This is a genomic window from Clostridioides sp. GD02377 (assembly GCF_045899875.1).
GTDB classification, from domain to species: Bacteria; Bacillota; Clostridia; order Peptostreptococcales; family Peptostreptococcaceae; genus Clostridioides; species Clostridioides difficile_A.
Genome location: NZ_JBJODA010000007.1, coordinates 1 through 57,671, shown reverse-complemented (window position 1 = coordinate 57,671; position 57,671 = coordinate 1). Strand labels below are relative to the sequence as shown.

Here is a 57,671-nt window from a genome sequence, read left to right as displayed (position 1 = left end):
GAGAACAGGTACATCAGATAAAGGTTCTATCACTGCATTTTATACAGTATTAGTTGATGGAGATGATTTTAATGAGCCAATAGCAGATACAACAAGGGGTATACTTGATGGTCATATAGTTTTATCTAGAGATTTGGCAAATAAGAACCACTATCCTTCTATAGATGTTTTGAACAGTTTAAGTAGACTTATGAATGAGATTGCTTCAAAAGAAGATATAAAAGTAGCATCATTTGCAAGAGATATGCTATCTGAATATAGAGAAGCAGAAGACTTGATAAATATAGGTGCATATGCTTCAGGTACCAATAAAAAAATAGATGAGGCAATTTACTATCATGAGCATATTATTAATTTTTTAAAACAAGGAATAAATGAAAAGAGTTCTTTTGATGAAACTGTGAGTAGCCTGAAAAGAATCTTTGAATAAACAATTTAAAAAAATATTTGAATAGGTTGTGATGAAATTGGATAAAAACTTTAAGTTTAGATTACAGAAAGTCTTAGACTTAAAAATGAAAGATGAAGAAAAGATAAAAATGGAATTTGCTAAAATTCAACAAAAAAAAATAGATATAGAGAATAACTTGGAAAACTTAGAAAGTAATTATAATAAGTATTCCATAAGTAAAGATAACGATAGTATTCAAAATCAAAAGATAACTATTAATTATTTGTTAGCTCTAAATAACTCTATAATGGATTTATCAGAAGAATTAGATAAGTCAACAAACGAACTTGAAAAAGCTAGAAAACAGCTTATAGACAAGCAAATAGAAAGAAAATCATTAGAAAAACTTAAAGAAAAAAAGTATGGTCAGTATTATAGAGAGGAAAATCTGAAGGAACAAAAAACTAATGATGAATTTGCAAGTATGAGTTACTTGAGAAATAGACAGGTTCTATAAGAATAGTAGGAAGTGAGGATATTATTGTATGAAGATACAAGCAGATTCTTATAATATTATTAAAGATATTGGGAATAAAAAAAGCTCATCTAAGGATAAAGATATAAAAAATAATAAGTTTGAAGACAATTTATATAAGGCAACAGACAATAAAACAGTTAAAGATAGAAAAGAAACAAGTAATCAGAATGTTAGCTCAAATAAATCAGAGAAGAGTGATAATGAGTGTCATTTTGAAGATAAAAGTAGTCATTTAGAAGAAGAAAATACATATGAAAAAGATTACAGTAAGATTAATGAGATTTTACAACAATTGATAAGTCTATTAAAAAATAATGATAAGAAAGATAAAGATATAAACTCTATATTAAATGATATAGAAAAGTTAAATGTATCAGATGAATTGAAGCAAGAACTTAAACTTAATAAAAATATGTTGAATAAGATTGTAAATCAGAATGTAGAGTTAAATAAGGATAATACAAATAAATCTGATGATGTGCAAAATTTAGATATTATGAAGTTAAGAGAGCTTTTAGACAATAATACTAATGGAGACTTTGAAGTGATTAGTAAAACTACAGAGGAAGATACTAAAAGCGTAGATTTATATAATTTTAATAGTAATAGAATGGACAAGCTTAATTCAAATAAGCAAAGAGATGAGAGTTCTGATATTTTAGAAAAACTAGCAGGGGCTAATGGAAATAAGAGCGGAAACTTTAGCCAAGTAATAAATAAAAGTATGGATATAAACAAAACTAAAAATGACAATGTTAATTTAAAACATATAGAATCAAATGTCATGGATGATTCGATTAAGGCTATTAAACATATGAAAACAAATGATATACAAGAGCTAACAATTAAATTAAGACCAAAAGAGTTGGGAGACATGAATATACAATTACTAAAAGATAGTGAGAGTATGAAAGCTGTTGTGACTGTTTTTAATAAAGATGTATTTGACTCTATAAATAAAAATATCACAGATTTAAAGCAACATCTTGAACTTACAAATGTAAACATAAAAGATGTATCCGTGCAAATGCATAGTGATAATAGAAATACATCAGATACTTTTGATAAAGCATTTGAACAGCAGAATAGACAAAATAACCAAGAAAATATGAATAAACAAGGCACAAATAATAAACATAACAATGTAGTCATAGAAGATGATATTAAAGAAAATATTATTGATGATGATAGAGTAGATTTATTAGCTTAATAAGGGGGAAGTATTGTATGTACGGAGTAGCAGCAGCTTTAGCAAGTGCTCAAGGAAACTATAGGTCAAATAACTTAAACCAGCTTGAAAAAAATATTAATGATATTGCAAATAAACAAGTTAGAAGTAAAGGAAATCAGACAGTAACAGATAATGGAACTCCAATTATAGGACAGGGAGACTATGCTGATAAAGATTTATTTATGAAAATACTTGTAGCACAAATGGGTAATCAAGACCCAATGAATCCACAAGACCCAACAGAGTATGTATCACAATTAGCTCAGTTTGCAACTTTAGAAAAGATGTCTGCTATGAATGATAAGTTAGATGTACTTTTAGCTTTAAGTAACTCTACTCTAATAAATTCTGCATTAAGCATGGCAACATCATTAATTGGCAAACAAGTAGAGGTATCTGGAGAAGAAAAAGAAGATGAAAATATTGTAGGTGTAGTAAAGTCTACATATATAAAAGATGGAGAGGTACACTTAGAACTGAAAGTAGAAGGCAGTGATAAAACTGTAGATGTTAAATATGAAAAATTACTTAAAATAGGAGAAGTAGATACAAATTCAGATGAAGAAGAAAATTCTCCAGAATCAGGTGAAGAAGAAAGTTCTCCAGAAGAAATATAATATTAAATTAGAAAAGAGGTATATTCATGATAAAAGCAATGTATTCAGGTGTAAGTGGAATGAAAGCAAATCAAACAAAGCTAGATGTAATAGGTAACAATGTAGCAAATGCAGGGACTACTTCTTTTAAGAAAAGTTCTGCTAGAATAACAGATTCATTTTATCAAACTGTATTATATGCAAGTGCTCCAACAGCTGCATTAGGAGGAACAAACTTAGGTCAAGTAGGTGTAGGTAGTAAGATATCAAGTATAAATAAAGATATGACGCAAGGAAATGTACAGCCAACTAATAGACCATCGGATTTAATGATAGATGGAGATGGATATCTTCCAGTAGTAAGGCAAGGTACAGTTATGTATACAAGAGATGGCTCTTTTAATTTAGATACAGGATTTAAAGCAACAGCAGGATCTTTAAAAGATGTCAAAGGTGGAAGACTTGTAAATGGTGATGGGTATATGTTACAAGGTATGATTTATGAGGGAGAATATAAAGCGGATACAGGAGAATTTGTTAAAAAAGGTGATGCCAAAGGGAAAGAACCTATTGTAATACCTCTTCAAAGTCTAAGTCCTAAAGATGGTACAGTTCAAAATGTATTAGAATATAACATATCAAAGGATGGAACAGTAGAATTTTTATTGAGTGATGGTCAAAGGACTCAGTTTGTATATGCAGGCATTCCTGATAATTCTGAAGTAGGAAAAGTACCAGTTGGTGTAACAATAGGCATTAATGATGGTAAACTTCAAAAAGTACAAACATATGCATTTCAAAATCCAGCAGGACTAGATGCAGAGGGAGGAAACTTATTCAAACCATCAGCAAACTCAGGAGACCCACAAATAGCAGGAGCTACAGGAACAATAATACAAGGGGCAATAGAAGCTTCCAATGTAGACATAGCAGAAGAATTCACAGAAATGATAATAGCAAGTAGGTCTTTCCAAGCAAACAGCAAAATAATATCAACATCAGATGAAATCCTACAAGAGATAATAAGTCTTAAGAGATAGTAGGTACATATTATGATAAGAGTAACAGATTTAAATGGAAGAAGTTACATATTAAACTCAGACCTTATAGTAAGAATCGACTCTGTACCAGAGAGCAGGATTTTACTTACAACAGGGGAAAAAAACCTTGTAAAAGAGTCTGTAGATGAGATAGTAGATAAAGTAATAAAATATAAAAGGAAAATAAATGTAGGTTATATTAGGAGCGAAAAATAATGAAAAAAACAGATTCACTGACATTTATTGGACTAATATTATCTACAGTATTAGTTTTATTTGGAGCTGTAAAAGGAAGTAGTTCAGGATTAAAAAGTTTCTTTGATTTTGCATCAATACTAATCACAGTATTTGGGTCGTTTGGAGCGTTAATGATTACATTTACTTTTGAGGATATGAAACTTATAAAAAATGCACTTCAATACTCATTTAAGACAACGAGTGTATCAAAATTAGATTTATTAAATCAATTTAAAGCACTTTCTAAAAAGGCCAGAAAAGAAGGGCTTCTATCAATAGAAAGTGATGTAATGAAAATACAAGACCCATTCATGAGAAAAGGATTAGAGTTATGTATTGATGGTCTGGAAGTAAATGAGATAAGGTCTATATTAGAATTAGAGATAGATTCTATTGAAGATACAAATAATAGGTATTCTAAGATATTTAAAACTTGGGGTACTTTTGCACCCGCTTTTGGGATGTTGGGGACATTAATAGGTCTTATACAAATGCTATCTGACCTTACATCTCCAGACTTAATAGCATCTGGTATGGGAAAGGCATTAATCACAACATTCTATGGTTCTTTACTTGCTAATATCGCTTTAAATCCAATTGCATATAATATAGATGAAAAAACAGAAAAAGAAGTTTATATGAAAGAAATGATGCTAGAAGGAATAATAAGTATACAATCTGGTGAAAGCAGTATAGTGGTTGAAGAACGTTTAGCAACATACCTTTCAAGAAGTGAGAAATTACAGTTTACAAAAACCAATAAAAATACAGAAAGAGCAATGAGTAATGGGGCGTAAAAAAAATAAGAAGAAGGATGATATAAATCCAGATGCATGGCTAGCTACTTATGCTGATACAATAACACTGATTCTTACGTTTTTTGTATTATTGTATGCGACATCAGTTGTGGATATGGAAAAATTCAAAAACATATCAAATGCATTAAAAGGTCAGTTTTCTGGAATAAGTATGTTTAGTACAGGTTCAAGCACAAGTGATAAATCACCAATAGATAGTACTTTAGTGGATAAAAGTGATAAGTCAAATTTAGAGCAAGATTTAAAAGATAAGGTTAATAATTCTAACTTACAAAATAGCGTAACAGTTAAAGATGATAGTAGAGGAATTTTACTAGAGTTAGATGATTCAATACTATTTGACTCTGGGATTTCGGATTTAAAAGTTAATAGTAAAGCTACTCTCAATAAAGTATATGACATGATAAAAATGATGAAAAATAAGATAGTTATAGAAGGTCATACTGATAATGTACCTGTAAAATCAAGTACACATGAATCCAATTGGGATTTATCTTCTAGTAGAGCAGTAAGTGTTGTAAGATACTTTGTAGAAGAAAAGGGAATGGACCCTAAATTGTTTTCAGCAACAGGATGTGGAGAATATCAGCCTTTGGTTTCAAATGAAACAGCAAAAGGAAGAGCTGAGAATAGAAGAGTTAACATACTTATAACTATCGACTAGGAGGAAGAGATTTGTTCAAAAATAAAAAAATTTTTCTAATTATTTTGATACTAATTATTTTCTCAGCAGGAGCAGGATTTTTTATATTAGGTAAAGGCGGAAATAAACAAATTAATAAGATTATAGGTTCGTTTATTCCAACAGGAACAGATAAAGATGAAATAAAGACAGAAAATCTTGATTTAGAAGAAATGGTATTGAAACTAGCTGATGAAGGTGTAAGGTATTTAAAAGTATCAATAACTGTATCTTATGATTCTTCATATAAAGATATAGAAAAAAGTACACCTTTAATTAGAGATAATATCATAAATTGTCTTATGGCAAAAAGAGCAGATGATTTTGCCGCTGAGAATTTAAATAACATGAAAGAAGAAATAAAAAATACACTAAATACAAACCTAGGTGGGAATGTAATTCAAAATATATATTTTACAAATATAGTAGTGCAATAAAGGATGGTAAGACATGATACTTTATTTATTAAAGATATTAATATGTATTCCAATAATTTTAATATTGATAGTCTTATCTTTAAAAATTAGCCAAGGAAGTTTATTAAAAAAATACAATGATAAATATGTAAAAATATTAGACATTGTAAGTATAAGTAAAAACAATAGCATAATAATTTTGAAGATAGGTGAAGAAGGATGCATTGTTGCATCTTCTTCGTCTAGTATGAATAAGATAAAAGATTTGACCAAGGAAGAAATATCAAAAATAGAAGATGATATTAAAGAAAGAAATTTTAAAATCCAAGATTTTAAAATGGAAAGAATCAAAACAAAATATGATTTCAGTAAATATATTGGAAAATTTACAAAAAAGGAAGATAAGTAAATGGAACTATTATCAAAATTACCTTTGGCTGATGTACCATATACAAGTTCAATGCAATTGTTTTTATTTTTAACTGCATTAATGTTTTTACCATTTGTAATGTTTATGATGACAAGCTTTGTCAGAATAGTCATAAGTCTATCATTTCTAAAATCAGCATTAGGAGCACAACAGGCAATACCAAGTCAAATCTTGGTAGGGCTTGCAATAGTATTGACAATATTTATAATGAGACCAGTATTAAATGAAATAAACGAAAAGGCATTACAACCATATATTAAAGAAGAAATTACTATGGAAAAAGCTATGAAGGAAGCAGAAGGACCTATTAAAGAGTTTTTATTGAAGCAAACTAGACAAACAGATTTAGATTTATTTGTAGAACAAGCTGGTTTAAAAGAAAAAAAATTAACTCGTGAAAACATACCATTATCTGTTGTAGTTCCAGCATTTGCTATAAGTGAATTAAAAACTGCTTTTCAAATAGGTTTTTTAATATACATACCATTTTTGATAATAGACCTTGTTGTTGCAAGTGTTCTAATGTCTATGGGGATGTTTATGTTGCCTCCAGTTATGATATCATTACCATTTAAGTTACTATTATTTGTAATGGTGGACGGATGGAACTTGATAGTAAAAACATTGATATTGGGATTTGGATAGGAGAAAAATAGTATGAGTGAATTTATGATAATGAGTGTTCTTAAAAATGGAATGTTTACAGGAGCTATGATTGCAGCTCCAGTACTAATTGTTTCTCTTATAGTTGGACTTTTAATAAGTGTGTTTCAAGCTACAACTCAAATCCAGGAGCAAACATTGACTTTTGTACCAAAACTGATAGCAATTCTTTTAGTAGTAGCTATTGGTGGAAGCTGGATGTTACATACTGTTATTAGTTTTACTTCTGAGATATTTAATATGATATCTCTTATAACTAAGTAGGTAGGGTACATATGATTTTTGTATTTATTAGAATAGTAGCTTTTTTTGGGACGCTGAGGATACTATTTCCAGCTGGTACACCTGCTTTATTTAAGTCACTCTTTGCAATCATTATATCAATACTGATTTCAAGTACTATGCAGATTGAATATGCAGCTAATATAGATAATATTATAATGTTTACGTTATATGGAATAAATGAAACCATAACAGGCATTATACTTGGATATATAACGAATCTGTGTTTTTATAGTATCAGGATGGCTGGTTCTATGATGGACCAACAGATGGGATTGTCAATGATTAATATGTTTGACCCAAACTCAATGACTCAGACAACTTTAATTGATAATCTTATGAACTGGACAGCGATAATGATATTTTTTAGCATGGATGGACATCATGTTTTAATTCGAGGTATAAGGTATAGTTTTGAGTTAATTCCAATAGGAAAATCATTTGTAGATAATAATATAGACTATATAATAAACATATTTGTACAGTGCTTTATAACTGGATTCAAAATAGCAATACCTATCGTGCTTTGTCTGCTTATGGCAGATTTTATCTTAGGACTTATATCAAGAAGTGTTCCCCAACTGAATGTAATGATAGTTGGTATGCCATTAAAAATATTGGTTGGTATAGCCTTATTTATCATATCAATACCTTTAATCGTTAGCCAGATAAGTCATCTACTGAGTCAAATACCAAAGATGTATGAGGGAACCTTTGCTCTGGCTCCTATGTTTTTTATGGGCTCAACGGATAAGACCGAAGAAGCTACTCCAAAGAAAAAGGGTGAACAAAGAAAAAAGGGTAATATAGCAAAAAGTAGAGAATTACCAGTTGCAATGACTCTACTTGCATTCACTTTATTAGTTCCTACATTATTTTCATATGTAGTGGATACGCTTAAATCTTCACTTAATTATTTTTTAAACGTGAATTTTTATATGAATATAAATTATTCAAACCTAGAAAAATTAGTTATTGTAGGATTAATGGATTTTTTTAAGATATTTTTGCCAATAGCCATTCCTTTCTTAGTTTTAGGTATAGTAGCTAACCTATTTCAAGTAGGAATCCTGTTTACTGGGGAAACTTTGAAACCAAATTTATCAAAATTAAATCCTATTAGTGGATTTAAAAATATGTTTTCTATGAGGAGCTTATCAACTTTAATAAAGGATACAATAATAATATCTGTATTAGCTTATATAGGGTATACATTTTTTCAAGATAATTACTTAGATATATTAAAGCTAGGTAACATATACCTACCTAGTTTAATGTATACAGTTAAAGATTTAGTATATTCCATATTGAGTAAAATTTGTATAGCTATGATAGCTATAGCAGTTGCAGACTACTTTTATCAAAGATACAGTCATAAAAAGCAACTGAGAATGACAAAACAAGAAGTTAAAGATGAATATAAAAATTCAGAGGGAGACCCAGAAATAAAAGCTAAGATAAAGCAAAAGCAAAGGCAAATTTCATCCCAAAGGACTATGCAAGCAGTCCCAAGTGCCACTGTGATAGTAACTAATCCGACCCACTTATCTATAGCAGTAAGGTATGAAAAAGGGAAGGACCAAGCTCCAGTAGTAGTGGCAAAAGGTGCAGACTATTTGGCCTTTAAAATAAGAGAAATAGCAAAGGGAAATGACATCCCTATAATAGAGAATAAACCTATAGCTAGGTTGTTATATAAGCAAGTAGAAATAGACCAAGAAATTCCAGAGGACATGTATCAAGCTTTTGCAGAAATATTAGTAGCAGTATATAAAATCAAAAACAGATACAAAATCCCAAAAAGGTAGGATAAGTAATGAATAAGTTTAATCTAAAGGAAAATATGGATGTAATAGTGGCTTTTGGTGTTGTAGGAATTGTTCTTATGATGATAGTGCCATTACCTACATTTATATTAGATATTTTACTGGCAATTAACATAAGTTTATCTGTGCTAATTTTATTAATGACATTATTTACAACAAATGTACTTGATTTATCTATATTTCCAACAGTGTTACTTGTAACAACACTATTTAGATTAGGATTAAATCTTTCATCAACTAGATTGATTCTAACTCAAGGATATGCAGGTGAAGTTATAGAGGCATTTGGAAGTTTTGTTGTAGGTGGAAATTACGTAGTAGGAATAATTATATTCCTAATCATATTAATTGTTCAATTTGTTGTTATAACTAATGGTTCTGGAAGAGTATCTGAAGTAACAGCTAGATTTACGTTAGATGCCATGCCAGGTAAGCAGATGAGTATAGATGCAGATTTAAATGCAGGTGTTATAGATGATAAAACTGCTAGAAAAAGAAGAAAAGAACTTCAACAAGAAGCTGACTTTTATGGTTCTATGGATGGTGCCAATAAGTTTGTAAAAGGAGATGCTATAGCAGGTCTTATAGTAACAGCAATAAATATTATAGGCGGAATTGTAATAGGAGCTGTAATGCTGAATATGACTCTTATGGGTGCAGCACAAACATATGTAAGGCTTACCATAGGGGATGGTCTTGTAAGTCAGATACCAGCTCTATTAATATCTACATCAGCAGGTATAATTGTAACAAGAGCTTCTACTGATGAAAATTTTGGTGGACTAGTAAGTAGACAATTAACAGCAATACCAAAGGCAATAATGATGACTGGGTGTGTTTTAATTGTACTTGGTATGATGCCTGGACTACCTAAGCCAGCATTCTTTTCACTGGGAATAGGTGCAATAGCAGCAGGTTATTTTTTAGGAAGAGAAAAGAAAGATACTTTAGAAGATTTAGAGTTTGAAAAACCTGATATGGTAAATCCAGACAAAAACGAAGTAGAAGATGTTACAAACTTAATAAATGTAGAAGCTATAGAAGTAGAAATTGGGTATGGTCTAATATCCTTGGCTGATGAATCAGCAGGAGGAGATTTACTTCAGAGAATAGCATCAATAAGAAGACAGTGTGCTATAGATATGGGTATAGTTGTACAACCCATAAGAATAAGAGATAATTTACAATTAAATCCAAACCAGTACAATATAAAGATAAAAGGTAATGTAGTTGGCGGATATGAGATAATGCCTAATATGGTTTTATGTATGGACCCTATGAATCAAGGCTTTAATATATTTGGAATAAAGACAATTGAGCCTACTTTTGGAATAGAAGCGCTTTGGATAGAAAGTGACAAAGTAGAAGATGCAGAATTAAAAGGTTATACAGTGGTAGATTCATCTACAATACTTATAACTCACTTACTAGATATAATAAAATCCAATGCACATGAATTATTGGGAAGACAAGAAGTTAAGACTATTATAGATGCAGCAAGAGAAAATTATAGTGCTGTGGTTGACGAGTTAATACCAGATTTAATGACGCTTGGTGAAGTTCAAAAAGTACTTAAAAATCTGCTAAGAGAAAAAGTAAATATAAAGGACCGTGTTACAATACTTGAAACACTTGCAGACCAGTCTAGAAATACTAAAGATATAGAGCTTCTTACTGAATACGTGAGAATAGCTTTAGCTAGAAGTATTTGTACAAATTTGGTCGATGAAGAGAAGTCAATTGTAGTGTCTACATTGTCTCCAGAAACAGAGGAATTAGTATCTAATAATTTACAAAGGTCTGTAAATGGAACTTATCCAGCTGTTGACCCAGAAAACACAAATAAAATATTTGAAAGTATACAAGGTATAATGAGTAATGTATATTTCAATCATAATATACCAGTAATAGTAGTGTCACCAAAGATAAGAGCACCATTTAGAAAGTTAGTTGAGCTTGTATATCCTAATTTGACTGTATTATCATTAAACGAAATACCTAACGATGTTAAAATCAAAGCAGAAGGTGTGGTGAGCATATATGATGACGAAAAAGTATACAGCTGATACAATTCAGGATGCTATGAATCTAGCCAAAATGGAATTAGGTGACAATATTACATTAATAGATAAAAGAGAAGTAAGAAAATCTGGCATACGAGGTATTTTTTCAAAGAAAGATATTGAATTAACTGTTGGATGGGAAAAGAGAGATAATATAGAACAAAAAGATTTAAAACGAGAGATAGAACAATTAAAGTCAATTATAAGCAACATGGGATTTGATAATAAAAATGATAATGATATAGATAAAATATGTAAGAACTTACTAAATTTAGAGTTAAACGAAGAAATCGTAGAATTTATAAGAACTGATTTACAAGAAATGAAGTTTAATGGAGTTGATACAAGTAAAAATTTAGTAGAGAGTTTAAAGAAAAAGATTAAAATAGAAAATCAAACGATAAATGGAAAAATTGCTCTAGTTGGGCCTCCAGGAGTAGGTAAAACAACTACAATAGCAAAGTTAGCTGCTAAATTAGTCTTTGAAGAAAATAAAAAAGTAGGTGTAATAACTATAGATACCTATAGAATTGGTGCTGTAGAGCAGTTAAAAATATATACTGACATAATGAATATACCTTTTAAAGGGGTAATAAGCTCTGATGAGATGGAATTGGCACTTGATGAAATGAAAGATTGTGATGTTGTATTAATAGATACTACAGGTAGAGGATATAAAAATTCTATGCAAATACTAGAAATCAAGAATCTTATAGATAAAGCTGAAACCGATAATATACATTTAGTTTTGAATTGTACGACAAGAGAAACTGATACAAAAGCGATTATAGATTCGTATAGAAATGTGAACTTTAAAAGCTTAATAATTACAAAATTAGATGAAACAATTACATATGGCTCATTATTTAACATAATGAATTATGCACAAAAACCAATATCATATATTACAACAGGACAAAATGTTCCTGATGATATTATAAAACCTAATGAAGATAAGATTATAAGATTGTTATTAGGAGTTGAAAGTATATGATGGACCAAGCTCAAATTTTAAGAAAAATTGCAATAGAAAAAAAAGGAATGGATGAATTTATTACAGAGAATAGAAATACACCTAAGATAATTACAATAGCTTCTGGTAAAGGTGGAGTTGGAAAGAGTAATTTAGCTACAAATTTGTCTATATGCTTGACTAAACTTAATAAAAAAGTTCTTATATTAGATGCAGATATAGGAATGTCTAATATAGATATAATAATGGGTGTAAATGTAAAAGGAACCATAATTGATGTAATTAATGGTGAAAAAAATATAGAAGACATAATTTCACAAACTAAATATGGTGTAAACATAATCTCTGGAGGCTCTGCTCTTAATCATATAGAAGATTTCACAGAAGCTCAAAGAAATAAGTTTATACATAGTATAGAGCAGATTCATGATGTTGATTTTATAATAATTGACACAGGAGCTGGTATGAGTAAAAGTCTATTGTCATTCATATATTGTAGTACTGAATTTTTCTTAATAACAACACCAGAACCTACATCATTGACTGATGCATACAGTTTATTAAAAGCCATAAGCAACTTTGGTATAAAGAGAAGTGCAAATATAATAATCAATAGAGTGGTTAATTTAGAAGAGGCAAAATCTACATATAACAGAATAAATATGGTTGTAGATAAATTTTTAAATCTTAATTTAGAATTGTATGGATATATAATGGAGGATAAAAAAGTGAGTGTATGTGTAAAAAAACAGATACCATTTATTTTAGAATATCCTACAAGTATTGCATCAAAATGCATTATATCTATAGCCAAGAGAATGGTAAGTCAATCAAAATATGAGACAAAAGAAGAGATTATTGATAACAAAGGTTTACTAAGAAAAATGTTTAATATATTTAAAAGCTAAGGAGGCGTAATTTAATGAATAGAGAAGAATTAATAAAAGAGAATATGCCTCTTGTAAAGAGTATAGCAAGAAAGTTTTTTATACCAGGGAAAGGCTTTGAATATCAAGATTTAGTAAATAGTGGAGTCATAGGATTGATTGATGCAATAAATAAATTTGATGTTGAAAAAGGAGCAAAGTTCTCTAGTTACTCCTATATAAAGATAAAATCTGCTATATTAGATGAAATAAGAAATCAAAGTCCAATTTCTAAACATAACTTAACAAAAGTAAATAAGTATAATAGAGTAATAGAAAAATTACAAGCAGAATTATTAAGAGAACCGACTTCACATGAAATTGCAAAAGAATTAAATATTTCAGAAAAGGAACTCAATGATATTGAGAGTAATATAGACATGTTAAATATTGTGTCATTAAACCATGTAATTTTTGAAGATACAAATGAAACTATACAAGATGTAATAAGTTATAGGGAGGAACATACTCCAGCAAATATAATAGAAGAAGAAGAAAAGTTAGATATTCTATCTAAAGCAATTAATAATTTAAGAGAAAAGGAAAAATTAATACTTTCACTGTACTATTATGAAGATTTAAATTTAAAGGAGATAGGAAAAGTGCTAGGTGTTTCAGAATCCAGAGTTTCACAACTCCATAGAAAGTCAATAAGAAACCTGAGAAATAAAATAAAAGAACTTAAATATTCTATATAGATGGTGATTGATGTGATGATACAAATTATATTAATAGTAGTGTCTATTTTGATAATAGTAACTATAATTGCAAATTTACATAAGGAATCAAAAAATAAAGATAACAGGTACTTTGATAAAATATTTGAGCAGGAATATGAGGCAAATGATAGATTGATAGTACCAGAAAAAAGAAGATTTTTTTTAGATAAAGTGATTGCTGAAATAAGAAGTAATAATCATATGAAAGTTTATGAAAATTATAATCTAATAAAGAATGAGGCAGGAAAAAAAGCAGATATTTTTATAGAATCAAAACAGGAAATAAAAAAAGAAAATGAGCTATCTCTTAAAGTGAAACATCTTATAAATTCGGGTTACGATGATGTGGAAATATGCAAAATGCTAGATATCGGAAAGGGTGAGCTATCATTAATAAGGAGTTGCTACAAGATATAAGAACATTGTTATTTGATAAAAAAGTACTTTTAGGAATAGGGATTGGTATATTAATATCAACTTTATGTATAATGCTTTTTAGCAACAATGATATGAGTAAAGCTGAGATAGAAAAAAAGGCAAGAGAGCTAGGTATGAAATATGCAAGTGAGATGAAGGTTTTAGAATAGATAATATTGTTGGATAATTTACAAAAAAGGAGGTCATAACGTGATAAGAGGATTATATACAGCAGTTTCTGCAATGATAACTAATCAACAAAAGCAAAATGTTGTTGTCAATAACTTAGCAAATATGGATACTAATGGATATAAGAATAAACTACTTCTAACTAAAAGTTTTGATGAATTACAGTTAGATAGTTACAATAATTATGTAAATGGAACTAAACAAAAGCAAGAAATAGGCAAGTTAAGCCCAGGTGTATCTATGGATGAAACTATCACAAATTTTAACCAAGGTCCTATAAAAACAACTGATAATAAAATGGATGTAGCCATCCAAGGCAAGGGATTTTTTCTAGTTAGTGATGCAGCTGGAAATCAATTTTATACCAGAAATGGTAACTTTAGAACAGATAATCAGGGTGACCTCATAACTAGTGAAGGATATTATGTACTTGGAACAAATACTGCAACTGGTGCTGTAGGACATATAAATGTTGGTAATAAAAAATTTGAAGTAGCAAAAGATAATACAATATCACTGGACGGAAATGCTATGTACAAATTTAATATGGTAGATTTTAATGACTATAATAAATTAAAAAAAGAAGGAGATAACTTGTATTCAGGAGGAGGAGCTATAAAGGCAAATAATGCACTTACAATACAGAGTGCAGTAGAGTCTTCTAATGTAGATATTGTGTCTGAAATTAATAACATGATGACAATATCAAGAGAATATGAGGCAAATCAAAAAATAATTCAAGCTATGGACTCTAAATTGGCAAAGATAGCAAGTGAGATTGGCTCAGTAAGATAGATAATAGGAGGTGAATTTTTATGTACACAATGTTTTATACTAGTAAAACTGCTTTATCAGCAAATCAAAGCAAATTAGATGTAATATCAAATAATATAGCAAATAATGATTCTAATGGATATAAAAAAATAAATATGGAATATTCTGACTTAGTAGATGAAGTACTAAACAGACCATCATATCCTACAAATGGTAAAGATATATCGACTGGAACGGGAGCTAAGGCATCAGCCCCTATGAGAAACTATGAACAAGGTGCATTGGCACCTACAGGTAGTAAGAGTGATTTAGCAATAGATGGAGAAGGATTTTTTAGAGTAATAAGAAAAGATGGAACATATGCATACACAAGAGATGGTGGATTTAATGTGGATGCTTTAGGTAAGATTGTAGATGCTAATGGAAATGTATTAGATGTTCAATTTGATGCAGGATATAACTATAATAATACGAATATAAATAACACAAACTTAACAGTTGCAAGAAATGGAGATTTAGCTGTAGATAATAAAAAAATAGGCAAAATCAATTTATATCAACCTATAGGAACTCAAAATTTTATCTCTGAAGGTGATAGTTTATTTGTTTCGACTGATGCAGCACAGATTAAACAAGTTGATAAAGTTGATATAGTTCAGGGCTATAGAGAAAGGTCAAATGTTTCTTTACAAGATGAATTTGTTGACTTAATAGCCACTCAAAGAGCATTTCAGATGAATTCAAAAGGAATAAAGATAGCAGATGAAATGTGGCAAATAGCTAATAATTTAAGAGCTAAATAATTATGTAAGGTGAGGAATATTCATGTATGATATGAAAGATTATGATTTCGGCAAACCTCAGAGTTATTCAAGAGAAAATTTAACTTGTTTAAATTTTTTATTAGCTGAATTCTGTAAAAAATATAAAAATTATATAATTTATGAACTTAAGTGTAATTCTAGTATGGTAGTTGAGAGTATAGACCAAGTAAATTATCAAACTTTTTTAGATAGAATAACATCTTCATGTATAATAGTACAAAATTCGATGGAACCTATCATGAAAAATTTTTCTTTTAGAATAGATAGAAGTGTAGCTGATATGTGGATTGACGTGACAGCTGGCGGTAATGGAGTTGTAAAAGATGACAATAGAGAACTTACAGAACTTGATAAGAAAGTGCTTTTACATCTTATGGAGGATTTAGTAAGAAATATGCATTTATTTGAAGGGTTTGAAAAAATACAAGTATTAGATACACATACACATATTAATTTACCACAATTGTGTTCTCCAACTGCACCTGTATGCGTTGTAGATTTAAAGGTGATAAATGATAATAAATATGTTGGTAGTGTTTCTCTTTGTTTTCCATATAATGCCTTAGAGGCTATGTTGGAGAGTATTTCTGTTGTAGAATTTTTAGACATGGATGCAGGCGATAACTCAGAAGAATTCACTAACAAAATATACAATAGTGTATCTAATATAGAGTTAGCAGTTATTGCAGAGATAGGAAAAGTATCGATTAATATTGAAGACTTACTCAAACTAGAGGTTGGAGATGTAATAGTAACAAATAAAAAAATAAATGATTATATAGATGTATTTGTAGAAAATTCAAAATCATACACAGCAACACCAGGTTTTATATCAAGTAAAAAAGGTGTAAAAATAAATGATGCTATCAGAAAAGAGGTGTAGTTATGGATAATAGTAATCTTATTTCAGATGAAGAAGCAAAGATGTTATTAAATGATAAAGTTGAAAGTGAAATTGATGGAGATGATGAATTAGCTCTAGATGTCTCTGAAGCTAACAAAAATAATATACAAAGAATACTTGACCTTAAGTTAGAGTTATCTGTAGTTATAGGAAGAACAAAGATGAGTCTAAGAGACATTTTGAATCTAAATAAAGGTTCTCTTATTGAACTGGATACTTTAGCAGACCAAGATGTAGAAATATTAATAGACAATAAAGTATTAGCTTATGGAAAAGTAGTAGTAGTGGATTTGAACTTTGGTGTAAAAGTAACGAGTATAGTAAGTGAAGAGGATATGGTAAAATCTCTTGTTTAAAAACAACATTAATTAATACTTAAGGCATGAGGTGGTATTTATTTTAAACTTAAATGATATAAAAAAAGATATATTAAAACTCAATAAAAAGGACTCATGTGCTCTCTATAATAAATCTATTGATAATATAAACAATAATTACATATCGAGTGGATTAAAATTTTTAAAAGAAGCAAGAGATTTAAGGCCAGATGATGTGGATGTATTAAATCTCATAGGTCTTGTAAATTTACTAAAATGTAATTTTGATGAGTCTGTAGAAAGTTTCTATAAGAGTTTAATTTGTGAAAAAACTGCTCTGTGTGAAAAGTATATAAATATGCTTACATCTGAGGAGTTTTTAATTTTCTTTGAAAGATATAATCAGTTTATAAGAATGATAAACAAAGGTATGTATAAAGAAGCCATACAAGGATTCAAACTCATAACTGAGCAATATAGTGACTTAATAGAACCGTATGAATTGCTTGCTTTACTTTATGAAAAGGAAGAAGAATATATAAAATTTGATGAATGTCTAGAAGTATTGAAGAGTATTGATAAAGAAAATTATTTATTAAATCAAGAAAATGATACATTAGATATATACCGTAATATTAACAGACAGGTTAAAATCAATGCGAATTTAGATGATTATAAGAATGAGCCTGTATATAAAAATATTAATAGTTCTAGGATTGATGGAACTAAAAATATGAATGAAGAAGGAAGCAAGGATAAAAAACAGAAAACTTCAGATTCTAATAAGAAAAAAAGTATTAGAAAAAACAAGTACATATACATAGCAATAATATTAGGGGTATTATTAATAGGACAAAATATATATAGTTCTTATAAGATGAATAATTTAACTAATAAAATATCTAAAAATAGTGGAACTAAAGATAGAGGGTCAATAGATTCTAGCTTGAATAAGAAAGAAATTAACAGAGAAGAAAATGAGGTTGCTGATAAGACTTCAAATACCAACAAGAGCGCTAAAAATATTAATAAAAATGATGTAAAATCCCAAGAAAATACTGTGGAAAATGAAAGTAATAGTGATTCTAATTTATTTACAGAGGATGAGCTGATGTCAAAGGCAAATACATTAAAGTCAGAAAAGCAAACCAAATCTTCTATACAATTATATAAAAAGGTTGCAGATATAGGGGAGAATAAGGGAAATACATCAGAAGCAACTTATCAAGTTGCTATTCTTAGTGAAAAATTAAAAGACTATGATACTGCTGAAGAATATTATAAAATGTATGTAGAAAATTATTCAGAAAAAGATTCCTACTTTGATGAATCATATTATAACTTAGGTATGATGTATTATAATAAAGGAGATTTAAAAAATTCTAAATTAACATTAAAAAAATTAGTTAATAAGGTACCCAATAGCATGTATAATAATTCAAAAGTGAAAGAAATTTTGAAAGAAGAATAATTAAATTAGATAAGAAAAAGAAATTATTTTATTTTAAAATAATTTCCTTATAATATATTGACATACTATTTTAAAAAATTTAAAATATTAACTATAAAATGAGGAGGGATAAAAATGGAGTTTGAAAAAGGGAGTATTTCAATTCATACAGAAAATATTTTTCCTATAATTAAAAAATGGTTATATTCTGATAAAGACATATTTATAAGAGAACTTATAAGTAATGGATGTGATGCAGTAAGCAAACACAAAAGACTTGTATCATTAGGAGAAATATCAGAAGTTGAGCCATCAGATTATAAAATTACAGTATCTGTAAATAAAGGGGAAGGCACACTTAAATTTATTGACAATGGAATTGGTATGACTGAAGAAGAGATAAAAAAATACATAAATCAAGTTGCTTTTTCAGGTGCTGAGGATTTCTTTAACAAATATAAGGATAAGATGGAAGAATCAAATGACATAATAGGTCACTTTGGATTAGGATTTTATTCTGCATTCATGGTGTCTAAAAAAGTTCAAATAGACACACTTTCATATACAGAAGGAGCAACTCCAGTAAGATGGATATCTGAGGGTGGTACAGAATATGAGATATCTGAATCAGATGCTAGACATGAGAGAGGGACTACTATAACATTATTTATTGATGATGATAGTAAGGAATTCTTAGATGAATTTACTGTAAGGGGTATAATAGATAAGTATTGTTCTTTCTTACCAGTAGAAATATATTTAGAAGATGTTGAAAGATTAGAAAGAGAAGCTAAGGAAGCAGAAGAAAAAGTTAAAAAGCAAAAGGAAGAAGGAAAAGAAGAAGAAGTTATAGATGCAAAGGTAATTGAGCCTTTAAATGATACTAATCCTCTATGGCTAAAATCTCCAAAAGATTGTACTGATGATGAATACAAAGAGTTTTACAGAAAAGTATTCCATGTATTTGATGAGCCTTTATTCTGGATACATCTAAATGTAGATTATCCTTTTAACTTAAAGGGTATACTTTACTTCCCTAAACTAAAAAATGAGTTTGAATTGACAGAGGGAAAAGTGAAATTATACAACAATCAAGTATTTGTAGCTGATAATATAAAAGAAGTTATACCAGAATTTTTACTTCTATTAAAAGGTGTAATAGATTGCCCAGATTTACCATTAAATGTATCAAGAAGTTTCTTACAAAATGATAGAGATGTAAGTAAAATCTCTAAACATATAATTAAAAAAGTAGCTGACAAGTTAAAATCTCTTTGTAAAAATGAAAGAGAAGAATACAATAAGTTTTGGGATGATATACAAATATTTATTAAATATGGTTGCTTAAAAGATGAAAGTTTCTATGAAAAAGTAAAAGAATGTATATTATTTAAAACTATTAATGATGAATATATAACATTACAAGATTATCTAGAGAAATGTAAAGACAAGCACGAAAATAAAGTATTCTATGTAAGTGATAAGGAACAACAATCACAATACATTAAATTATTTAAAGAATATGATTTAAATGCTGTTGTATTAAACTCATCAATAGATACTCACTTTATTTCATTTATGGAATATAAAGAAAATGGTGTTAAGTTTAATAGAATAGATGCAGACCTTTCTGATGTATTAAAAGACAAAAATGAAAATAAAGATAGTGAAGAAAATAAAGAAGAAATAGCTAAGATAGAAGGTCTATTTAAAGAAGCTGTTGGAGAAAGAGTTGAAAATTATTCTGTAGAAGGCTTAAAAAACGAGGATACTCCAGCTATGGTATTAGTATCTGAACAATCTATCAGAATGGCAGAAATGCAGTCAAGATTTGCTGGAATGGATTTAGGAATGAACTTCGAGGAAGAGAAAACTCTTGTGATAAATGAAAATAGCCCAATTATTAAAAAATTAGTTTCTCTTAAAGATAATGAAGAAAAGAAAGATAAAGTTGCACTTATTTGTAATCAGATAGCAGATTTAGCTTTACTTTCTAATAAAGAATTAAAACCAGACGAATTAGACTCATTTGTTCAAAGAAGTAATAAACTTATGAACATGTTAATAGAATTGTAAGATTAAATATATTAAAGTAAATTTATAAAAAATATCTAATATTATGAGAAGAGTTATTTTAAGATAATTGAAATTATCTTTGTGTAACTCTTCTTTATTTTTTATCTTTGATTAAAGTTTCAAATATTTAAATAGATTACAATTAAAAATTGAATTTGGTTAAATAGAGATAACTTGATATAGTATAAAATAATACATATAATTAAGTAAAAGATTGTTTTGTAATTTATGTTTTAATACATAATTACGTTGTGTTGAAAAATAAAATTATTACTAAAGTAGAAATAGGAGGTTTTGGCATGAATTTTAATTATAATTTACCAGTAAACATATTATTTGGGAGAGGTAGAATCAATGATGTAGGAAAAGAAGTATCTAAATATGGTAAAAAGGTGTTAATTGTAACTGGCAAAAATAGTACAAAGAAAACTGGATTACTTGATAAAACAATAGACTTACTAAAAGATTCTAAAATAGAATATGAAGTTTTTGATAAAGTAGAACAAAATCCTCTTATAACTACTATATATTCAGGTGTAGAAATTATAAAAGCAACTGGATGTGACTGTGTCTTAGGTCTTGGTGGAGGAAGTATAATGGATGCTGCTAAGAGTATAGCTTTCTCTTATAAAAATCCAGGAGATTTAAATGAATATATATTTGGAATCAGACAAGGAGAAGAAGCTTTACCTATAATTTTAGTTCCAACTACATCAGGTACAGGTAGTGAGGGGAATTGTTTTGCAGTGCTTACGAATTCAGAAACCAAAGATAAAAAATCCATAAAAAAGAATAGTATGTATGCAAAGGCATCAATAATTGACCCAGAACTTATGGTTACAATGCCAAAACATATAATTGCATCAGTTGGATTTGATGCACTTGCTCATAATATGGAAGCATATCTTTCTAACGGAAGAAATTACCTTGCAGATGTACAAGCTATTTATGGAATTGAGCTTATATCAAAAAATTTAGTAAGAGTATATAATAATGTAGATGACCTAGAAGCATGGGAGAAAATAACACTTGCAAGCACTATTGGAGGAATGACAATTGGTACAGCAGGGACAGCCTTACCACATGGTATGGAACATCCTGTAAGTGGTCTTAGAGATGTAATGCATGGAAAAGGACTTGCAGCTTTGACTCCAGGCATTGTAGAAAGTTCATGGGATAGTGACATCGAAAGATTTGGAAATATATCAAAAATATTAGGAGGAACTTGTGCAGAAGATTGTTCAGATGCAATTAGAAATTTCCTTAAAAAAATAGATTTAGATATAAAACTAACTGATTTAGGTGTTGAAAAATCAGATATAGATTGGTTAACTGATAATTGCATGAAGATATCGGCTGCAAATATTAAGAGACATCCAAAAACTTTTAATAAAGAACAAATAAAAGAAATATACTACAAGTCTCTTTAACTTAACATTATACATTTAATTTTAGATAAATACATTTATTATCAGTAAGAAACTCATAAATAGTAGTGTACATATAGGAAATTAATCTTAAATTTTTATTTTACTTTCTAATAAATAAAGGTGCTTAAAAAAGGGAAGATTAACTAAGTAATATTTTATAAAAATCTTCATTTAAAAACTTTGAGTAGAGGTGAAATAAATGTTTAATCCCAAAAGAATAATATTTGAAAAAGGAACTTTAGATACTGATGTTGGAAAAAACATATATGATAAATTTAAAGATAAAAAAGATGTAGAGATAATTAATATATCATCAAATAGAGTCAAGGAACATATTCCAGGTGAAAATCTATACGAGCAATATAGGAGTGGAAAACAGACCATGGTAGTTGGGATTAGAAAAAGCATGAAGTTTCAAACATGTAAACCTTCTGCTAATTATCAACTACCACTTGTCAGTGGATGTATGGGAAGATGTGAATATTGTTATTTAAACACACAACTAGGTGATAAACCCTTTATAAGGGTATTTGTAAATATAGATGAGATACTTGAACAAACAAAGAAGTATATTGAAGATAGAAAGCCACAAGTTACTATATTTGAAGGTGCAGCTACATCAGACCCAGTTCCAGTAGAGCCGTATACCAATTCATTGAAAAAAACAATAGAGTTTTTTGGAAGAGAAGAAAAAGGAAGATTTAGATTTGTTACTAAATACAGTGATGTAGATAGTTTATTGGATGCTAAACATAATAATCATACAGAAATACGATTCAGTATAAATACTCCTAGGATTATAGAAGGACATGAACATTATACAGCATCTGTTAATAAAAGAATAGAATCAGCTGTAAAACTTGCTAAAGCTGGCTATCAGATTGGTTTTATAATAGCTCCTGTGTTTCTATATGAAGGTTGGAAAGAAGAATATAGAAGCCTTATCAGAAACATAAAAGAAGCACTACCAAAGGATTTTGATAGAAAAATTATATTTGAAGTTATATCTCATAGATATACTACTAAAGCTAAAAATAGAATATTAGAAATTTATCCAGACACATTGTTGCCAATGGAAAATGAAGATAGAAAGTTTAAATATGGTCAATTTGGATATGGAAAGTATGTATATGATAAAGAACAAATAGACGATATGAAAGAGTTTTTTCATAAGGAAATAAATGAAGTATTTGAAAATAGTTTAATAAAATATATAATATAGCAAATCTTTAAATTAGATTTGCTATATTTTATGTTCATATGTATTTTACATTTACTTAAAAAGTGATAAAATTCAGTATCATCATACAAAAAATTAAAAAAGGCACTGTATATCAAGAACATTTTTTTTAGTTTTGATAATATATAAGGTATAAGATTAATAACAATATTAGGAGGTACTTATAACTTGCATGCATGGGAATCTATTCAAATCACATTAGACTTAATAGAAGAAAGGTTATCAGAAGGAATCTCAATTAATGAACTGGCAAATGAAGCAAACCTATCACCATTTTACTATCAAAGACTGTTTAAAAGATTAGTCAATAAAACAGTGATGGAGTATATAAAACTTCGACGTCTTGCAAAAGCTTCTGAACATTTAGCAGAATATAAGAATCGTATACTTGATGTAGCTTTAAATTTTGGATTTGAAAGTCATGAGACATTTACACGTGCTTTTAAAAAAGCATATGGATTAACGCCAGAGGAATATAGAGCAAATCCAGTAAAACTTAATCAATTTGTTAAGCCAGAATTAATCTTAAATTATATTATGGTTGATGAAGGTGTACCACTTATTGCAGATGATATAGTAATTGAAGTAACTCGCAGAAGATTGAGGAATCCAAGGTCTTTTATTGGAATAGAAGGAGAAATACCTATTTGCCAGTTGATGGGTGGTGAGACAACTGGTATTGCGTTAGCAAAGGAATTATGGATGAAACTTGGAAGTCAAAAACACAATATACCAAATAAAATTCCAGGTGGAAATGAATTTGCTGCTCTTTATATGGGAAGTGCAAAAAAAGGGAATTGTATGTATATGGCAGGTATAGAAGTGGAGCCAGGTACATTGGTAGAAGGATATAGTACCTTTGAGTTACCTGCTAAAGAATATTTAGTATGTGGATTTGAAGCAGAAAATTTTAATGAGTTGGTCGATTCAGCTGTTTTTAAAGCAGATAAGTTTATGGAACGATGGATGAAGAATCATAATTTAATGGCCACTGATTTTGCGATTGAGATGTATTATCCTTCTACACCGGAAGTGGCATATATGGAGCATTGGACTGTTCCAGTACCTATTGAATAATAGAAGGGGGCATGAATATGGATTGGCAAGATATGTTTTTTCAAGATAACAAACCAACACCTGAGAAAATCAAAGAGTTTATCAATAATCCATTATGGGATAATCTAAATAATGCTTTGATTTCAACTTATAATGTAGAGCCTAAGCTTGAATACAGTAAATGTTCAATGCAAAGAGGTTGGAATGTAAAATACAAAAAAAGGGGTAAATCATTGTGTACTTTATATCCACAAGAAGGTTCCTTTAAAGCTTTGGTTATTGTAAATGAGAGTAATAGAGTGGAAGTTGACTTATTTATTAATACTTGTTGTGATTATATCAAACAAATATACAGTGAGATAGATTTTTTTAATAGTAGTAAGTGGTTAATGATTCAAATAGATAATATATCTGTATTGAATGATGCACTTGAACTGATTAAATTTAGAGCTTAATACATAAAACAGGATGACTTATATGAGCATCCTGTTTTTATATTAATTTTAGTAACTTATATGAATTAAATTAGTTTTTGTATCTCAATTTTTCATAATATTATATAACTTGAATTTACTAAGTATTATTTAAACTGATTTGATATAGAACTTAAATATATATTTTTTCCTTTATCAGTAAGTAACATAAAAATAATGCTCCATAAACAGTTTAGAGTACTTTCTATACTATCATGTTCATCAAGTTCTTTAGTACCAACGGGTTTATATATAAGTATTGTCAAAATACATTCAATAATGTTTTCTATTTGGTTAGGCATAGTACATTCCTGAACTAAATTAGAGTTTTGTAGATTGATGAAGCTTTCTTTTAACAACTGCTTAAGTTCTTTTATAAAATCAAGCTGAAATCTATATATTTTAGGGCTTATTTGAGATAATTGGTCATAATGTTTAAAATAGTATGCATTCTCATTTTGAATGTTTAGTGAATTTAAAAATAAATTATTTAAATCCTGTAAGGATTTAGGCATGTCTATTTTTTTATAGTTTTTATGTTTGTATTCAACTACCTCTTCAATCAAATCTTCCTTTTTTTTAAAATAATAAGTTAAGTTACCTACACTCATTCCCAAAGCATCAGCAACGTTTCTCATAGATACATTGTTATAGCCATATTCATTAAATAAGTCACGAGCTTTAATTAAGATATCCACTTTTGTTTGTTTTGCCATATTGAATCCTCCAATAAAAATTTATAATAACATTTATTTGACATTTTAGTACATTCGTACTACAATGTCAAGTAAAGTACGAGTGTACTAAAATAATATTTGTGTTATATTAGGAGGTCTTACAATGAGATACAAAAATGATAATTTAGAACTTTATAAAATTGGACTAGGTTGCGGAGGTATGGTAAACCTTGACAATAAAGCTGAGAATATAGCCACAATACATGAAGCTTTAGATAGTGGTATCAATGTGTTAAACACAGCTGACTTTTATGGAGCAGGTCAAAGTGAGATGATAATAGGTGAGGCTCTTAAAGGTAGAAAAAGAGAAGATGCCTTTGTATCTGTAAAAACAGGGGCTCTTGTTGCACCTAATGGTCAAATGTATGGTCTTGATGTCAATCCTTTTAATATAAAAAGTCACGTTGCACAGACTCTTAAGAGATTAAATTTAGATTATATAGACCTTTATCAACCTGCAAGAATAGATTTGGATATACCAGTAGAAGAGACTATTGGAGCTATTTCTGACTTAGTAAAAGAAGGATACATAAAACATATAGGTATTACTCAAGTTGGTGAAGATATTTTAAGAAGAGCTAATAAGGTTCACCATATAAGCTTTATAGAAGCTGAATATTCTTTATTTAATAGAGATATAGAAGAAAATATATTACCAACTGCTAGAGAATTAGGAGTAGGGGTTGTCGCTTTTGGGGCTCTTGCTCATGGTCTTTTAAGTGGAGTATGCTCAAAATCTAATGCTCAAAGATATAAGTGGATACCTTTATTCTCTGATGAGAATATAGAGAAAAACCTTGAACTTGTAGAGAACTTAAGAGAAATAGCAAATGAAAAAGAAGCTACTATTCCACAAATAGCTCTTGCATGGGTTTTATCAAAAGGCGATGATATTATAACCTTGGTTGGAGCATCAAGAAGAGTTACATTATTAGATTCTCTAAAAGCTAAAGATATTAAATTGAGCGATGAAGATATAAGAAGGATTGAAAATGCTATAGACAAGAATAAAATTTTAGGTGCAAGTTTTCCAAATATGAGATTTAAGAATGGCAAGGTAGTTAAGTAGGGCAGTATTCATATTTAAGTTTTAAGCCACTCTGTATAATGTGAACTGTCTCCTAAGAGGGGTATAGTTCATAAAAGAGTGGCTTTTTGTAATCAATTAAATAAACTAATATACTTCAATTTATTTTATTTTTCGACATTCCTTACAATTAAGTCCACATATGCTTTTTTCTTGCATATTTATAGCTCCCCAATTAGCAAATTGTTGTAAAATAGGCACAATACTTTTGCCCTTACTTGTCAATGTATATTCAACTTTTGGAGGAATTTCATTATATTGTTTACGATTAATAATACCATCAGACTCTAAGTCTTTTAATGATTGGGCTAGCATAGTGTTTGTAATTCCATCTAGTTTTCTTTTTATGCTACTATATCTAATCGGATTATCAACTGCCAACATACATATAATAGGTAATTTCCATTTACCACCAACAATATCTAGTGCATAACGTATTGGACAGGTTAATTCTTCAATCTTTGTAGTCGTATTTTTTTCATTATCTAAACTCATTATAATTACTCCTTATCTATAGTAGTATCTTTTTTATACTTTATCAGAAAAAACTGCATACTTGTTTTTTTTGTATTTTATATTAAAATTATATCAAAGGATAATCCTTAATACAAGTATTTAAAAGGGGTGTAAAAATTATGAAAGTATTAGAATTTTTGAACAAAGCAGGAGTTTATTATTTAGCAACAGTTGATGAGAACAATCAAGCGCATGTGCGTCCTCTAGGGTTTGTTATGGAATATGATGGGAGACTTACATTTTGCACATCTAATCAAAAAGATATGTTTAAACAACTTATTTTTAATCCAAAGCTTGAGATTTGTTGTATAGACCAAAAACTTAATACTCTACGTATTTTGGGTGAAGCAGTATTCGTTACATCAAAAGAAACACAAGCTAAAGCACTTGAAATAATGCCAAGTCTAAGTCAGATGTACTCTGTAGGAGACGGTAAGTTTGAAATATTCTCTATTGATAAGGCAAAAGTTAGTTGCTGTTCAATGAGTGGTAAAAAGATTGATGTAGAGCTTTAATTATAATGGAATTGATATCCATAGTGAAAATAAAGAAAACGTTATTACTAAAATAATGACAAATTTAACTTAGATGCAATAAAAAAATTTAAGTAATGAATTTGTAAAAATATTTAGTTATTAGATTTGTATTTCAACAATGACATATTGTGTTGAATAATTACATAATAAAAATAAGAACAATTAAAATTTATTTTCTGATGGAGTAAACTTCCTTTAAAAAATAGTTTAACTATTAGTGACTTTTCTTAAATATGAATAAAATATGATAATTATAAAAAATTGCTACTTATTATTTGTATATTTTTCTATATAAATAATAAGTAGCATGACGTTATAAATTAATAGTGATAGAATATAAACTAATAGATAAGATATAATTTTAAAAGGAGTGATATGAAGTGAGTAAATATAGTTCTTTATGGGAATATGTCAAGAAATCTGGTAATCAATCATTTAAATTAAATTTTGAAGAAATAAAAGATATTGCAGGGATAGAGATAGACCATTCGTTTTTGAAATATAAAAAAGAATTAAATGAATATGGATATCAAGTAGGGAAAATCTCTTTAAAGGAAAAGACTGTTATTTTTAATAAAATTGATTAAAAAATAGCTATGCACACTTGTGACTTTAGTCATGAGAGGTTCAGTAAGCTATTAATAATTACATATAATAAAATAATTTGTATTGACTAACATTAAAACTAAAAATAAAGTAAATCTTATATAAGACTTACTTTATTTTTAGTTGATTCTTTTTTTAGTTTTATACTATAAGGTATATATAAAACTGCACCTATTAAAAATGTTATAATTTCTGTTACTGTCATAGACCATATCAATCCATCAAGTCCATAAAAATAATTAAGAAATATTACTATAGGTATATACAATCCACCTTGGCTTATAGACATTATACCTGTTTCAATGCCTTTTCCTGATGCTTGATATATTGTCATAAATAAGGATGTAACTCCATTGAATAAGGCAGATACTAGCATAGCTATCAATACATAAGTTCCTATTTCAATAACTGATGTATCAACTGAGAATGTTTGTATTACTTGAGTTCTAAATATATAAACAACTCCTGAAAATACAACTGCGATTACAAATATGAATAAAGCAGAATACTTTATACTTTCTTTTAAACGAGGTATATTCTTATTAGAGAAATTATATGCTATAAGTGGCATTACACCTAAAACAATACCCATAACAAAGAATTCTGGAATTTGAGCAATTCTAAGTGCTATACCAAAACTAGCAACTATATTATTTCCATATTGCATAGAGTAATTATTGGATAATAGTGTAGTCACAATTAAGAAAGAGCATTGGATTAATTGGGATACACCAACTTTATATATTTCAACTTGGCTATTTATGCTGATTTTTATGTAATGTAAAAATCCTCTAAGGTTCTCGCTTTTAACATTTAAATACCAAACATAATAAGCACTAGATGCAATATTAGAAAGTATCATTGATAATGCAGCACCATACACATGCATATTAAGAACTAGTATAAATAAAACATCTAATATGATACTAACTATTACACTTACAAACATACCATACATAGATTCTTTTGATGCACCTTCAGACCTTACAATTTGCTCAAGAGAGAAGTTCAATACAATAGAGAATCCACCAACAAATAGTGTAATCGCATATTGTTTTGTATATTCAAATGTAGCCATATCAGAACCTAATAATTTAACAATAGGATTCATTAGTAAGTAGCCAATTAGACCTATTAATAGGCTCGTTATAATACTTGCATAAAAAGTATATCCAGCAATTTTTTTGGCTTCATCACTATTATTTTGTGCAATTAGCCTAGTTATGAATGTACTGCCACCAACACCAAACATATTTCCAAAAGCCATTAGAATTGTAAATATAGGGAGTCCCAATGTTATTGCACTAAGCATAGCTGTGTCATGAACTAATCCTATAAAGTAGGCATTAATTACATTATAAATAGTTCCAGCTGACATTCCTATCATCATAGGAATAGATAAATAAAGAATAGTTTTTTTTATTGGTTCTTCTTTTAAATATTTAATATTTGATTTTTCATTTTCCATGTTATCCTCCTAAATAATATAAATTATAATGATAAGGCACCTTATGAAATATATTATACAGGTACCATAACAATTTTGCAACACATTTCTTAAGGTACCTGTATAATTGCGCTATATTTGGGTAATATATAGACTTAAAATTGAGTTTTTTTTAAAACAGAAGAGGCTCTAATAAATATGGAATATAAGGTATTAAGGAGATGGATGAGACTTTAAAATAAATAAAAGAGTAAAGTGATAAGATAATAAATATCTAATCATTTACTCTTTTATTTATTTATATAAATCTTTTTATTTTAAATTTTGGAAGTTGATAATACATATAATGACTACAGTTTCTTTTATATTTTATGGCTACAATAGATTTTATTCAAAGTAAAATAAATCTTCAAATTTTTTATCTAGAGCTATACATAAGATAAGTGCTAATTTTGCTGTTGGATTAAATTGACCTGTTTCTATTGAACTAATAGTATTTCTTGACACACCAACCATTTCAGCTAGTTGACTTTGAGATAATTTTTTCTCTGTTCTTACTATTTTTAAGTGATTTTTTAATATTAATTCTTCATTCATATGCTTACCTCAATGATGATAAAACAAAATTAGTCAATGAGAATATAGTTGTAATTAAGAAACCAATAGCCAAAATCAAATTCTTTTTTTCATATGTGAATTGGTATTTTGCTATATTTTCAGCAAGACCAAATGTCCAAAATAAAGCAGATACTGCATCACTCTTTTGTCCAATAAAGGCGTTAAATATTACAATGAAAGCGAAGACACATGTGAAAATTGAATATCCTATTTTTCTACCTTTATTTTCAATGTACTCTAATCCTTCATCTTTATTGGATTGACGACTCTTACTTAAGATTTCTTCTTTATTCATATGAGACACCTCCTAATTAGATGCCAAGTTTACTTGGTATTTTAATTATATCATGCCAAGTTTACTTGTCAAGAACTTTGACAATAAAACTTGGCATAAATATGATATTAATCAATAAAAAAAGACAAACTTAATTAAATTAAGAATGTCTTTTTTTATTGAAACACTATAATAATATTCTATTAATCCAACAACTAAACTTCAACTTAGAATCTAATAATCTAACATATATTCTTTATTATCTTAGCAGGTACACCTGCAACAACAGTATTTGGAGGTACATCTTTTGTGACTACTGCTCCTGCTGAAACAACAGCATTTTCACCTATTGTAATACCTGGCATAATCATTGCTCCTGCTCCTAACCAAGCATTCTTCTTTATAACTATAGGTGTAGACACAGTGGAATGCCTTTTAGATGGTTCTAAAGGATGATTTATTGTTATAAGATTTACTTTAGGTCCAATAAGTACATCATCTTCAATCGTAATGCCACCTCTATCCATAAATGTACAGGCATGATTAATAAATACATCCTTTCCAACTCTTATATTTTTTCCAAAGTCTGTGTAAAATGGTGGTATTAAATATAAGCTTTCATCGACTTCAACACCTGTAAGTTTAGAAAATAATTTTCTTATTTCTTTTTTAGTATGATACGAGTTATTTAGCTCAGCAGTTATTTTTTTAGCCCTTTCTATTACATATCTTATTTTATCCATATCTGGGTCAGAATCTGAAATTACTTCGCCAGATTTGTCTCTCTCAAATATATCTATATTACTCATAAATTTCCTCCTATTGATTTTACTTACAAACTGTACAATATCTCTACGTAAAACTCATTATGTTTACTCAACTCTTAAATAGAGTATACTACTTGGAGTTAACTACAACACAAGCCTTTTTTATTATTTAAGAATAAATAATTAATTTTTATCAAAAAATCTATAATTAAATATTAATATTGTTTATATAGAATGTTTCATTATGTATGTAAACTAAAGTTTACATATTTCAAACCTTACTTTGTAGAACAGTTGAGTTTAATACTTTATAATTGAAATATAATTATTTTAAATTGAAAGGGGCTTAATATATGAATTTAGGAGACAAGATTACAAAACTAAGAAAGAAATATAATTATTCTCAAGAATTGTTGGCTGAAAGACTAAATGTATCTAGACAAACTATTAGCAAGTGGGAATTAGGGCAAGCTAAGCCAGACTTAGAAAATATAAAAAATATATCAAAGCTATTTAATATTACTTATGATTACTTGATTGATGAAAGTAATTTATGTTCTAAAGATATAACTGATAATATTAGTAAGGATGTTGACTGGACAAAAGCATGGAGCTCTAAGTATCCTATTTTAGAAGCATATGTTGATATAGAGGGGATAGAAAAGTATCAAATAGCTATTGAAGAATTATATTCAAGATTTGAAAAAGAATACAAGATGAGCAATGAGAATAATGTACTTATATTAAAAGATATTTTATACAAGGCGTTTAAAAAGCATGATAAATAAAAACTATATTTGGATATATTCATCTGTGGTTTTGTATAAAAATGTGGAAATAATTGGTATAAATAAAAAATTATATAAATTAAATTTAAAAATATATTTAAGCAGGTATCTAAGATACCTGCTTATTTGTTTCTCTATGGTTGATTTTTTCATCAAAAGTCAACTTTAAATCGCTTGTTAGGTTCATGGATTTAAGGATATAATTATACAAAGGAGGCGTTGATATGAATGAATTAAACATTGCAAAAACACTAATTTTAAAGCGTAAAGAAAAAGGAATTACACAAGATGAACTTGCAAATTATATAGGTATCTCTAAAGCCTCTGTATCTAAATGGGAAACTGGGCAAAGCTATCCTGATATCACTTTTTTGCCACAACTCGCGACATATTTCAACATTACAGTTGATGAATTAATTTGTTACGAACCGCAAATGATTAAGGAAGATATTAATAAACTATATCAGCGATTGTGTAAAGATTTTACTGTTAAACCATTTGACGAAGTTATGGATGAAATACGAGAAACCATAAAGAAATATTATTCATGCTTTCCTTTGATTTATCAGATGGGTGTTTTAATAATTAATCATTATGACCTTGTAGATGAAGAAAAACGTGAACTATTAATTAGTGAAGCATTAGAAATTTTTATTCGAATACGAGAAACAAGTGATGATATAGAAATTTGTCGTCAGTCAAAAGGTATGGAGGCAACCTGTTATATCTTGTTAAATCAACCTATAGAAGTTATTGACTTATTTCAAGATAGCAATTTTCCCATGGTAAATGAAAGCATACTCCTTGCACAGGGACAAATGATGAATGGTCAAATTAGTGAAGCTAATGAAACGTTACAGATAGGAGCATATCAGAATCTTACATTGTTAGTTCAAGATTTAGTGGGACTTCTGCAAAACTCAGATAAATCACAAATTGAAGAAATAGAAAGACGTATTTTAATGATTTCAGATACTTTTGACCTTGATGCATTATCTCCTGGCATTATGTTTTCTGTATATTTAACACAGATACAAATGAATTTAATACATGGAAATACTAAAGGAGCTATTAAGTCATTACAAAGATATGTAGATTTGGCAATGAGTGATATATATCCAATTATGCTACATAGTGATGACTTTTTTAATCATATCGATGGCTGGATTTCTGAGATTGGAACAGGTATTACACGTGATGATACAATTGTAAAGGCAGGTATTGTTGCTGCTATTAAGAATAATCCTATGTTCTCTGTATTAAATGAGAACAAAGAATACAGATTTCTTATAGAAAAATTATCTTTATTGGAGGAATAAAATTATGGAAAATTTAATGGAAAATTTACCACTGTTACTTCCTATTATTATTTTAAATTTAATACTCGTAATTACTGCACTTATTCATATAATAAAACATCCAAATTATAAAATTGGTAATAAGGCAATATGGATTCTTTTAGTGTTATTTATAAGTATAATAGGCCCAATTTTATATTTCACTATAGGGAGAGGTGATGAATGATGAATATTGTTTCAATAAATGGGTTATCAAAAAGTTTTGGTAATCGAAAGATAATAGATAATCTAAATCTTACTGTACCAGAAGGGTCAGTTTTTGGCTTTGTAGGTAAGAATGGTGCAGGCAAGACTACAACAATGAAAATGGTGCTTGGGTTGCTTGAAACAGATAGTGGAACTATAAATGTTTGTGGTGAGAAAGTGACCTATGGAAGAACAAGTTCTAATCGCCATGTAGGTTATCTACCTGATGTTCCAGAGTTTTATAACTATATGAGACCACTTGAATATCTTTCTCTTTGTGGAGAAATCACAGGGCTTTCAAAACAAGAAATAAAGTTAAGAAGTGAAGAGTTGTTATCACTTGTAGGACTTGGAAATGAAAAGAAACGAATAGGTGGATTTTCTCGTGGAATGAAGCAACGTCTTGGGATAGCTCAAGCATTACTTTCACGCCCTAAATTACTTATTTGTGATGAACCAACAAGCGCACTTGACCCTGTTGGTAGAAAAGAAATATTAGATATTATGTTTAAAATCAAAGACTCAACAACTGTAATATTTTCAACACATATACTGTCTGATGTTGAAAGAATTTGCGACCATGTTGCTATATTAAATAACGGAAGCATTGCTCTTAGTGGTACACTTTCAGAAATAAAAAGTATGCACGGAAAAGATAGACTTTTATTGGAGTTTTCAAGTAATGATGAAATCCAAGTATTTAAGTCTAGTAGTAGGATTAAATCCTTACTTAAAGATTCAGAAGAGACTAATATGGAAATTATTTTCCATGGTAAAGATATAAAATCAATACAACAAACAGTCATATCTACACTTGCAGAAATGAATCTTTGTCCAATAAAGATGGAATTAATAGAATTGTCACTTGAAAATTTATTTTTGGAGGTAGTAAAGTGAGAGAATACATAGCATTTACAAAAAAAGAATTTGTAGAGAACGTAAGAAATTACAAATTATTTAGTCTGATTGCTTTATTTTTAATATTTGGAATAATGAGTCCTCTTTCTGCTAAATTTATGCCAGACTTAATTGCTCATTTTGCCCCAACGTTAAAAGTTACTGCTTTACCAACTGCTTTAGATTCTTGGACACAGTTTTCTAGTAATATCTCTGGTCTTGGAATGAGTTTAACTCTAATTATTTTTTGTAATATTTTATCAAACGAATATTCTAAAGGAACACTTGTCATTATGTTGACTAAAGGATTGTCACGTTCGTCTGTAGTATTATCTAAATTTTCTATTGCAGTAATTATTATGACCATTGGTTTCTGGCTGAGTTTTTTATGTACTTATGGTTATACAATGTATTTTTGGCCAACTGCAAATCTTAATCATGTTGTATTTTCAGCATTTAACTTATGGATAATTGGTATTATGTATATTACTATATTAATTCTTGGATGTGTACTATTTAGACCAGCATTTGCAAGTGTATTACTTGTATTAGTAGTAACCCTTGCTTTGAGTTTAATTTCTATTCCTAAGCAGATTGCACCTTATACCCCTAATTTCATATTATCAAAAAATATAGATTTGATTTCAGGGAAAGTGACAGCTCCAGAATTTATTATTCCAATCATTGTAACAATCATTATTTCAATAGTGTGTCTGTTATCAGCTGTTATTTTATTTAATAAAAAACCAGTTTAATGATATCTTCATTATAAATATAAATAGCAATATATTGTGTAGAAATAAACTTAATAATGTATAAGAATATATCTAAGCAAAAAAGACTTGAACTTAAGTTTCAAGTCTTTTTTTGTTTTAGTTGTACTCATTCTATTTTATAATAATTAAATTATTACCTTAAGAAATTGTTTGAAAATAAAAAAGAGCTAGATTATAATCTAGTGATTATCAGTTATTTAAGATATGCTATAGTATATAGAGCCTAACTAGTAAAAAGTTAAAACGGTGTAGTAAGGAGTTAAAATAATATTGTTTTTATTAAATAAAGATAAGAATCTTTAATTGTGGTAAAATATACTAAAAAATCACTTTAAAAGTGATAAAATTAATTCAAGTAAATATTTTAAAGGGGTGTAGATATGGAAAAGTCAAAAGTATATTTTTGTGACTTATACTCAAATTCGCAAAATAAAAATGTGCCAAACAATGTAAAAAGATTATTTGATACAGCAGGATTCAAAGATTTAATAGGAAAGAATGACCAAGTAGCAATCAAGCTTCACTTTGGAGAAAAAGGAAATACTACATATATGAGTCCTGTAGCAGTTAGACAAGTGGTTGATAAGATTAAAGATTGTGAAGGAAAGCCATTTTTGACAGATACAAATACATTATATACAGGGAGTAGAACAAATTCTGTAGACCATCTTACAACAGCTATAGAAAATGGTTTTGCCTATGCAGTGGTAAATGCACCAGTAATAATTGCAGATGGATTGTACAGTAGAAATTATGAAAATGTACAAATAGATAAAAAACATTTTGAAAGTGTGAAAATAGGTGGCGAAATTTATAATTCTTCTGCAATGATAGTAATGAGTCATTTTAAAGGTCATGAAGCAGCAGGTTTTGGAGGAGCATTAAAAAATTTAGCTATGGGGTGTGCAAGTGCAGCAGGAAAGCAAATGCAACATTCTGATGTTACGCCAGTAGTAAAAGAGAAGAAGTGTATAGGATGTGGAAAATGTGTTAATTCTTGTCCTACAAAAGCTATAAGTATAGTAGATAAGAAGGCAATTATAGATTCTGATGTGTGTTATGGATGTGGAGAATGTCCAACTGTCTGTCCAACTAGAGCAGTAACTATACAATGGGAAAGTGACTCAGATGTGTTTGTTGAAAAGATGGCAGAATACGCTTATGGAGCAGTATCAAACAAAAAAGATAAGGTAGGATATATAACTTTTGTCATGAATGTAACTCCACTTTGTGATTGCGTGCCTTGGTCAGGTAGACCGATTGCACATGATATAGGAATATTAGCATCAACAGACCCAGTAGCTATTGAACAAGCATGCTATGATTTGGTTTGTAAGGAAATGGGTCATGATGTGTTCAAACATGAGCATCCTCATGTAAATGGAACTAGAATAATAGATTATGCATGTGAAATGGGAATGGGAAATAAAGAATATGAATTAATAAAATTATAAGAATAGTAGGACTTAAATGCATATAATTATTGTAAGAGAAATTTAAAAGTATCAAAGGAGTATGCATTTATGAAAATTTACTATGAGAAAGAAAATAGCAAGAAAGCTAATGTAAACAATATCCCAAGTGTATTTGCATTTAATTTTCTAAGAAACTTTTTAACTAGCAAAGAGTATGAGGAAACTAGAAAAGAATATTTTATAAATAATCTAACAAAAAATCAGGTTAATCAAGCTATGAAGGATTTAAAATGGCTATTTAGAGAGTATGAAGGTTTAGAGGTTGTTACAATGGAAAGCTTGGATGGAGTTAAGACAAGGATAGTTTTGTAAATTAATAAGAATAATATTTAATAAAAAATACTGCTTTAATAGTGATATGTATAAATATATTATACGAATACTATTTTAAGGCAGTATTTTTTGCTTAATAGTAAACTTGTATATAGCACAAGGTTGACTAATAAATGATACCTATGTAATACTATATATAATAAGTAAACTATATAAATGATGTGGGTTGACGAATAGGAGGGTATATGGAAAAATACATAATTAAATTAAAAAATAAAGTTTTGGATGGAAAAGAAATAAATTATGACGAAGCTCTTAGGTTAATAAGCATTGATACAAATAACAAAAATATTCTTGATATACTATTAAAATCTGCAAATGAAATAAGAGAAGCTTTTATGGGAAGAAGAGTGGATTTATGTACAATAATGAATGCTAAGTCTGGCAAATGTAGTGAAGACTGCAAATTTTGTGCACAATCATCCCATTATAAAACTGGGGTAGATGAATATTCATTGCTCGAGTACAATGAGATTTTAAGGAGAGCTAAAGAAATGGAAAGTAAAGGAGTACATAGATTCTCTTTAGTTACAAGTGGTAAAGGTATGACAGGAAAAGAGTTTAATGATATTTTAAATATCTATGAAGGATTAAGAGAAAATACTAATTTAAAATTATGTGCATCTCTAGGTATTATAGATTATGAGCAAGCTAAAAAGCTAAAATTAGTAGGTGTGACTACATATCATCATAATGTCGAGACATCTAAAGATAATTTTGATAATATATGTACAACACATACTTATCAAGACAGAATAAGAACAATTAAAGAAGCTAAAAGGGTTGGATTAGATGTATGTGTAGGTGGAATAATAGGGATGAATGAAAGTAAAGAACAAAGACTACAAATGGCTTTTGAAATACGAGAATTAAATGTCAAATCAATTCCGATAAATATTTTAAACCCTATTAAGAATACTCCTATGGAAGATTATGATATATTAGAGCCTATGGAAATATTAAAAACAACAGCAGTATTTAGATTCATAATTCCCAATGTATACATAAGATATGCTGGAGGAAGGCTATCTTTAAAAGGGTATGACAAAATTGGATTTAATGGTGGTGTAAATTCTGCAATTGTGGGTGATTATTTAACAACTGTCGGAAATGGAATTGAAAATGATAAAAAAATGATTATAGAACAAGGACTTGAACTTTAATAAAGATTACTTAAATTAATTAATGTACTTTTAAATAATTATAAAAGTATATTAATTTTTTTTGTATATTAATATAAATATTAAATTTGAATTATAAATTGCAATATTATGAAAAATGAGAAAAATATCAAAATTTATATAAAATAGTTGCAAAGGAAAAAAGGATGTGCTAATATCTAGGTAACCGGTTAAGTAAAACGGTTTCCTAAATTGCGGGGGTGAACTTCTTGAGTATTACTATAAAAGAAATTGGCGAATTGGCTGGTGTTTCTAAAACAACTGTGTCAAAAGTCATTAATAATAAAGATGAAAATATAAGTCAAGCAACAAGAGAAAAAATTTTAAAAATAATGAAAGAAAAAAATTATGTACCAAACAAACTAGCACAAAGCCTAGTAACTAAAAAAACTAACACTATAGGGCTTCTTATACCAGATATCCGAAATCCATTTTTTACAGATGTATCAAGAGGAGTGGAAGACAAGGCTAATGAAGAAGGTTACAACATAATTTTATGTAATACAGATGAAGATGCCAAAAAAGAATATGAAGGGATAAGAACATTATCAGAGAGAATGATAGATGGAATTATCTTTGCAGCTTCTTCAAATACAAATTGGAAAGAGGCAAATTATAAAGACATAAAAATACCAACTGTATTAATTGATAAGAAGATAAGTATGAACAAAGAAACTTTAAAAGGAATAGTTAAAATAAACAACTTTGAAGGTGGATATATAGCTACAAAACATTTATTAGATATTGGGAGTAAGAAAATAATATACCTAAGTGGTCCTCTTCAAAATGAAATAGCAGTAGATAGATTAGAGGGATACAAAAAAGCATTAATTGAGCGTAATTTAAGTTACAACCCTGATTATGTATTTGAAGGTAAGTATAAAATTGAATGGGGACAAGAATTTATAAAAAAACTGAAAAAAATAGATTTTGATTCAATATTTTGTGCAAATGATTTGATTGCAATAGGTGTTATAAGAGGGCTTAAAGAAAGAGGATTAAATATACCAAATGATGTAAATGTTGTAGGCTTTGATGATATTCAGACATCTAGCCTAATAAGTCCTTCTCTTACAACAGTGAGACAGCCATCTTATGACATAGGATACAAGGCTAGTGAGATACTGATAAATTGTTTAAGAGGAGATAAAAAAGAATCATTTGATGAGTTGATTTTTAAGCCAGAATTAGTTATAAGAGATTCAACGAAAGATAATAAATAGCAACATTCGAGAAATAAATAGATATGTAAAGGAGTAATGTAATGGGAAACATAGTTGTCATAGGAAGTGTAAACATGGACATGGTATGTTCTGTAGATAAAAGACCAGAAAAAGGAGAAACAGTACTAGGTAATAGTTTTTTTACGTCACCTGGTGGAAAAGGTGCTAATCAAGCTGTTTCAGCATCTAAGCTAGGAGCAAATGTGAAAATGATATCATGTGTAGGTGAGGATAGCTTAGGAGAAGAGTTAATAAGAAATTTTAGAGATAATAAAGTTGATTATAGCCTAGTATCTAGAGATAAACATAAAAGCTCTGGTGTTGCGGTCATAACACTATGTGAAAATGATAATAGTATTGTTGTTGTGCCAGGGACTAATGAATTAGTAGACATAGAATTAATTAAAAAGAATGAAGAAGAGATAAAGAATGCAGACATAGTATTACTACAATTAGAGATTCCATTAGAAACAATAAATTATGTGGTAAATTTCTGTTTTGAAAATAAGATAAAAGTTTTAGTAAATCCAGCACCTGCAATAAAATTAGATGAAGATATAATAGAAAAAGCAACTTACTTAACACCAAATGAACATGAATATAAGATAGTTTTTGATACAGAGGAAGAGATAGAGGAAGTATTAAAAAAATATCCTAATAAACTTGTAATAACAGAAGGAAAAAATGGAGCTAGATTTTATGATGGTAAGGAAATCAAGCATGTATCTTGCATAAGAGTTGATGTCCAAGACACTACAGGAGCAGGAGATACGTTTAATGGAGCATTGTCAGTGGCTATAACAGAAGGTAAAAATCTATATACAGCAGTGGAATATGCAGTAGTAGTATCAGGTCTTTCTGTAACAAAGTTGGGAGCTCAATCTGGTATGCCTTATAAAGAAGATGTTGAAAAATATTTAAATATTAATAAATAGAAATCCAATTTATTCAAATTTAAAACTATTAAAAATGGAGGTTAATTATGAGAGTGAGAAAAATTTTATCTTTAGGAATTGCTGGAACACTAGCAATAGGAATGTTAACAGGATGTTCAATGGAAGGGCCAAGTAAGTCAGATAATAAAAGTGGCTCAGATAAGAAAGATTTAACTATAGGAGTATCTACAATAACTCTTCAACATCAATTTTTTATAGATATTGATGAGGGAATCAAAGAAAAAGCCAAAGAACTAGGCGTGAAAGTCATAGTAAATGACCCAGACCAAGATGTGGCAAAGCAAACGTCAGCAATAGAAGATTTTATACAACAAAATGTGGATGGAATGATAGTACTTGGAACAGATAACTCAGCTATAGTACCAGCTGTAGAGGGAGCATTTGAAAAAATGCCAGTAGTTACAGTGGATGCTGTATTAAATACTGAAAATATTACAAGTTATGTAGGAACAGTTAGTTATGATGCTGGTAAAAAATTAGGGGAATACACTAAAAAGTACATAGATGAAAAATTAGGTGGGAAATCAGAAATAGCAATAGTAACAGATTTAAAATCTCAAATACAAATGCAAAGAATAGATGGATTTAAAGATGCATTAAAAGGCTCAGCAAATGTTAAGATATTAAACTCACAACCAGGATATGATAGAGAAGAATCTCTTAATACAGTTGAAAACTTAATTCAATCTAATCCAGATGTAGATATAATATATGCAACAGCTGAAAATAGTGTACTAGGAGCTAAAGCGGCACTTGAATCTGCAAAGAATAAAGATGTTAAGATTGTAGGATTTGACTTAACTGAAGAAGCAGCAAGTGGAATAACAGATGGAACTATTCTTGCTATGATTCAACAACAACCTAAGGAAATGGGACGTTTAGCTGTAGAAGCAGTAGTAAAAGCTATAAAAGGTGAAAAAGTAGAAAAAAATATACCAGTACCAGCTTTACTTTATGATAAAGAAAATATAAAAGACTTTAAGAATTAGTAAAATAAAATGAGATTATTTGAAAGAAATCCTATTTAAAAAGGAGTGTCATTATGAGTAATACAATTCTGAAGTTAAGTAATATTGCTAAAGAATTTCCTGGTGTCAGAGCATTAGATAATGTTAATTTTGAGTTACTTCATGGTGAAGTTCATGCACTACTGGGTGAAAATGGTGCTGGTAAATCAACTATGATAAAGATTTTAACTGGTGCACATCCAAAAACTTCTGGCAAATTTGTCTTTGAAGGTAAAGAAATAGAGAATATATCACCAGATGTTTCTAAGAAGATAGGTATAAATGCAATCTATCAAGAATTAACAGTATTTGATGAATTGACAGTAGCACAAAATATTTTTATGGGAAAAGAAATAAATGGCAAAGTCTTAACTAACGATAAAAAAATGAATGAAGAGGCTAAAAAGATTTTTGACAATATGGGAATAGATATAAATCCAAATGGTCTAGTTAAAGAGCTTAGTATAGCTCAAAAGCAAATGGTAGAAATAGCTAGAGTTTTATCATCAGAAACCAAAGTATTAATAATGGATGAGCCTACATCTTCAATAAGTAAAAAAGAAACTGAAATACTTTTTAGACTTATAAATGATTTAAAATGTAGTGGAGTTAGTATAATATATATCTCTCATAGAATGGAAGAGCTTTTTGAAATTTGTGACAGAATAACTATAATGCGAGATGGGAAAACGATTTCGACTCTAAATACTAAAGAAGTATCATCTGAGGAAGAATTAGTTAACTTAATGATAGATAGAAAGCTAGAACAATTTTTTCCTAAAAGAGATGTAGAGATAAAAGAAGAAGTTATGAGAGTAGAAGATTTAACTAAGAACAACGTCTTCAATAACATAAGTTTTAACATAAGAAAAGGTGAAATATTTGGAATAGGTGGATTAGTTGGAAGTAAGAGAAGTGAAATAGTAGAAGCTATATTTGGGCTTAGAACATATGATTATGGGAAAATATACTTAAATAATAAAGAAATTAAATTTAAAACACCATCAGATGCAATTGAAAATGGATTAGGACTAATAACAGAAGATAGAAAAGGTACTGGATTGTTTTTGCAGATGAGTGTAAAAGAAAATACAACTATGGCTGGATTAAAGAAAATAGCTAAGTTTAAATCAGTTATAGACAGAAAAAAAGAAAAAGAAGTACTAGAAAAATACATAGAAGCATTAAAGATAAAAACACCACATATGAATCAAGTTATACAGAGTTTAAGTGGTGGGAATCAACAAAAAGCTATAATAGCAAGATGGCTTTTATTACAGCCAGACATATTAATTATGGATGAACCAACTAGAGGTATAGATGTAAATGCTAAAGCAGAGATATACAATCTAATGGGAGATTTAGTAGAGAGTGGTGTAAGTATCATAATGATATCTTCCGAAATACCAGAATTAATATCAATGAGTGATAGGATAATGGTTATGAGAGAAGGTCATATAAGTGGATTTTTAGAAGGTGAAGAAATGGTTGAAAATAATGTATTAAAATTGGCTTTCGGAGGTAAAATTAATGAGTTCAATAACTAAGCATAGAGAAGATAATTCATCTCCATTATTAACAAAATTAACAAGTGCATTTAGAGACCAAGGGAGTGCAGCTATAGGACTTGTAATAATTTTTGTAATAATGAGTGTAGCTTCATCTAATTTTTTAACTTTAGATAATTTAATTAACGTTGGAAGACAAATATCAATAAATGCAATACTTGCAGTAGGTATGACATTTGTAATAATTACTGGAGGAATAGATTTAAGTGTAGGAGCAGTAATTGCCCTAGTGGGTACGTTTTGGGCTACAACAGTAGTAAATTATAATGCACCTATATGGGTAGGTATGATACTTGCCTTGGCAATAGGAACAATATTAGGAGTTATAAAAGGTGCAATTATTTCAACACAAAAACTACCACCATTCATTGTAACGTTAGCCATGTTGACAATAATAAGTGGAGCAAGCTTTGTATTTACAGGTGGAAGACCTATATCAGTAAATACAGATGCATTTAAGATGCTAGGTAGAGGATATGTTGGGCCGATACCAATACCAGTTATAATTATGATTATAGTTGTAATAGCTGGCCATTTTCTATTAAAAAGAACCAATTTTGGACGCCATGTACATGCAGTAGGTGGAAATGAAGAAGCTGCTAGATTATGTGGAGTAAAAGTAAATAAAGTAATAGTAAAAGTATATGCACTAGCTGGATTACTAACAGCATTGGCTGGAATAATATTATCATCACGTTTAGCATCAGGTTCACCAACTGTTGGAGATGGAGCAGAGTTGGATGCCATAGCAGCAGTTGTACTTGGTGGTACTAATATGATGGGTGGTTCTGGTTCTATAGTAGGTACATGTATAGGTGTTGGGATAATAGGAATATTAGGAAATGGTCTAAATCTATTGAGTGTATCTTCATATAATCAAATGATTATAAAAGGGTTGGTAATGCTATTTGCTATATGGATAAATAATATAAAATTAAAAAAATCAGCTAAAGCTAAATAATAGTTGTACTTTAAATGAAAAAATAAATCTTAGGGGGAAATATGAAAAAAATTCTCTTAGATACATTAAATAATAAAAAACAAGAATACATAGATTATTTAAAAGAACTTGTAAGTATAAAGACTGAAGATATTGGTCACGGAATACTAGGTGGATTTGAAAAAGAGGGACAAGAATATATTGAGAAACTTGCAAATAACATAGGTTTTAGTGTAGATAGACAAGGCATGAGTGAAGAGCTAATTAAAAAAGCAAAAGACACCTATAAAGAAGGAAATCTAGGTCACAATTATAAAGATAGATATAATTTAATTTGTAAATACAGTGATAATTTACCTGGGAAGACAATCGTATTTAATGGTCATGTAGATACTATGCCACCAGGTGATATAAGTAAGTGGAGATACAATCCATATTGTGGTACAGAAGATGATGGTAAGATTTATGGTCTTGGAACTGCGGATATGAAGTCTGGGCTTATAGCATCACTATTAGCTATAAAACTTATAAAAGATAGTGGTTTAAATGTACCTGGTAATGTAAAGGTAATGTCAGTAGTAGATGAAGAAGGTGGAGGAAATGGGACCATAAATGCAGTTATGAATGGAATTGATGGAGATTACTGTGTAATTTGTGAACCATCAGAACAGAATTTAATAATTGCACATATGGGATTTGTATTCTTTGAAGTCGAGGTTAAAGGTGTATCTCTTCACTGTGGTAGTAAGTGGGAGGGTGTAAACGCAATAGAGAAGGCTATGTTACTGCTTCAAGATATAAAAGAATTAGAACATAACTGGCTTATGATATATAAGCATCCACTATTGCCTTCGCCTACAATAAATTTGGGTGTAATAAACGGTGGAACAGCAGGCTCTACTGTGCCAGATAAGTGTGTATTTAATTTGTGTGTGCACTTCTTACCAAATATAATGAGCTATGAACAAGTTGTAAATGATGTGACTGATGTTATAATGACAAGGTCTAATGGAGATTTGTGGCTTAAAGACAATAAGCCAAATATAAATATATATCAATCAGGATTAGGTTTTGAGATGGACAAAAATTCTGATTTTGTAGTGAATGCACATAAAATACTAGAAGATGTTTTAGAGAAAAAATTAGAAATAAAAGGTTCGACAGCTGGAAATGATGCAAGATTGATGAAAAACTTAGCTGAAATACCAACATTAATATTGGGACCAGGCTCAATAGAACAATGCCATTCAATAAATGAGTATGTTGAAATCAATGAGTATTTAGACAGTATACTTATGTATGCAAGTCTAATATTAAACTTATAAAAGTAGGAGGATTATATAAATGAAAAAAGTATTAATAGTAGGGGAATCTTGGGTAAAAAATATAACTCATATAAAAGGGTTTGATACATTTGTTACAACTCACTACGAAGAAGCTGTAAAGTGGTTAAAAGAAGCAATAGAATCTGGAGGATATGAGACAGTTCATATGCCTGCACATGTAGCAGCAGATAGTTTCCCATATACATTAGAAGAATTAGATGAGTATGATTGTATAATATTGTCTGATATAGGTTCTAACACTTTCTTACTATCTAATAGCACTTTTATAGATTGTAATAGTAATCCAGATAGACTTGAACTAATCAAAGAGTATGTAAATAATGGTGGAGCATTAATTATGGTAGGTGGATACATGTCATTTACAGGTATAGATGCAAAAGCTAGATTTGGAGAAACTGCTATAAAAGATGTATTACCAATAACTATGATAGATAAAGATGATAGAGTAGAAAAACCAGCAGGAATAATTCCAGTAGTTGTCGATTCTGAGCATCCAATATTGAAAGATATTCCAAAAGACTGGCCGAAGTTTTTAGGATATAACAAGACAGTTGCCAGAGATAATTGTCCTGTATTAGCAACAATTGGAGGAGACCCATTTGTAGCAGTTGGGAAGTTTGGAAAAGGAAAATCTGCTATATTTAGTTCTGACTGTGCACCTCATTGGGGACCAAAAGAATTTACTGATTGGAAGTACTATAATAAATTATGGGTTAACATGCTAGACTGGTTAACATGTTAAAAATTTTATAAAATTTGAAAACCTCTTACTTGATAAAGTGAAGCTTACAAGTCAAGAGGTTTTATTGTATAGAATGATTATAAAGTAGAATATATTTTAAAATTAGCTATTTTAATTAGTTAAGTATAAAGTATCTGATTTAAGGAGGATTATACAATTAATATGGAAGATTTAAATAAAAAATTTTTAATGCAATATATAGATGAGATACAAGAAGAGTTAAGGGATATATCAGATAAGATATGGGAAAATCCAGAACTTCAATATAAAGAATATTATGCTTCAAACTTACAAAAAGAATATTTAAGAAAGTATGATTTTAATATAGATGAATTAGAAGATATGGATACAGGATTTGTAGCTAGTTATGGAGAAGGTAAACCAGTTATAGCAGTTTTAGGAGAATATGATGCTTTGGATGGTTTATCTCAAAAAATATCCATTACAAAAGAACCTATTTTAGAGAGTGGTGCAGGTCATGGATGTGGACATAACTTACTTGGTACAGGTTCAATGGGGGCTGTAGTTGCGATAAAAGAACTAATCAAACTAAAAAAGATTAAAGGAACTATAAAGTACTATGGGTGTCCCGCAGAGGAAGATTTGTCAGGAAAGGTATTAATGATAAAAAAAGGTTTTTTTGATGGGATAGATTGTGCATTTAGTTGGCATCCATTTGATATAAATACTCCAATAAGGATTCCAACCCTTGCTAATTATTCTGTAAAATTTAGATATAATGGAATTAGTGCTCATGCGGCACAAGCTCCTTATAATGGAAGAAGTGCACTTGATGCAGTAGAACTTATGAACATAGGTTGTAACTATTTAAGAGAGCATATATTTGATAGTTGTAGAGTACATTATGTAACTACTAATGGTGGAAAAATGCCAAACATAGTTCCAGATTTCGCAGAAGTATGGTATTACATAAGAGGTGTGAAAATGGAACATGTAAGAGATGTATTTGATAGAGTGGTTGATATAGCAAAAGGAGCAGCACTGATGACAGGTACTAGTATGGAATATAATATTATAAGTGGAGTATATGACTATATTCCAAATACAATATTAACAGATATTCTATCACAAAATATGAAATTGATAGGAACTCAAAATTATGATGAAAATGACTACTATTTTGCAGAAGAATTAGCTAAAACAGTTTCTATAGATAAAAGAATTAGTGTTTCTAGTGTATTAAGTGGAAACAAAGATATTACTAGAATGGCTTTACATGATGAAGTTACAGATGATACTTTTACTCATAATAACTGTATATCATTATCATTAGATATTGGAGATGTTAGTTATATAACTCCTACAGCACAATGCTCTTGCTCAGTTTGGCCTATTGGCATTTCTGCTCATACATGGCAATCTTGTGCTAGTGCAGGTTCTAATATGGGATTTAAAGCAATGTTATTAGCATCTAAAGCTATAGCATGTTCAATAAGTGATGTAATGCTTGATGAATCTATTGTAGGTAAAGCAAAAAAGGAATTAAAGGATACTATAGGCAATTTCGAATATATTCCAATTATCTAAAAATCAAGTTAATGTAAGTAAGATTATGTGCATGAATTAGTATAAGTATATAATTTAATATTATTTTTAACTTAACCTTCTAATTATTTTCAATCTAAGATACAATGATTAGAAGGTATTTTTAAAGTTTCTTAGAATACTGTAAATTATATAATCTTGATAAAAAGTGTTATACTATATATAATTTATATAAAAAGTAGTACAAAAAGGAGTATTTATGTTTGGATATGTTAAAATAAACAAAATGGATTTAACATTTAGAGAATATGACCATTATAAAGCTTATTACTGTGGTCTATGTAAATATTTAAAAAGAAATCATGGAGAAATTTCTAGATTTTCTCTGAATTACGATATAACATTTTTAATTATTTTATTAACTTCAGTATATAAGCCAGAATCTATAAATACAGAGGAAGCATGTATAGTTAATCCATTTAAAAAGAAAAAGGTAATTACAAATGATATTACAGAATATGCAGCAAGTATGAATATTCTTTTAACATATTATAAATTGGAAGATAATTTAATGGATGATAAACGCATAAAAGATAAATTAGCATATTATATATATAAAAACAAATTAAACTTAGCATATGAAAAGTATCCCGAAAAAGCAGAGTATATAAAACAACAGCTAAATGAATTAAATAAGTTAGAAAAGGAAAACAATATAAATATAGATGAAGTATCTAATACATTTGGAAATATAATGGGTGAAGTGTTTGCCTACAAAAAAGATGAAAATGAGAGAAACTTAAGAATGATAGGCTTTAATATAGGTAAGTATATATATCTACTAGATGCATATGAAGATTTAGATGAAGATTTTAAGAAAGGAAGATACAATCCTTTTATAGAATATGTAGATAAAAACGATGAGTTAAAACAAAAGGTAAAAAAAATAATTGTAACATCATTGGGATTTTTAGCTAGAGGAATTGATAATTTAAATCTAAATACAAATGTCGGGATAATAGAAAATATAATTTATTCTGGTGTTTATTTAAGATATATGAATATATTAGAAAGCAGAGGTGGAAAGAATGTACAGTAATACTTATAATAATGAAAATTTTATGAGAGCAAGAGCTTTTATAGAAAATAGTGAATTTAGAAAAGCATATGATTTTTTAAAGTCGTTGAGTGACAAGTGTGCAGAATGGTATTATCTAACTGGTTTTTCTGCAATGAACATAGGATATTATGAAGAAGGAGAAGACTTCTTAAAAAGAGCAAAATTTATGGAGCCAGAAAATCATGAATATAGTGAGGCACTTAGAAGTTATACAGAATATAGAAATGAATATAACAATAGAGCTGATAACTATAATAGAAGAAGACGTAATGATTTAGGTGGATGTTGCTGTTGTTGTGATGATTGTTGCTGTTGTCTAGGTGATGATTGTTGTGAAAACTGTGCTAAACTTTGGTGTCTAGATTCATGTTGTGAATGCTTTGGAGGAGATTTAATAACTTGTTGTTAGGATGATAAATATGAGTATAAAAGTTGCTTATGGAGGAGTTTTATTAGCATTAAATGTGATATTGTTGATTCTTACAAATATTATTCCTGTAAATACATTGTTTATTATGGGAGTAGCATCACTTTTAGTATCAATTGTAATAATGGAATGGGGATTTAAGAGTGGAATTGCTTTTTATATAGGTTCTATAGCTTTGGGATTTATAGTGATGGTAAGTAAGTCTCAATGGATTGTGTATTCACTTACATTTGGAATATATGGTATTGCAAAATATCTTATAGAAAAAGATAGGGCAATATATATTGAATATTTCATGAAGTTAGTATTTGCAAATATAATGATACTTATATTGTATTTTTTATTAAGAACAATAGTTTATATCCCAATAAATATTTTTATTATAGGTTCATTTGAAGTAGCCTTTATAGTATATGACTATGTTTATAGTTCTTTTATAAGTTATTACAATAATAAGCTAAGAAAGATGCTATTTAAAAATAAGAGTTGATTTTTATATTTAATTTTAATGGAATTGTAATTTAAATAAATATAAATAATGTATCTGAATATGTATTTATATTTAAAAATAAATTTAATATATACTTGGTATTAATATATAAAAAGCTTTGATTTTTAGTCAAAGCTTTTTATATATTAGATAGAATGGTTTATTTTAAAAGATATAATATAAATTAAATATCCACTATATTTACATCTGTAGATAAAGAGTAAATAATATCTTTTCTTTCTACTATTATTTCAACATTTTTAGAAATTTCATTATCAAGTGATATTTGAGCTAAAAGTTCCTTTGTTGGATTTATTGCAATTGGATTTCCAACTCTTTTTAACATATTTATATCACCATTAGTATCACCATAAGCATATGAGTTTGACAAGTCTAAATCATACTTTACAACAAAATCGTTTATAGCATTATTCTTACTTATAGAATCCCACATTGGAATAACTGTTCCTGTAAATATATCATTTTCAAATACATAGTCACTTCCTAGAAAATCAGTTACATTATATTTTTTTGCCATTTTTTCAACCAGAAATCCAGGGCTACCAGATATGAATATGACTATATGACCTTGATTTAGATGCCAATCGATTCTTGAACGTGTGTATTTATAAACTCTATCTGCTTTTAATTTAATTACTTGGTCACTTGTAAAATTAATACAGGTTTTATCTAATCCTTTTAATGAATCGACATAAAGGTCACATATTTCCAATAGATAATCATCATAATTACCTTGTCTTTTATCCCAATCCATAAAAGTGTCTCTAGCATGTTTATACCAATTTTTTTGGTCAATTATATCGTATTTAATTAATTTCTTAAAATGTTCAACCATAAGAGAGTCTCTATAAAGAGTACCATCTATATCAAAAAAAGCTGCTATATTTTTCATAAGACCACCTCAATTAATCATTTCCTTATATTATATTATAAATTGTATCTAAGTTGTTAAAATATATGTATAATAATTTATATATTAAAAAACAAATATTTTAAAGTCTAAAGGGTGTGATTATATGAATTTTAATTTTGCAAAGGTTACAAATTCTAGACTTATGGGTAGTTTAGGTCTTATAATAAATTGGATAGATGATAAAAATAATCACTTCTGTCAATATTTTCTATTAGATGCAGAGGGATTAGGTTTAGCAGATTATGTAAGTTTAAAAAATCCAACACAAGAAGAAGCTTACATGGAAGAAGAAAGATTAATGGGCGGATTTGGTTCAGATAGAGTTGAATTAACAAAGGATGAATCCTTGTTTTTAGTCTCTCATTTTGGGAATAAAAATCTTTACTATGACAAGTTATTGCCAGGAGATAAAGTTGAGTACATTGATATTATAAAAAATTATAAAACAAATTTAACTATAGAAAAATTATATAACAAAATATGTAAGAGAGTTGATGAAGAAGTTGAATTTATAAACTACATGACTATGCGATTTATAGCATGGGACAGGGAAAGTTTAAAATATTTTTCTGGTAGTGATGAGATTGCAAATATGCATATTACAAATATAAATGGCACATTGCTCAAAAATGTGGTAAATGGTAAAGGTCAAGGTAGGTATATAAGTGAAGCCTTATATGAAGACAATGATGGATATTATATCTGCAAAATTGCTTTTTGTATAAGTAAATGTAATGAAACTGGTTTTAAGATTAATTCTTTATTGGTAACAGATAAAGAAGCCATGTATGATTTTGAGGTATTTGATGAGATTTCTAAGAATGAATTTGTAAGTGTTTATAGTGTAAACTCATCTGAAGAATTTGCTAAAGTATTTTATAGAGATAATCCATTTTTATTAAAAAGTTATATGAATGAAGGTGTATTTTTTACTAGATTTAATTTTAATAATGACCATGTTAAAGAAAATGTGTATATAATAAATAATGATATGAAAGCTATATATTACTTAATGGGAAATAAACTTTTTATTGGCACTTATAATGAAAATGATTGCAATTATATTAATGAGATAAGTCAAGCTAACTATAGTAAATATATAAAGTTTGAAGAGAATTTTTTCTTTGAACAAAATGCGTTATATGATTTTGCAGAATCAGGTTCAATAGATTTTGATGATTTTTTGGAATAATATTTTTGGGCATTATTTAAGCGAGATTAACTGAATTTAATCTCGCTTAAATTAATTTCTATAATATTGGGGGAATATTATGAGGAATACATTTATTATTGTGGTCAATTATTAAAATTTTATACAGTTTATTAGAAAAATAAAAAAATTTATAATTCTTCTCATATTATTTACCAATATTAATTTTTAGTATGTATTATATATACGAGTTAATTTGCAAGATATTAAATACATTTTATTTTTTAATCTCTATTTTTTTGTGAATAGGTTAGAATCATACCATTTATTAAAACGGATAAATTTAAATGGTTGATGTATATTAATTGCATTTTTAGGACAATTATAAATACATCTCATACACAAGCAACAACTCCAATTAAACTTAACTTTATCTTTTGTAATATTTATGTTGTGTTTAGGACAATTATTGGCGCATTTAGAACAGTGTATGCAATTATTTTTGACATAAAAAAACTTACCTAAGATATGAGCTCCATACCATTCTGACCTACCAATAAAGGATAGTGTTTTTACTAAAGTGCTACTATTTGGAAGGTATGAAATTCGATTAATTAAATTATGTACAGTATTATGTATTTCTTTATCTGCTTTATCAATAAGCTCTCTTGTTTTTGTATCATCATATTTGACCATAAAATTTGATGGCATAGCAAATAATTTATTATAAAATACTTTGAAACCTTTAGCATCTAATCTTTTGATTAATAAATTTGAGGACGCATAATTCATATGATTGTCTTCACCTGCTGTATGTATTATAAATGTATCCATAGAGTGTGTGTTAGGCAAAGTTTTTACAAAATCTAATACAATCTGAGGTGCATTAAAAGAATGTACAGGGTAAGCTATTCCTACCATATCATATGATGTCAAATGAATTTTAGATTTTTTAATATTTTCTATTTTTGTACACTCAACACAAAATTGTTGATTTTCAAATTCTTGCTTTAGTTTATTAATTATATATTCTGTCATGCCAGTTCCAGAGAAGTAAAACATACATAATTTATTCAAAGTGATACCTCCTATTAAATATAATAGTAGCTTGTTAGAGTCATTATAACATATAACTAATTAACTTAATAGAAAGCCAAAAAGATTTGTATTGTAGTTGATAAATAACCGAAAAATCCAAGTAATCATGATAGAGGTTGTTACCTAAATATTACTGATAATTTAAAAAGAAGAAAATACCAACAAGCAAAAAAATCAGATAAAATTTAATTTTATCTGATTTTTTTATATTTATTTTATTAGATTATGTTAATATTTGTTGACCGAATAAAAGTATATTCAGTCAACTCTCTATACCTATAATAATATTGGGGGAATATTATGAGGAATACATTTATTATTATGGCCAATTATTGATGTCTTATACAATTTACTTAAAATTACTTAAAAAATATTTTACATTTCTTCCTCATCAAATTCCTCAATATTAGTATTTTGTGGTATTCCTTGCATAGTCATATTACTAGAACCATAAGGAGTAGGAAATATACTAGGAGGCATAGTACTAGGCATAACTACAGGCATACCTTGCATTGTATTATGACATATGACACCTGGTATCATCATAAGTACATTAGGAGGCATATTTTGATTACATGAGAAGTTAGGAATACCCATATTATTGTTCATATTCCATCCCATGTTATTATTCATATTACCAGACATATTGTTAGGCATACCCATGTTATTATTCATATTACCAGACATATTGTTAGGCATACCCATGTTATTATTCATATTACCAGACATATTGTTAGGCATACCCATGTTATTATTATTCATATTACCAGACATATTGTTAGGCATACCCATGTTATTATTCATATTGCCAGACATATTGTTAGGCATACCCATGTTATTATTATTCATATTGCCAGACATATTGTTAGGCATGCCCATGTTATTATTCATATTGCCAGACATATTGTTAGGCATACCCATATTATTAGATGCATTATAGTTCATGTTATTAGGCATATTATTTGAAGCAGATGTGTTGTAATTCATATTTCCGGATGTATTATTTGTGTTAGGCAAGTTGTTTGGAGAATTACTACTTTTAGGATAATTATTTGCGCTGTTAGGATAAATATTATTTACATTCTGATTATTAGGTATCTTTGTATAACCATTAGAAATTTGTGGGTCATTTCTCAATTCATCTTGGGGAATTTCTTCATTAGTAATATAATCTGCATAGTTAGCTGGGTCTAAGTAAGGCATGTAACTATTGTCTAAATCCTTTTTTTTCTTGTTACTCATATTAAACTTGCACCTCCTAGAAAACTATAAAAAAGTTTACAAAAACTTATTCTAATAATATATATATTAAAAAAGGTGATAATATGTGCATTCTAATTGTTATTAAATAAATAAAAATTATTGTTGCAAATTTAGAAGTGATGGAATATAATGAACATATGAACAGTTATTCATATATTAAAATAATGGAGGATTAAAAATGAGAGAAGAGATAAATGATTGTAATTGTAATGTAATACATGAAGAAATAGTAACAGAAGCTAAATCGACCATGCCAGATGAAGAAATGTTATATGATTTAGCAGAGTTATTTAAAGTATTTGGTGATACTACTAGAGTAAAGATATTGTATGCATTATTTGCAAATGAAATGTGTGTATGTGATATAGCAAGTTTATTAAATATGACTCACTCTGCAATATCTCATCAACTTAGAGTATTAAAGCAGGCAAGATTAGTAAAGTTTAGAAGAGAAGGAAAGACAGTGTATTACTCATTAGATGATAGTCATATAAGCCAAATATTTGATTGTGGATTAAACCATATTAGAGAGACTTATAAATGATAACAGAGAGGAGTGAATATATATGGAAGCAAATAATATAATTAAAAAAGAATTTATATTGGGAGGATTAAATTGTGCACATTGTGCAGAAGAGATTAACAATAAAGTTTCTAAGTTACAAGAAGTTAAGTCTTCCAATTTGAATTTTATAAATAAAAAGCTTACAGTAAATATAGAGAATAGTTCCAATGAAGATAATACTATAGAAAAGATAATAGACATAATAGATTCAACAGAACCAGGTCTTGATATACAAATAAGTTCTAAAGAAAATACATCTAATAGGACATCAATTAAAAAAGAACTTATATTAGGAGGATTAAACTGTGCACATTGTGCAGAAGAGATTAACAATAAAGTTTCTAAATTAAAAGAAGTTGAATCTTCTAATTTAAACTTTGTAAATAAAAAACTTACAGTAAATATACTTAATGACTTTGAAGAAGATAGTGTTATAAACAAAATAAAAGAAATAATAGATTCAACAGAACCAGGACTTGATATACAAGTGGAGTCTAAGGACAAAACAGGACCTAGAACTTCTGAGAAAGCAATGAGCGCAAATGATACAAATAAGAAAGAATTAATTCCACTTATAATTGGAGCTCTCGTATATATATTTGGTATATATCAAACAGCTACAGGTTATGAAAGTCAATTTAGTAATATAGTATTTATAGTTGCTTATGTAATAGTAGGTGGTGATGTACTTTTAAGAGCAATAAGAAACATATCAAAAGGAAGAGTATTTGATGAAAACTTCTTGATGGCTCTGGCTACAGTAGGAGCATTATTAATAGGAGAATTATCAGAAGCAGTAGGGGTTATGCTATTCTATAAAATAGGAGAATATTTACAAGGTGTTGCAGTTGGTAAGTCCAGAAAGTCTATAACTTCACTTATGCAAATAAGACCAGATTATGCAAATCTGAAAGTTAATTCTGAAGTTAAGGTAGTTTCACCAGAAGAAGTAAATGTGGGAGATATAATAGTAGTAAAACCTGGTGAAAAAGTACCACTAGATGGGGTAGTAGTGGATGGAGTTTCTATGCTAGATACTTCTGCACTTACAGGTGAATCAGTACTGAGAGAAGTTGAAAAAGGTGATGAAATTTTATCTGGTGTTATAAATAAGAATGCTTTATTGAGTATTGAAGTTACAAAGAGTTTTGGAGAGTCAACAGTTTCAAAAATACTTGACCTTGTTGAAAATTCTAGTATTAAAAAATCAAAAACAGAAAACTTCATATCTAAATTTTCAAGATATTATACTCCAGTAGTAGTAATAGCTGCTTTATTGATAGCATTTGTGCCACCACTTGTAATCTCTGGTGAGGTATTTAGTGATTGGGTGTATAGAGGGTTGATATTCTTAGTTGTTTCTTGCCCTTGTGCACTAGTTTTATCAATACCACTTAGTTTCTTTAGTGGAATTGGATTTGCATCTAAAAATGGTATCCTTATTAAGGGAAGTAACTATTTAGAAGCTTTAAGAAGTGTAGATACTGTAGTATTTGATAAAACAGGAACACTTACTAAAGGTGTGTTCAATGTAACTAAATTAAATCCTGAAGGTATATCAGAAGAAGAGTTACTAGAATTTGCAGCTATTGCAGAAGTAAACTCAAATCATCCAATAGCTAAATCTATATTAAGTTACTACAGTAAAAAAATTGATTTAGATACAATAGATAGCTATGAGGAAATAGCAGCTTATGGAATCAGAGTAAAGCATAATGGAAAACTTATATTAGCAGGTAATGAGAAACTTATGAAGAAGGAGAATATATCCTATTCACCAGCTAAAGAAGTGGGTACAGTAGTCTATATTGCTGTTGATAAAGTATACAGAGGTTATATAGTTATATCAGATGAAGTAAAAGAAGATAGTAAAAATGCTATAAGAAGTTTAAAATCAATAGGAATAAAAGAAGTTGTAATGTTAACTGGAGATAATGAGAAAGTAGCAAAAAATATCGCTAAAGAATTAGAATTAGATACAGTTTATTCAAATTTACTTCCTAATGAAAAAGTTGATAGATTAGAATCTTTATATGAAGGAAGAACTGAAAAAGAAAAAATAGCCTTTGTAGGTGATGGAATAAATGATGCTCCAGTACTAGCTCGTGCTGATGTTGGTATAGCAATGGGAGGTCTAGGTTCAGATGCAGCAATTGAAGCAGCAGATGTAGTTCTTATGACGGATGAGCCTAATAAAATATCTAAAGCAATTGAGATAGCAAATAAGACTAATAAAATAGTATGGCAAAATATAATATTTGCTTTAGGAGTAAAAATTATAGTTATGATATTAGGAGCTGGAGGAATAGCTACTATGTGGGAAGCTATATTTGCTGATGTAGGGGTAGCACTTATAGCAGTAATAAATGCTATGAGGGCTATGAGATAAAGTATAAACATATACTATTATAGAAAAACGTATAGTAATACAGTAATGAAGTATATAATTATAAAGAAAAGTATCAATAAGTTTATTTTTAATCTATTGATACTTTTTCTTTTGTATATAAACCTATATCTATTATTTTGACTTAATGGTCTTATGTGGTATATATTTTTTACTTATATATAGATGATTCATGTATATTACTAAGCTTATATGAAGAAATAAGAATCATAATAATTATAAATGTGTAGATTGATAATTATAAATTTATAAGAAAATATCTGTATAAAAAGTCGTTAATCCTATGATATAGCTACTATTCAGCGAAATACGTAATATAAAGAATTAAAAAGTTTTAAAAAATAATTTTAAAAAGTGTTGACGAAA

63 protein-coding genes (1 of these 63 running past the window's edge) are annotated in these 57,671 nt (G+C 28.6%); 54 read left to right on the top strand and 9 right to left on the bottom strand.

Translation table 11 applies throughout. The features are described from left to right. The 29 genes from fliI to Q3304_RS07400 all read left to right on the top strand — a co-directional run. Positions 1-430 carry the 3' portion of a flagellar protein export ATPase FliI gene (fliI, locus tag Q3304_RS07540; RefSeq protein WP_074178073.1) on the top strand. The gene continues 890 nt to the left of window position 1, outside the view, so 430 of the gene's 1,320 nt are visible here — the last part of the coding sequence; the start codon falls outside the window, past its left edge; it ends in the stop codon at positions 428-430. A gap of 31 nt (positions 431-461) precedes the next feature. Beyond that, the gene (gene fliJ, locus Q3304_RS07535) at positions 462-908 is read left to right on the top strand and encodes a flagellar export protein FliJ (RefSeq protein WP_054275660.1); all 447 of its coding nucleotides are present in this window, start codon (positions 462-464) and stop codon (positions 906-908) included. Positions 909-936: 28 nt separating this feature from the next. Beyond that, positions 937-2,139, top strand: a complete 1,203-nt coding sequence (locus Q3304_RS07530; protein WP_407813925.1) for a flagellar hook-length control protein FliK — start codon at positions 937-939, stop codon at positions 2,137-2,139. 17 nt (positions 2,140-2,156) lie between these two features. Beyond that, positions 2,157-2,777, top strand: a complete 621-nt coding sequence (locus tag Q3304_RS07525) for a flagellar hook assembly protein FlgD (protein WP_407813924.1) — start codon at positions 2,157-2,159, stop codon at positions 2,775-2,777. A 26-nt stretch (positions 2,778-2,803) separates the two neighbouring features. After that, on the top strand, positions 2,804-3,796 hold the full coding sequence (locus Q3304_RS07520; protein ID WP_407813923.1) for a flagellar hook-basal body complex protein: 993 nt from the start codon (positions 2,804-2,806) through the stop codon (positions 3,794-3,796). 12 nt (positions 3,797-3,808) lie between these two features. Next, positions 3,809-4,012, top strand: coding sequence for a flagellar FlbD family protein (locus tag Q3304_RS07515; RefSeq protein WP_054268815.1), 204 nt, complete (start codon positions 3,809-3,811; stop codon positions 4,010-4,012). Continuing rightward, positions 4,012-4,830, top strand: coding sequence for a motility protein A (locus tag Q3304_RS07510; RefSeq protein WP_054268816.1), 819 nt, complete (start codon positions 4,012-4,014; stop codon positions 4,828-4,830). Before Q3304_RS07515 ends, Q3304_RS07510 begins: the two co-directional genes overlap by 1 nt. After that, on the top strand, positions 4,820-5,515 hold the full coding sequence (locus Q3304_RS07505; RefSeq protein ID WP_054268817.1) for an OmpA family protein: 696 nt from the start codon (positions 4,820-4,822) through the stop codon (positions 5,513-5,515). Before Q3304_RS07510 ends, Q3304_RS07505 begins: the two co-directional genes overlap by 11 nt. 11 nt (positions 5,516-5,526) lie before the next feature. Then, the gene (gene fliL, locus Q3304_RS07500; protein WP_054268818.1) at positions 5,527-5,970 is read left to right on the top strand and encodes a flagellar basal body-associated protein FliL; all 444 of its coding nucleotides are present in this window, start codon (positions 5,527-5,529) and stop codon (positions 5,968-5,970) included. Positions 5,971-5,983: 13 nt separating this feature from the next. Then, the gene (locus tag Q3304_RS07495; RefSeq protein WP_054268819.1) at positions 5,984-6,358 is read left to right on the top strand and encodes a flagellar biosynthetic protein FliO; all 375 of its coding nucleotides are present in this window, start codon (positions 5,984-5,986) and stop codon (positions 6,356-6,358) included. Further along, a complete protein-coding gene (gene fliP / locus Q3304_RS07490) occupies positions 6,359-7,024 on the top strand; it encodes a flagellar type III secretion system pore protein FliP (protein ID WP_054268820.1) in 666 nt (221 codons plus the stop codon). Positions 7,025-7,036: 12 nt separating this feature from the next. Next, positions 7,037-7,306, top strand: a complete 270-nt coding sequence (fliQ, locus tag Q3304_RS07485) for a flagellar biosynthesis protein FliQ (RefSeq protein ID WP_054268821.1) — start codon at positions 7,037-7,039, stop codon at positions 7,304-7,306. 11 nt (positions 7,307-7,317) lie between these two features. Beyond that, positions 7,318-9,132, top strand: a complete 1,815-nt coding sequence (locus Q3304_RS07480; protein ID WP_407813922.1) for a fused FliR family export protein/FlhB family type III secretion system protein — start codon at positions 7,318-7,320, stop codon at positions 9,130-9,132. 8 nt (positions 9,133-9,140) lie between these two features. Further along, positions 9,141-11,216 carry a flagellar biosynthesis protein FlhA gene (gene flhA, locus Q3304_RS07475; protein WP_407813921.1) on the top strand — a complete coding sequence of 692 codons (2,076 nt, stop codon included), beginning with the start codon at positions 9,141-9,143 and terminating at the stop codon, positions 11,214-11,216. After that, positions 11,194-12,207, top strand: coding sequence for a flagellar biosynthesis protein FlhF (gene flhF / locus Q3304_RS07470; RefSeq protein WP_407815417.1), 1,014 nt, complete (start codon positions 11,194-11,196; stop codon positions 12,205-12,207). Before flhA ends, flhF begins: the two co-directional genes overlap by 23 nt. Then, positions 12,204-13,094: a MinD/ParA family protein gene (locus tag Q3304_RS07465; protein WP_243193867.1), complete on the top strand. Its 891-nt coding sequence runs from the start codon at positions 12,204-12,206 to the stop codon at positions 13,092-13,094. The genes flhF and Q3304_RS07465 overlap by 4 nt, the downstream gene beginning before the upstream one ends. Before the next feature lie 14 nt (positions 13,095-13,108). Continuing rightward, positions 13,109-13,810, top strand: a complete 702-nt coding sequence (locus tag Q3304_RS07460; RefSeq protein WP_054268826.1) for a sigma-70 family RNA polymerase sigma factor — start codon at positions 13,109-13,111, stop codon at positions 13,808-13,810. Between the two features lie 15 nt (positions 13,811-13,825). Next, positions 13,826-14,248 carry a hypothetical protein gene (locus Q3304_RS07455; protein ID WP_054268827.1) on the top strand — a complete coding sequence of 141 codons (423 nt, stop codon included), beginning with the start codon at positions 13,826-13,828 and terminating at the stop codon, positions 14,246-14,248. Further along, entirely contained in the window at positions 14,233-14,418 is a 186-nt protein-coding gene (locus tag Q3304_RS07450) for a hypothetical protein (RefSeq protein WP_021382735.1), read from the top strand. Before Q3304_RS07455 ends, Q3304_RS07450 begins: the two co-directional genes overlap by 16 nt. A gap of 40 nt (positions 14,419-14,458) precedes the next feature. After that, on the top strand, positions 14,459-15,232 hold the full coding sequence (locus Q3304_RS07445) for a flagellar hook-basal body complex protein (protein WP_054275671.1): 774 nt from the start codon (positions 14,459-14,461) through the stop codon (positions 15,230-15,232). Between the two features lie 20 nt (positions 15,233-15,252). Continuing rightward, positions 15,253-16,014: a flagellar hook-basal body complex protein gene (locus tag Q3304_RS07440; protein WP_074178070.1), complete on the top strand. Its 762-nt coding sequence runs from the start codon at positions 15,253-15,255 to the stop codon at positions 16,012-16,014. A 22-nt stretch (positions 16,015-16,036) separates the two neighbouring features. Continuing rightward, a complete protein-coding gene (locus tag Q3304_RS07435; RefSeq protein ID WP_407813919.1) occupies positions 16,037-16,918 on the top strand; it encodes a FliM/FliN family flagellar motor switch protein in 882 nt (293 codons plus the stop codon). 2 nt (positions 16,919-16,920) lie between these two features. Further along, positions 16,921-17,295: a FliM/FliN family flagellar motor switch protein gene (locus Q3304_RS07430; protein WP_021382745.1), complete on the top strand. Its 375-nt coding sequence runs from the start codon at positions 16,921-16,923 to the stop codon at positions 17,293-17,295. A gap of 31 nt (positions 17,296-17,326) precedes the next feature. Then, positions 17,327-18,727, top strand: a complete 1,401-nt coding sequence (locus Q3304_RS07425) for a tetratricopeptide repeat protein (RefSeq protein WP_407813918.1) — start codon at positions 17,327-17,329, stop codon at positions 18,725-18,727. Positions 18,728-18,841: 114 nt separating this feature from the next. Beyond that, positions 18,842-20,782: a molecular chaperone HtpG gene (gene htpG, locus Q3304_RS07420; protein ID WP_407813917.1), complete on the top strand. Its 1,941-nt coding sequence runs from the start codon at positions 18,842-18,844 to the stop codon at positions 20,780-20,782. A gap of 299 nt (positions 20,783-21,081) precedes the next feature. Further along, complete coding sequence (locus Q3304_RS07415; protein WP_407813916.1) at positions 21,082-22,212, top strand: iron-containing alcohol dehydrogenase; 1,131 nt, start codon at positions 21,082-21,084, stop codon at positions 22,210-22,212. A gap of 199 nt (positions 22,213-22,411) precedes the next feature. Beyond that, on the top strand, positions 22,412-23,434 hold the full coding sequence (gene splB / locus Q3304_RS07410) for a spore photoproduct lyase (RefSeq protein WP_407813915.1): 1,023 nt from the start codon (positions 22,412-22,414) through the stop codon (positions 23,432-23,434). A gap of 186 nt (positions 23,435-23,620) precedes the next feature. Continuing rightward, positions 23,621-24,529 carry an AraC family transcriptional regulator gene (locus Q3304_RS07405; protein ID WP_054268883.1) on the top strand — a complete coding sequence of 303 codons (909 nt, stop codon included), beginning with the start codon at positions 23,621-23,623 and terminating at the stop codon, positions 24,527-24,529. Positions 24,530-24,546: 17 nt separating this feature from the next. Further along, entirely contained in the window at positions 24,547-24,963 is a 417-nt protein-coding gene (locus tag Q3304_RS07400; protein ID WP_407813914.1) for a DUF3788 domain-containing protein, read from the top strand. A 125-nt stretch (positions 24,964-25,088) separates the two neighbouring features. On the opposite strand, the gene Q3304_RS07395 is transcribed toward Q3304_RS07400, so the two are convergent. Then, positions 25,089-25,697 (bottom strand): TetR/AcrR family transcriptional regulator, encoded by a 609-nt coding sequence (locus Q3304_RS07395; RefSeq protein WP_407813913.1) that lies wholly within the window; start codon positions 25,695-25,697, stop codon positions 25,089-25,091. 124 nt (positions 25,698-25,821) lie between these two features. Between Q3304_RS07395 and Q3304_RS07390 the strand changes: the two genes are divergently transcribed. Next, positions 25,822-26,787, top strand: a complete 966-nt coding sequence (locus tag Q3304_RS07390; protein ID WP_407813912.1) for an aldo/keto reductase — start codon at positions 25,822-25,824, stop codon at positions 26,785-26,787. A 120-nt stretch (positions 26,788-26,907) separates the two neighbouring features. Here Q3304_RS07390 and Q3304_RS07385 read toward each other — a convergent pair whose 3' ends face one another. Beyond that, on the bottom strand, positions 26,908-27,300 hold the full coding sequence (locus Q3304_RS07385) for a helix-turn-helix domain-containing protein (protein ID WP_054268887.1): 393 nt from the start codon (positions 27,298-27,300) through the stop codon (positions 26,908-26,910). 140 nt (positions 27,301-27,440) lie between these two features. Here Q3304_RS07385 and Q3304_RS07380 point away from each other — a divergent pair, with 140 nt between their 5' ends. Next, entirely contained in the window at positions 27,441-27,836 is a 396-nt protein-coding gene (locus Q3304_RS07380) for a pyridoxamine 5'-phosphate oxidase family protein (RefSeq protein WP_054268888.1), read from the top strand. Positions 27,837-28,237: 401 nt separating this feature from the next. Continuing rightward, complete coding sequence (locus Q3304_RS07375; protein WP_054268889.1) at positions 28,238-28,444, top strand: hypothetical protein; 207 nt, start codon at positions 28,238-28,240, stop codon at positions 28,442-28,444. Between the two features lie 116 nt (positions 28,445-28,560). Here the strand turns inward: Q3304_RS07375 and Q3304_RS07370 are convergent, their stop codons facing one another. The 4 genes from Q3304_RS07370 to Q3304_RS07355 all read right to left on the bottom strand — a co-directional run bounded on the left by Q3304_RS07370 (position 28,561) and on the right by Q3304_RS07355 (position 31,611). Then, complete coding sequence (locus tag Q3304_RS07370) at positions 28,561-29,931, bottom strand: MATE family efflux transporter (protein WP_407813911.1); 1,371 nt, start codon at positions 29,929-29,931, stop codon at positions 28,561-28,563. A 366-nt stretch (positions 29,932-30,297) separates the two neighbouring features. Continuing rightward, positions 30,298-30,507: a helix-turn-helix transcriptional regulator gene (locus Q3304_RS07365; protein WP_054268891.1), complete on the bottom strand. Its 210-nt coding sequence runs from the start codon at positions 30,505-30,507 to the stop codon at positions 30,298-30,300. Positions 30,508-30,511: 4 nt separating this feature from the next. Further along, on the bottom strand, positions 30,512-30,823 hold the full coding sequence (locus Q3304_RS07360) for a DUF6442 family protein (RefSeq protein WP_243193876.1): 312 nt from the start codon (positions 30,821-30,823) through the stop codon (positions 30,512-30,514). A gap of 221 nt (positions 30,824-31,044) precedes the next feature. Next, the gene (locus tag Q3304_RS07355) at positions 31,045-31,611 is read right to left on the bottom strand and encodes a sugar O-acetyltransferase (RefSeq protein WP_021382845.1); all 567 of its coding nucleotides are present in this window, start codon (positions 31,609-31,611) and stop codon (positions 31,045-31,047) included. Between the two features lie 311 nt (positions 31,612-31,922). Between Q3304_RS07355 and Q3304_RS07350 the strand changes: the two genes are divergently transcribed. From Q3304_RS07350 to Q3304_RS07260, 19 genes are all read left to right on the top strand, one after another. Next, the gene (locus Q3304_RS07350) at positions 31,923-32,357 is read left to right on the top strand and encodes a helix-turn-helix domain-containing protein (RefSeq protein ID WP_021382863.1); all 435 of its coding nucleotides are present in this window, start codon (positions 31,923-31,925) and stop codon (positions 32,355-32,357) included. A gap of 224 nt (positions 32,358-32,581) precedes the next feature. Continuing rightward, on the top strand, positions 32,582-33,676 hold the full coding sequence (locus Q3304_RS07345) for a helix-turn-helix domain-containing protein (RefSeq protein ID WP_407811989.1): 1,095 nt from the start codon (positions 32,582-32,584) through the stop codon (positions 33,674-33,676). Positions 33,677-33,680: 4 nt separating this feature from the next. After that, positions 33,681-33,881, top strand: a complete 201-nt coding sequence (locus Q3304_RS07340) for a PLD nuclease N-terminal domain-containing protein (protein ID WP_054275685.1) — start codon at positions 33,681-33,683, stop codon at positions 33,879-33,881. Continuing rightward, a complete protein-coding gene (locus tag Q3304_RS07335) occupies positions 33,878-34,798 on the top strand; it encodes an ATP-binding cassette domain-containing protein (protein ID WP_407811988.1) in 921 nt (306 codons plus the stop codon). The genes Q3304_RS07340 and Q3304_RS07335 overlap by 4 nt, the downstream gene beginning before the upstream one ends. Continuing rightward, entirely contained in the window at positions 34,795-35,553 is a 759-nt protein-coding gene (locus tag Q3304_RS07330) for an ABC transporter permease (protein WP_407813910.1), read from the top strand. The genes Q3304_RS07335 and Q3304_RS07330 overlap by 4 nt, the downstream gene beginning before the upstream one ends. Positions 35,554-35,954: 401 nt before the next feature. After that, positions 35,955-37,028 (top strand): DUF362 domain-containing protein, encoded by a 1,074-nt coding sequence (locus Q3304_RS07325; protein ID WP_243193878.1) that lies wholly within the window; start codon positions 35,955-35,957, stop codon positions 37,026-37,028. Positions 37,029-37,097: 69 nt separating this feature from the next. Then, positions 37,098-37,361 (top strand): hypothetical protein, encoded by a 264-nt coding sequence (locus Q3304_RS07320; RefSeq protein WP_054275688.1) that lies wholly within the window; start codon positions 37,098-37,100, stop codon positions 37,359-37,361. Between the two features lie 206 nt (positions 37,362-37,567). Continuing rightward, entirely contained in the window at positions 37,568-38,545 is a 978-nt protein-coding gene (gene bioB / locus Q3304_RS07315) for a biotin synthase BioB (protein ID WP_407813909.1), read from the top strand. Positions 38,546-38,763: 218 nt separating this feature from the next. Beyond that, positions 38,764-39,786: a LacI family DNA-binding transcriptional regulator gene (locus Q3304_RS07310; protein ID WP_407813908.1), complete on the top strand. Its 1,023-nt coding sequence runs from the start codon at positions 38,764-38,766 to the stop codon at positions 39,784-39,786. Positions 39,787-39,827: 41 nt separating this feature from the next. Then, positions 39,828-40,721 carry a ribokinase gene (gene rbsK / locus Q3304_RS07305; RefSeq protein ID WP_074179323.1) on the top strand — a complete coding sequence of 298 codons (894 nt, stop codon included), beginning with the start codon at positions 39,828-39,830 and terminating at the stop codon, positions 40,719-40,721. A 47-nt stretch (positions 40,722-40,768) separates the two neighbouring features. After that, the gene (locus Q3304_RS07300) at positions 40,769-41,731 is read left to right on the top strand and encodes a substrate-binding domain-containing protein (RefSeq protein WP_054268902.1); all 963 of its coding nucleotides are present in this window, start codon (positions 40,769-40,771) and stop codon (positions 41,729-41,731) included. A 53-nt stretch (positions 41,732-41,784) separates the two neighbouring features. After that, positions 41,785-43,296, top strand: a complete 1,512-nt coding sequence (locus Q3304_RS07295) for a sugar ABC transporter ATP-binding protein (protein WP_407813907.1) — start codon at positions 41,785-41,787, stop codon at positions 43,294-43,296. Then, positions 43,280-44,278: an ABC transporter permease gene (locus tag Q3304_RS07290; RefSeq protein ID WP_407813906.1), complete on the top strand. Its 999-nt coding sequence runs from the start codon at positions 43,280-43,282 to the stop codon at positions 44,276-44,278. The genes Q3304_RS07295 and Q3304_RS07290 overlap by 17 nt, the downstream gene beginning before the upstream one ends. Before the next feature lie 41 nt (positions 44,279-44,319). Next, a complete protein-coding gene (locus tag Q3304_RS07285; protein WP_407813905.1) occupies positions 44,320-45,582 on the top strand; it encodes a M20 family metallopeptidase in 1,263 nt (420 codons plus the stop codon). Between the two features lie 19 nt (positions 45,583-45,601). After that, complete coding sequence (locus Q3304_RS07280) at positions 45,602-46,345, top strand: glutamine amidotransferase (RefSeq protein ID WP_407813904.1); 744 nt, start codon at positions 45,602-45,604, stop codon at positions 46,343-46,345. Between the two features lie 162 nt (positions 46,346-46,507). Then, entirely contained in the window at positions 46,508-47,893 is a 1,386-nt protein-coding gene (locus Q3304_RS07275) for a M20 family metallopeptidase (protein ID WP_407813903.1), read from the top strand. A 217-nt stretch (positions 47,894-48,110) separates the two neighbouring features. Next, positions 48,111-48,950: a DUF5685 family protein gene (locus tag Q3304_RS07270; RefSeq protein WP_054268908.1), complete on the top strand. Its 840-nt coding sequence runs from the start codon at positions 48,111-48,113 to the stop codon at positions 48,948-48,950. Then, positions 48,940-49,380, top strand: a complete 441-nt coding sequence (locus Q3304_RS07265) for a hypothetical protein (protein WP_074179321.1) — start codon at positions 48,940-48,942, stop codon at positions 49,378-49,380. The genes Q3304_RS07270 and Q3304_RS07265 overlap by 11 nt, the downstream gene beginning before the upstream one ends. A gap of 10 nt (positions 49,381-49,390) precedes the next feature. Continuing rightward, a complete protein-coding gene (locus Q3304_RS07260) occupies positions 49,391-49,888 on the top strand; it encodes a hypothetical protein (RefSeq protein ID WP_407813902.1) in 498 nt (165 codons plus the stop codon). A 184-nt stretch (positions 49,889-50,072) separates the two neighbouring features. On the opposite strand, the gene Q3304_RS07255 is transcribed toward Q3304_RS07260, so the two are convergent. Then, the gene (locus tag Q3304_RS07255) at positions 50,073-50,801 is read right to left on the bottom strand and encodes an HAD family phosphatase (protein WP_054268909.1); all 729 of its coding nucleotides are present in this window, start codon (positions 50,799-50,801) and stop codon (positions 50,073-50,075) included. A gap of 124 nt (positions 50,802-50,925) precedes the next feature. On the opposite strand from Q3304_RS07255, the gene Q3304_RS07250 reads away from it, so the two are divergent. Then, positions 50,926-52,014 carry a hypothetical protein gene (locus tag Q3304_RS07250; RefSeq protein WP_054275697.1) on the top strand — a complete coding sequence of 363 codons (1,089 nt, stop codon included), beginning with the start codon at positions 50,926-50,928 and terminating at the stop codon, positions 52,012-52,014. Positions 52,015-52,263: 249 nt separating this feature from the next. Here the strand turns inward: Q3304_RS07250 and Q3304_RS07245 are convergent, their stop codons facing one another. Together Q3304_RS07245 and Q3304_RS07240 are read right to left on the bottom strand one after the other, a co-directional pair. Further along, entirely contained in the window at positions 52,264-53,049 is a 786-nt protein-coding gene (locus Q3304_RS07245; protein WP_407813901.1) for an EFR1 family ferrodoxin, read from the bottom strand. Between the two features lie 396 nt (positions 53,050-53,445). After that, positions 53,446-54,312: a hypothetical protein gene (locus tag Q3304_RS07240; protein ID WP_407813900.1), complete on the bottom strand. Its 867-nt coding sequence runs from the start codon at positions 54,310-54,312 to the stop codon at positions 53,446-53,448. A gap of 199 nt (positions 54,313-54,511) precedes the next feature. Here Q3304_RS07240 and Q3304_RS07235 point away from each other — a divergent pair, with 199 nt between their 5' ends. After that, positions 54,512-54,877 (top strand): helix-turn-helix transcriptional regulator, encoded by a 366-nt coding sequence (locus tag Q3304_RS07235; protein WP_054268993.1) that lies wholly within the window; start codon positions 54,512-54,514, stop codon positions 54,875-54,877. A gap of 22 nt (positions 54,878-54,899) precedes the next feature. Next, positions 54,900-57,287: a heavy metal translocating P-type ATPase gene (locus tag Q3304_RS07230; RefSeq protein ID WP_407813899.1), complete on the top strand. Its 2,388-nt coding sequence runs from the start codon at positions 54,900-54,902 to the stop codon at positions 57,285-57,287. The last annotated feature ends 384 nt before the right edge of the window (positions 57,288-57,671 follow it).

Excerpts from the sequence above, each read along its gene's own strand:
- Q3304_RS07250 (WP_054275697.1), top strand. The coding sequence starts at position 50,926 with ATGAATTTTAATTTTGCAAAGGTTACAAATTCTAGACTTATGGGTAGT.
- fliQ (WP_054268821.1), top strand. The coding sequence starts at position 7,037 with ATGAGTGAATTTATGATAATGAGTGTTCTTAAAAATGGAATGTTTACA.
- Q3304_RS07435 (WP_407813919.1), top strand. The coding sequence starts at position 16,037 with ATGTATGATATGAAAGATTATGATTTCGGCAAACCTCAGAGTTATTCA.
- Q3304_RS07365 (WP_054268891.1), bottom strand. The coding sequence starts at position 30,507 with ATGAATGAAGAATTAATATTAAAAAATCACTTAAAAATAGTAAGAACA.
- Q3304_RS07430 (WP_021382745.1), top strand. The coding sequence starts at position 16,921 with ATGGATAATAGTAATCTTATTTCAGATGAAGAAGCAAAGATGTTATTA.
- Q3304_RS07395 (WP_407813913.1), bottom strand. The coding sequence starts at position 25,697 with ATGGCAAAACAAACAAAAGTGGATATCTTAATTAAAGCTCGTGACTTA.
- Q3304_RS07360 (WP_243193876.1), bottom strand. The coding sequence starts at position 30,823 with ATGAATAAAGAAGAAATCTTAAGTAAGAGTCGTCAATCCAATAAAGAT.
- Q3304_RS07525 (WP_407813924.1), top strand. The coding sequence starts at position 2,157 with ATGTACGGAGTAGCAGCAGCTTTAGCAAGTGCTCAAGGAAACTATAGG.
- Q3304_RS07515 (WP_054268815.1), top strand. The coding sequence starts at position 3,809 with ATGATAAGAGTAACAGATTTAAATGGAAGAAGTTACATATTAAACTCA.
- Q3304_RS07235 (WP_054268993.1), top strand. The coding sequence starts at position 54,512 with ATGAGAGAAGAGATAAATGATTGTAATTGTAATGTAATACATGAAGAA.
- Q3304_RS07260 (WP_407813902.1), top strand. The coding sequence starts at position 49,391 with ATGAGTATAAAAGTTGCTTATGGAGGAGTTTTATTAGCATTAAATGTG.
- Q3304_RS07440 (WP_074178070.1), top strand. The coding sequence starts at position 15,253 with ATGTACACAATGTTTTATACTAGTAAAACTGCTTTATCAGCAAATCAA.
- flhA (WP_407813921.1), top strand. The coding sequence starts at position 9,141 with ATGAATAAGTTTAATCTAAAGGAAAATATGGATGTAATAGTGGCTTTT.
- Q3304_RS07385 (WP_054268887.1), bottom strand. The coding sequence starts at position 27,300 with ATGAGTTTAGATAATGAAAAAAATACGACTACAAAGATTGAAGAATTA.
- Q3304_RS07240 (WP_407813900.1), bottom strand. The coding sequence starts at position 54,312 with ATGAGTAACAAGAAAAAAAAGGATTTAGACAATAGTTACATGCCTTAC.
- Q3304_RS07480 (WP_407813922.1), top strand. The coding sequence starts at position 7,318 with ATGATTTTTGTATTTATTAGAATAGTAGCTTTTTTTGGGACGCTGAGG.
- Q3304_RS07390 (WP_407813912.1), top strand. The coding sequence starts at position 25,822 with ATGAGATACAAAAATGATAATTTAGAACTTTATAAAATTGGACTAGGT.
- Q3304_RS07325 (WP_243193878.1), top strand. The coding sequence starts at position 35,955 with ATGGAAAAGTCAAAAGTATATTTTTGTGACTTATACTCAAATTCGCAA.
- Q3304_RS07355 (WP_021382845.1), bottom strand. The coding sequence starts at position 31,611 with ATGAGTAATATAGATATATTTGAGAGAGACAAATCTGGCGAAGTAATT.
- Q3304_RS07455 (WP_054268827.1), top strand. The coding sequence starts at position 13,826 with ATGATACAAATTATATTAATAGTAGTGTCTATTTTGATAATAGTAACT.
- Q3304_RS07320 (WP_054275688.1), top strand. The coding sequence starts at position 37,098 with ATGAAAATTTACTATGAGAAAGAAAATAGCAAGAAAGCTAATGTAAAC.
- Q3304_RS07380 (WP_054268888.1), top strand. The coding sequence starts at position 27,441 with ATGAAAGTATTAGAATTTTTGAACAAAGCAGGAGTTTATTATTTAGCA.
- Q3304_RS07345 (WP_407811989.1), top strand. The coding sequence starts at position 32,582 with ATGAATGAATTAAACATTGCAAAAACACTAATTTTAAAGCGTAAAGAA.
- fliJ (WP_054275660.1), top strand. The coding sequence starts at position 462 with ATGAAATTGGATAAAAACTTTAAGTTTAGATTACAGAAAGTCTTAGAC.
- Q3304_RS07270 (WP_054268908.1), top strand. The coding sequence starts at position 48,111 with ATGTTTGGATATGTTAAAATAAACAAAATGGATTTAACATTTAGAGAA.
- splB (WP_407813915.1), top strand. The coding sequence starts at position 22,412 with ATGTTTAATCCCAAAAGAATAATATTTGAAAAAGGAACTTTAGATACT.
- Q3304_RS07275 (WP_407813903.1), top strand. The coding sequence starts at position 46,508 with ATGGAAGATTTAAATAAAAAATTTTTAATGCAATATATAGATGAGATA.
- Q3304_RS07465 (WP_243193867.1), top strand. The coding sequence starts at position 12,204 with ATGATGGACCAAGCTCAAATTTTAAGAAAAATTGCAATAGAAAAAAAA.
- fliP (WP_054268820.1), top strand. The coding sequence starts at position 6,359 with ATGGAACTATTATCAAAATTACCTTTGGCTGATGTACCATATACAAGT.
- Q3304_RS07300 (WP_054268902.1), top strand. The coding sequence starts at position 40,769 with ATGAGAGTGAGAAAAATTTTATCTTTAGGAATTGCTGGAACACTAGCA.
- bioB (WP_407813909.1), top strand. The coding sequence starts at position 37,568 with ATGGAAAAATACATAATTAAATTAAAAAATAAAGTTTTGGATGGAAAA.
- Q3304_RS07230 (WP_407813899.1), top strand. The coding sequence starts at position 54,900 with ATGGAAGCAAATAATATAATTAAAAAAGAATTTATATTGGGAGGATTA.
- Q3304_RS07520 (WP_407813923.1), top strand. The coding sequence starts at position 2,804 with ATGATAAAAGCAATGTATTCAGGTGTAAGTGGAATGAAAGCAAATCAA.
- Q3304_RS07265 (WP_074179321.1), top strand. The coding sequence starts at position 48,940 with ATGTACAGTAATACTTATAATAATGAAAATTTTATGAGAGCAAGAGCT.
- Q3304_RS07510 (WP_054268816.1), top strand. The coding sequence starts at position 4,012 with ATGAAAAAAACAGATTCACTGACATTTATTGGACTAATATTATCTACA.
- Q3304_RS07415 (WP_407813916.1), top strand. The coding sequence starts at position 21,082 with ATGAATTTTAATTATAATTTACCAGTAAACATATTATTTGGGAGAGGT.
- Q3304_RS07460 (WP_054268826.1), top strand. The coding sequence starts at position 13,109 with ATGAATAGAGAAGAATTAATAAAAGAGAATATGCCTCTTGTAAAGAGT.
- Q3304_RS07370 (WP_407813911.1), bottom strand. The coding sequence starts at position 29,931 with ATGGAAAATGAAAAATCAAATATTAAATATTTAAAAGAAGAACCAATA.
- Q3304_RS07495 (WP_054268819.1), top strand. The coding sequence starts at position 5,984 with ATGATACTTTATTTATTAAAGATATTAATATGTATTCCAATAATTTTA.
- Q3304_RS07340 (WP_054275685.1), top strand. The coding sequence starts at position 33,681 with ATGGAAAATTTAATGGAAAATTTACCACTGTTACTTCCTATTATTATT.
- Q3304_RS07285 (WP_407813905.1), top strand. The coding sequence starts at position 44,320 with ATGAAAAAAATTCTCTTAGATACATTAAATAATAAAAAACAAGAATAC.
- rbsK (WP_074179323.1), top strand. The coding sequence starts at position 39,828 with ATGGGAAACATAGTTGTCATAGGAAGTGTAAACATGGACATGGTATGT.
- Q3304_RS07280 (WP_407813904.1), top strand. The coding sequence starts at position 45,602 with ATGAAAAAAGTATTAATAGTAGGGGAATCTTGGGTAAAAAATATAACT.
- Q3304_RS07255 (WP_054268909.1), bottom strand. The coding sequence starts at position 50,801 with ATGAAAAATATAGCAGCTTTTTTTGATATAGATGGTACTCTTTATAGA.
- flhF (WP_407815417.1), top strand. The coding sequence starts at position 11,194 with ATGACGAAAAAGTATACAGCTGATACAATTCAGGATGCTATGAATCTA.
- Q3304_RS07335 (WP_407811988.1), top strand. The coding sequence starts at position 33,878 with ATGATGAATATTGTTTCAATAAATGGGTTATCAAAAAGTTTTGGTAAT.
- Q3304_RS07400 (WP_407813914.1), top strand. The coding sequence starts at position 24,547 with ATGGATTGGCAAGATATGTTTTTTCAAGATAACAAACCAACACCTGAG.
- Q3304_RS07295 (WP_407813907.1), top strand. The coding sequence starts at position 41,785 with ATGAGTAATACAATTCTGAAGTTAAGTAATATTGCTAAAGAATTTCCT.
- Q3304_RS07350 (WP_021382863.1), top strand. The coding sequence starts at position 31,923 with ATGAATTTAGGAGACAAGATTACAAAACTAAGAAAGAAATATAATTAT.
- Q3304_RS07530 (WP_407813925.1), top strand. The coding sequence starts at position 937 with ATGAAGATACAAGCAGATTCTTATAATATTATTAAAGATATTGGGAAT.
- Q3304_RS07290 (WP_407813906.1), top strand. The coding sequence starts at position 43,280 with ATGAGTTCAATAACTAAGCATAGAGAAGATAATTCATCTCCATTATTA.
- htpG (WP_407813917.1), top strand. The coding sequence starts at position 18,842 with ATGGAGTTTGAAAAAGGGAGTATTTCAATTCATACAGAAAATATTTTT.
- Q3304_RS07505 (WP_054268817.1), top strand. The coding sequence starts at position 4,820 with ATGGGGCGTAAAAAAAATAAGAAGAAGGATGATATAAATCCAGATGCA.